The sequence below is a fragment of the Bradyrhizobium diversitatis genome (genome assembly GCF_016031635.1).
Classification (GTDB): Bacteria; Pseudomonadota; Alphaproteobacteria; order Rhizobiales; family Xanthobacteraceae; genus Bradyrhizobium; species Bradyrhizobium diversitatis.
The window spans coordinates 1-55265 of the sequence record NZ_JACEGD010000042.1 but is presented as its reverse complement, the minus strand read 5'-3'; the positions used below and the strand labels follow the sequence as shown (position 1 = coordinate 55265).

Here is a 55265-nt window from a genome sequence, read left to right as displayed (position 1 = left end):
GCCCCACCCCGATTCATGCGACCTCCGCCCCCAGCAAAACCCCTCATCCTGAGCCTCTTATGCACATTCTCCTGCTCGGTTCCGGCGGCCGCGAACATGCTCTGGCGTGGAAGATCGCGGCCTCCCCCCTGGTGACCAAATTCTGGTGCGCGCCCGGCAATGCCGGCATCGCGAAGGAGGCGGAATGCGTGGCGCTCGATGTCGCCGACCATGCCGCGGTGATCGAGTTCTGCAAGACGAACAAGGTCGCGCTCGTGGTGGTCGGGCCGGAGACGCCGCTGGCGGCCGGCATCGTCGATGATCTCGCAGCTAGCGGCATTAAGGCGTTCGGGCCGAGCAAGGCGGCGGCGCAGCTCGAAAGCTCAAAAGGGTTCACCAAGGCGCTGTGCACCGAGTTCGGCATTCCCACGGGCGCCTACAAGCGCTTCACCAATGCCGATGACGCGCGCGCCTATGTGCAGAGCCAGGGCGCGCCGATCGTGGTCAAGGCCGACGGCCTTGCCGCCGGCAAGGGCGTCGTCGTTGCGAAAACCGTGCGCGAGGCCGAGGACGCCATCGCCATGATGTTCGAGGGCGCCTTCGGCGAGGCCGGCGCCGAGGTGGTGATCGAGGAGTTTTTGCCGGGCCGCGAGATCAGCTTCTTCGCGCTGTGCGACGGCGAGACCGCGATCCCGCTGGCCTCCGCGCAGGACCACAAGCGCGTGTTCGACCACGATGTCGGCCCGAACACCGGCGGCATGGGCGCCTATTCGCCGACGCCGCTGGTCACGCCCGCCGTCCACGACGCGATCATGGCCAGGATCATCCTGCCGACGGTCGCAGGGATGAAGCAGCGCGGCACGCCGTTCCGCGGCGTGCTCTATGCCGGCATCATGCTGACGACGCAGGGGCCAAAACTGTTCGAGTTCAACGTCCGCTTCGGCGATCCCGAGTGCCAGGTCTTGATGCTGCGCATGATGAGCGACATCGTGCCGGCGCTGCTCGCCGCCTGCGACGGGGAGCTGAAGCATTTCGATCTGCGCTGGTATCCCGAATCCGCCATCACCGTGGTCATGGCCGCGAAGGGCTATCCCGGCGACTACCAGAAGGGCACGCGCATCGAGGGGCTGGATGAAGCCGCCAAGGTCGAGGCGGTCGAGATCTTCCACGCCGGCACGGTGGCGAAGGACGGCGCCATCCTTGCCAATGGCGGCCGCGTGCTCAATGTCTGCGCGCTCGGCAAGACCGTGACCGAGGCGCAGGGGCGCGCCTACCAGGCCGTCGACCGCATCGATTGGCCCGAGGGCTTCTGCCGCCGCGACATCGGCTGGCAGGCGGTGGAAGCGGAGAAGGCCAAAAACTAGCGCGTCATCGCGGACGGCGCGCAAAGCGCGCCGAGCGAGGATATCGCGGTTTGTGTCACCACCCCGCCACATCCGCATTCCAGAATATGTAACGCTCTGTTGGGGTTAGCAGCTCCCGCAAATAATACCGCTACTGTGCATGGGGTTGTTTTCGACGTTTTGTTTGTCGAGCGGCCCCGCGACCGACCAACAAGGATGCAAGAAGATGTCCGATCTCGCCGACCTCTATCCGGGCTTTGCCGCCGAGTGGATCGATACCGCCTTCGGCCGCATCTTCGCCCGCGTCGGCGGTAAGGGCCCGCCGCTGCTGCTCCTGCACGGCTTCTCCGAGACGCATGTGATGTGGCACCGCGTGGCGCCTGAGCTTGCCGACCATTTCACGCTGATCATCGCCGATCTGCCGGGCTACGGCTGGTCCGACATGCCCGCGAGCGATGCGCTGCACATGCCCTACAGCAAGCGCGCCATGGCGAAAGCCATGGTCGAGGCGATGGAGCGTCTCGGCCATGTGCATTTCGCGCTCGCCGGCCACGACCGCGGCGGCCGCGTCTCCTATCGCCTCGCGCTCGACCATCCCGGCCGGCTGTCGCGCCTCGCCGTGCTCGATATCCTGCCGACCTACAATTACTGGGAGCGGATCAACCGCGCCTATGCCCTGAAGATCTATCACTGGACCTTCCTGGCGCAGCCCTATCCGCTGCCGGAGACGCTGATCTCGAGCAATGGCGAGTTCTTCCTGCGCTTCAAGATGGCGAGCCAGACCAAGTCGAAGACGCTGGACGCCATCGACCCGCGCGCGCTCGAACACTACCTCGCCCCGTTCCGCGATCCCGCCCGGGTGCACGCGATGTGCGAGGACTACCGCGCCGGTGCCTATTTCGACTACGACCTCGACAAGGCTGATTTCGAGGCCGGCAAGAAGATCACGATCCCGATGCTGGCGCTGTGGGGCAATGCCGGCATCGCCCAGGCCGCCGCGACGCCGCTGGACACGTGGAAGCAATGGGCGACCAATCTGGACGGCACGGCCGTGGATTCCGGGCACTTCCTGACCGAGGAGAATCCTGACGCGACCGCGAAGGCGCTACGGGAGTTCTTCGCGGCTTAGCCACACCGTCATTGCGAGGAGCTCTTGCGACGAAGCAATCCAGAGTGTCTCCGCGGAGGGATTCTGGATTGCTTCGCTCCGCTCGCAATGACGGAGCAGGCACCTACCTCCGCTCCCGAAAGAACTCCTTGAGCAGCCGCGCCGCCTCGCTCTCGCCGACGCCGGAGTACACGTCCGGCGCGTGGTGGCAGGTCGGCGAGGCAAAGAAGCGCACGCCGGATTCCACCGCGCCGCCCTTGGGATCGGCGGCGCCGTAATAGAGCCGCCTGACCCTTGCAAAGGAGATCGCGCCCGCACACATGGTGCAGGGCTCCAGCGTCACGTAGAGGTCGCAGTCGACCAGGCGCTCGCTGCCGATCTTCGCGGCGGCCTCGCGCAGCGCGATGATCTCGGCATGGGCGGTCGGATCATGGTCGGTCAGGGTCCGGTTGGCGGCGGTGGCGATGACCTCGTAATCGCGGACCACCACGCATCCGATCGGAACTTCGCCCGATTTTCCGGCGTTTTCGGCCGTCAGAAGCGCCAAATCCATGAAAGAAGGGGCTTTCAAGCCTCGTATCATCGCCAGAAACCTGCTACTAGCTCCGCCTTCAGCAAGAGTGGATACCGTTTTGCCTGAGCATGCGGCTCGCAGCGAGCGCGCACAATGCTCATCGCGCTACCCCCTAGGTGAGATTATTCATGCCTCGCGACAGCGACAAAGACAACGATTCCCGCGGCCGGCGAGGCCCGCCGAAGGGCCGGTCCGGCAAGCCGCGTGGCCCCGAGAAGAAGTTCGCCAAGCGCGGCCCTGAGGGCAGGAGCGATCCCCGCCCGCCCCGCGGCGACCGTGACAGCCGCCCGCCTCGCGCCGACCGCGGGGATCGTCCGTTCCGCCGCCGCGAGGAGGGCGATGCCCCGCGCCGCGATTTCAGCGACCGTCCGAAATTCAAGCGCGACGACCGTGGCGGCGAGCAGCGCAGCTTCAAGCCGCGCGGCGACCGCCCGTTTTCCGACCGCTCCTCGCGCGACGGCGAGAAGCGGCCATTCAAGCCGCGCGGTGATCGCCCATCCTATGGCCGCGACGACCGCCCGCGCAGCCGGGATCGCGACGATTCCCGTCCGGCCGGTCGTTCCGGCGAGAAGAAGTTCGGCGAGAAGCGGCCCTACGCGCCGCGTGGCGATCGTCCGGAGCGCAAGTTCGAGGGCGAGCGGAAGTTTTCGCGAGGCGCACCGGATCGCAGCGACCGCCCGCGCGATCGCGGCGAGCGCAGTGATTCAAAGCCCTGGCAGAAGCGCGACGCGGCTTCCCGCGGCGATCGGCCGCCGCGCAAGGATTTCGGCGGCCGTGACCGCAGCCAGGAGAAGCCCTGGCAGAAGCGCGACGATCGCGCGCCGGGCGATCGTCCGTTTCGCGAGCGGCCCAAATTTGATCGGCCCAAGTCAGATTGGACCAGGTCTGACCGGCCCAAGTTCGATCGCCCGCGCGAGGATCGTCAGAAATTCGATCGGCCTCGTCGCGACGGCGATGGCGACCGCGGCGGCGACCGTCCGAAATTCAACCGTCCACGCGAGCGCTCCGAGGGCCGCGCCGACTGGCACGAGCATCCACGCAGCGAAGGCCGTTTCGGCGATCGTCCGCGCCGCGAAAACGAGGATGAGAGCAGGATTTTCGAGAAGCGCCCCGCCTTCGGCGGCCGCGGCGCCTATCGCCAGCGCGATCGCGATTTCGAGGGACGGCCGCATCGTGAAGACGCGCCGAAGCCGAAGAAGGCCGGCGAGCGCATCGCAAAGGTGCTGGCGCGCGCGGGTCTTGCCTCGCGCCGCGACGCCGAGGAGATGGTCACGCAGGGCCGGGTCACGGTCAACGGCCGCGTGATCAACTCGCCGGCGCTCGATGTCACCAAGAACGACGTCGTCATGGTCGACGGCAAGCCGTTGCCGGAGCGCGAGCGCACGCGGCTGTTCCTCTATCACAAGCCGCGCGGGCTGATGACGACGCATGACGACCCCGAGGGACGTCCGACCGTGTTCGACAACCTGCCCGAAGGCCTGCCGCGCCTGATCAGCGTCGGCCGGCTCGACTTCAACACCGAGGGCCTGTTGCTGCTCACCAATGACGGCGGGCTCGCGCGCACGCTTGAGCTGCCCGATACCGGCTGGCTGCGCCGCTATCGCGTCCGCGCCCATGGCGACGTCACCCAGGCGCAGCTCGACGAGCTCAAGAACGGCATCGAGATCGAGGGCGTCAAGTATGGTCCGATCGAGGCGACACTCGAGCGCGACCAGGGGGCCAATGTCTGGCTGGTGTTCGCGATCCGTGAGGGCAAGAATCGCGAGGTGCGCAATGTCTGCGCCCATCTCGGGCTCGAGGTGAACCGGCTGATCCGCGTCTCCTACGGCCCGTTCCAGCTCGGCGAGATTCCTGAGGGCCAGGTCGAGGAGATCCGCTCGCGCGTGCTGCGCGAGCAGCTCGGCGACAAGGTGATCGAGAAATCGGGCGCGCAGTTCGACGTGCCGCAGAAATCGTCTGCGGCCGATGACGATGCGCCTCGCGAGAGCAAGCCCGCCAGCAAGCGCGCCGTGATCAACGACCGCAAGGGCCGCCGCGTGCTGGTGCAGCGGACCGGCAGCGACGAGGCGCGTGAGCGCAATGAGGAACAGGCCAGCGGCTACGGCCCGCCGCGCCGTCCCAAGCGCGGCTATCACGGCAAGCGCGACCTGACGCCGCGGGACGGCGAGTAGGTCCAATGGGTGGAGCGAGCCTGGCACCGCGTAACTGGTCGTCATGGCCGGGCTTGACCCGGCCATCCACGTCTTGCTTGCGCCTACAGCTGAAGAACGTGGATGCCCGGGACAAGGCCGGGCATGACGGAGCGGTGTGATGCGCGTCGTCGGCGGCAGGTTGAAGGGGCGCAATCTGGCCTCACCGTCCTCGCGCGACATCCGCCCCACGGCGGACCGGTTCCGCGAGTCCGTGTTCAACATCCTCGTGCACGCCTATGAGGATCCAATCCAGGACGCGCGCGTGCTCGATCTCTTCGCCGGCACCGGGGCGCTCGGCATCGAGGCCGCCTCGCGCGGCGCCAAGTTCACGCTGTTCGTCGACAACGGCGCCGAGGCACGTGCGCTGCTCCGCAACAATGTCGAGGCGCTCGGCCTCGGTGGTGTCACCAAGGTCTATCGCCGCGATGCCACCGATCTCGGCCCCGCGCATCCCGTCGAGCCGTTCTCGCTGGTGTTCCTCGATCCGCCCTATGGCAAGGGATTGGCGGAGAAGGCGCTCGCGAGCCTGCGCGACGGCGGCTGGCTCACGCCGGGCGCGCTGCTGGTGGTGGAGGAGGCGAAGGCCGCGCAGTTCGTGACGCCGGCAGGATACGAGGAGCTGGAGCGGCGCGCGTATGACGATACGGAGTTCGTGTTTTTGCGTAGGGCGGATTAGCGAAGCGTAATCCGCCACTGTCTCTCACGGCGGAAGCGGAAGAGGTGGATTACGCCTTCGGCTAATCCACCCTACGGCACCATCACCTCCGTCCGAACAGCTTCTCCACGTCGCTTAGCTTCAGCTCGACATAGGTCGGCCGACCGTGATTGCACTGGCCGGAGTTCGGCGTCTCCTCCATCTCGCGGAGCAGGGCGTTCATCTCCTCCGGCCGCAACCTGCGGCCGGCGCGCACCGAGCCGTGGCAGGCCATGGTGGCGGCAACGTGCATCAGGCGGCGCTCCAGCGGGAGTGCCTCGTCCCACTCGGCCATGTGCTCGGAGAGATCGCGCAAGAGGCCGCCGGCATTGGTCTTGCCGAGCAGCGACGGCGTCTCGCGCACCGCGACTGCGCCGGGGCCAAAGGATTCGATGGCGAGGCCGAACGAGGCCAGCTCGTCGCTGCGCTCGAGCAGGCGCTCGACGGTCGCCTCGTCCATCTCAACGATCTCGGGGATCAGGAGGATCTGCCGCTGCACACCGTTCGCTGCCAGCGAGGCCTTCAGCCGCTCGTAGACGATGCGCTCATGCGCGGCGTGCTGGTCGACGATGATCAGGCCGTCGCGGGTCTGCGAGACGATGTAGGTCTCGTGGATCTGCGTGCGCGCTGCGCCCAGCGGGCGATCGACGAGGTCGCCGCTTGGCTGCGATTCGAACCGCACGTCCGCGCTGGGCGCGCCGACATCGAATGCAGCCTGCACGCGCTCGGCGAAGGCGGGGGCGGCGGCGCCTTCGAAGGACGGCATCGGCGCGACCGGGGCGGCTGGCGAGGCCCGCCAGTCCCAGCTGGCGGGACGCGGCGTGAAGGCAGGCCGGAACGAGGACAATGCGCTCTCGCCGCTGTTGGCGGCGGTGCGCCGGCCTTCGCGCGCGAGTGCTTCCTTCAGCCCGTGCACGATCAATGCGCGCACAAGGCCGGCGTTGCGGAAGCGCACCTCGGTCTTGGCCGGATGCACGTTGGCGTCGACCTCGCGCGGATCGAGCGTGACGAACAGCGCCAGCACCGGGTGGCGATCGCGCGGCAGGTAGTCGGAATAGGCGGCGCGCACCGCCCCCAAGATCAGCTTGTCGCGGACCGGCCGGCCGTTGACGAAGAGATACTGCCCGAGCGCGTTGGCCTTGGTCAGCGCCGGCGCCGCCGCATAGCCGTCGACCACGACGCCCTCGCGCTCGGCATGAACCTCGATGGCGTGGCTGCGGAACTCGGCTCCCAGAATATCGCCGAGCCGGGTCAGCCGTCCGGCGGCGCCGGGCAGGGCGGCGGCCCAGGTCACCGGCGCGCGCTCCTCGCCCGCGAGCGTGAAGGCAATGTCCGGCCGCGCCATCGCAAGGCGCCGCACCACCTCGCGGATGGCTTCCGCCTCGGTGCGGTCGGTCTTCAAGAACTTCAGCCGCGCCGGCGTCGCGTAGAAGAGGTCGCCAACCTCGACGCGGGTGCCGTGGGCCAGCGCGGCCGGCATGATCTCGGACTTCGCGCCGCCCTCGACGGTGAGAGCCCAGGCATGCGGTTCGCCGGCATGCCGCGTGGTGATGGACAGCCGTGCCACGGAGCCGATCGAGGGCAGCGCCTCGCCGCGGAACCCGAGGGTGCGGATCTGGAGCAGGTCCTCGTCGTCGAGCTTGGAGGTGGCGTGGCGCTCGACCGCGAGCGAGAGGTCCTTTGCGGTCATGCCGCTGCCGTCATCGGTAATGCCGATCCGCCGTCGCCCACCGCCATCGGTGAAGACGTCGATCCGGCTCGCGCCGGCATCAATGGCGTTCTCGACCAACTCCTTGACCACGCTCGCCGGACGTTCGACCACCTCGCCGGCGGCGATGCGGTTGACGACTTGTTCTGGCAATTGGCGGACGGGCATGAATTCGATCGGGCTCGGTCTTGGATTCGCTGATGGTCTATTCTAGGCCGTGTTGCGTCAAAAGCATGCGTTGGGCAACAGCCGCGTGACGGGCTGGGGAAGAAGACCCTCTATCACATTGAAGACATTGGACGTTCGGGACAATGCCGCGGGGTCGATGCGCCGGCTTTCGGCCGTGGTTGTGATTGTGAGGCGCCGGGCAGCGGTGTAGCATCGTGAAAAAACGGCAACAGGACGGGAGGACGCCATGTGCCATCTCTTCGCGCATCAGCCCCAACGCGACTACGAATCCCAGACTCGGTCTTTGCGGATCGGTGGGCACTGCACGTCGATCCGTCTGGAAATGGCTTTCTGGGACACGCTGGAGGAGATCGCGGCCAAGGAGAGCATGAGCCTCGGCAAGTTCCTGACCACGCTCTACAACGAGGTGCTCGACCATCATGGCGAGGTCAACAATTTCGCCTCGCTGCTGCGCTGCTCGTGTTTGATCTACCGCTCACGGAGCGTCACGCCGGTCCAGGATTTCAAGGCAATTGGTGCGCCCATTCTCGACGCGGCCGAGTAGCCGCTCCACCCTCGGTGTCGTCCCGGCGAACGCCGGGACCTATGCCGCGTGATCTATCGATTGCGGAAGCTCGAAGTCCCGAACGACCAATCTCCGCCAAACTGGGCCTTGTGGTTATGGGTACCGGCGTTCACCGGGACGACACCTTGAGTGTGGATACGCAATCCCTCCTCAATGCCGTTCCGGCGATCGCGATGGTAGCGTACGATCAAATCTCCTTCTTCTGCATCGCCTCCGCAATGTAGTCCGCCTGCCGGATCGCGAGCGCGACGATGGTCAGCGTCGGGTTGCAGGCTGCGCCGCTGGTGAACTGGCTGCCGTCCGAGACGAACAGGTTCTTGATGTCGTGGCTCTGCCCGAATTTGTTGACGACGCCGTCCCGGGGCTTCTCACTCATCCTGTTGGTGCCGAGATTGTGCGTGCTCGGATAGGGCGGTGTCGGATAGGTCACGGTGGCGCCGACGGCGTCGTAGACCGCGGCGCCCTGCTTGTAGGCATGCGCGCGCATCGCGACATCGTTGGGATGGTCGTCGAAATGCACGCTCGCGACCGGCTGACCGAACTTGTCCTTCACGACCGGATCGAGCGTGATGCGATTGGTCTCCTGCGGCATGTCCTCGCCGACCAGCCACATGCCGGCCATCCTGGGATAGCCGTCGAGCGCTGACGTGAACGAGCGTCCCCAGGCGCCGGGGTTGAGGAACGCGGCCATGAACGGCAGGCCGATCGACAGCGTCTCCATCTCGTAGCCGCCGACGAAGCCGCGCTTGGGGTTGTTGGCGGCCTCGTCGCGGATGATGCCGGCCATGGTGGTGCCGCGATACATGTGCACCGATTTTTCGAACACCGCGTAGACGCTGCCGGTCATGTGCCTCATGTAGTTGCGGCCGACCTGGCCGCTGGAGTTGGCGAGGCCATCGGGGAACATCGTGGAGGCGCTGTTGAGCAGCAGCCGCGGGCTCTCGATCGAGTTACCGGCCACCGCAACGATGCGCGCCCTCTGACGCTGCATCGCGCCTTGCTCGTCGGCGTAGACGACACCGGTGACCTTGCCGCTCGCGTTATGCTCGATCTTCACCACCATGCTGCCGGGGCGGACCTCGAGATTGCCGGTTGCCTCGCCCTTGGGGATCTCGGTGTAGAGCGTCGACCATTTGGCGCCGGACTTGCAGCCCTGGAAGCAGAACCCGATCTGCTGGCACGAGCCCCGTCCGTCGCGCGGCTGACTGTTGATGGCCATGTTGCCGGTGTGCACGGTCTTGTAGCCGAGCTTCCTCGCGCCGGCCTCCAGCACCTTGAAGTTATTGTTGCCGGGCAGGCCGGGAATGCCGTTGGTGCGAGTCACGCCCATCTTGTTTTCGGCCTTGGCGTACCACGGCTCCATCTCGGCAAGCGTGACCGGCCAGTCCAGGAGGTTCGCCCCGGGAATGTTGCCGTAGGTGCTCTTCACCTTGAACTCGTGCTCGTCGAACCGCAGCGAGGCGCCGGCCCAATGCACCGTCGAGCCGCCGACCGCCTTGACGATCCAGGCGGGAAGACCCGAAAAATCCCTGGCGACGCGCCATGTGCCCGACGTGGTGCGCGCATCGGTCCAGGCGAGCTGGGAGAAGCTCTCCCATTCGTCGTTGATGAAGTCGTGGTTCTCGATGCGGGGACCTGCCTCGAGAATGACGACCTTGACGCCTTTCTGCGCGAGCTCGTTGCCCAGCGTGCCGCCACCGGCACCGGAGCCGACGATCACCACAACGCTGGAGTCGTTCAGATCGAATTTTGCCATATGCGTTCTCCTGAACCGTTGGGTGGCGATCTAAGCCTTCGGCAGCCAGTCGATGTCGGCGAAGCCGCGGTCGATGTAGCCGCCGAGCTCGGCGGAAGAGCCCTCGTATCCGAACCGCGGCCAGATCTCTTTCTGGTTGTAGAGCGAGACGACGAGATCGCCGCGCACCTTCTGGAAAAAGGCGCTTTGCTCGATCTCCTTCAGGAGCACCACGCGGTCGGCTTCCCAGGCCACTTCGACATAAGGCACCTTGTGGCGGTCGCGCGCGTTCTGATCGAGCCGCGCAATGCCGTCGCTGATCAGCGATTTGACGGCAGGATCCTTCGCCGCCTTGCCGTCCCACGGCTTGATCGCGGTGATGTAGTAGCTGTCGCCGAGCACGTCGTGCGGATAGATGTCGCGCGCGACCTTCAGCAGCGTCTTCATCGTCGAAGGCGAGAGCGCGCTTGTCTCCTCGGCCCAGGCGTTGTCGATGCTGACTCCGACGCTGGTCGCAACGGCCGCGACCGGCACGGCGGCCGCCGCGCCCTTGATAAAGACGCGGCGGCTGTGCTTGCTTCGACGATCGATTTCTCTCATGGCATGTCCTCCGTAGATTTTGATTTTGGTTTGATCAGTTGAAGCGGCCGCCCCGCTGGATCACTTCGATCTTGTAGCCATCGGGGTCACTGACGAAGAAGAATCGCGCCAATGTTCGGCCGTCGTGCTTGAAATCGCGCAAGGGGCCCGGTGCGAGCTTCTCGCGTTCGAAGCGGGCATGCTCGGCATCGATGTCTTCGACCACCACGGCGAGATGGCCGTAGCCGTCGCCGAGCTGGTACGGCTCCTTGCGATCGAAATTCACCGTCAGCTCGACCTCGAACGGCGAGGAGGGGTGACGCAGATAGATCAGGGCGAAATCCGCGAACTTCAGATGGTCGGTGACCTCCAGGCCGAAGGCACGCTTGTAGAAGTCGAGCGAGCGCGCCTCCTCCAGCACGCGGATCATGGAATGGACTGGCTTTGCCATTCAGTTCAGCTCCTTGAGGTAAGTGATGATGGCGGCGCGCGTTTCGGGCCTGGCCTGCCGATAGGCCATGATCACACCGGGGATGACGGCTTGCGGATTGGCCAGCCACGCGTCCAGCCGGGCCTCGTCCCAGGTGAAGTCAGCTTTGGCGAGACCATCTGAATAGTGAAAGCCTTCGACCTTGCCGGCGGTGCGGCCCACGATCCGGACCAGCGGCGGACCTTGTCGCATCGGGTCCGAGAGATTGGTGGTATGGCACACCGCGCATTGCTGCTTGAACAGCGTCGCGCCATCCGGCGGCCGTGCCGCCGGCAATGGCATCTGCGCGTCGGCGCCTCGCGCCATCAGCACCATCGCGGTGCACAATCCCGGCACGATCGTGCGCATCGCCAAGAGCTTGCTCATCCACGTCAAATCCAGCGTGTGCAAACTCTAATCGGCGTCAGAGATGAGGTGGTAGTAGCGGGCTGTTTCGCGGCGAACGGAGATGTCTTGGGCCGTGTGATGTTCCGCAGCGCCTTATATGCGGAGCACAATTCCGCGAAACCGCCGTCAAATCCCTAAACGATCACCACACCATCGGGATTGCATGACGATCACGCCGCTCGAACTCTCTACGCGATGACATGGCCGGTGCAGATGAGCGGTGTGGGGAGCAGCCGAGCCGTTCCTCGCGAAAGAATCCAGGAGAAATGGATGAAGTTGGTCAAGACCTCGATGATCGCATGCGCTCTATCGGCTCTCGTTGCCACGCCCGTTCTCGCGCAAGGCGCGCCACCTGCCAGGACAGGCGGCACCGTGCAGAGCAAGCCGATGCAGGGCAGCACCATGGGCAGCGGCGACGAAGAAATGAGTCCGCAGGCGGGCGCGGCGGGTGAGAAGACCGGCATGAAGTCGACCAAAGGCACCAGGGGCACGGTCGGCACCACGGGCAGTGCTACGCACAAGGGAACAGCCGACGATGCCGCGACGGGCGGCGCAGCCCCGTCCAAACGTTACTAGTCTCGACTAGTCTCGCCGGGTGAATCGGCAAAGCTCCGGTCGCCTCGCGGCCGGAGCTCTTTGACGCGCCAGTTAGTCGTCGAAGCTCCGGCCGCGTCCTGCCTTGACGTCACTGCGGCGTTTCTTGCCCTCGAGCCGGCGCTGCTTGGAGGCGAAGGTCGGTCGCGTCGCGCGCCGCGGCGTCGGCCGGATCATCGCCTCACGCAGCATCTCCGTGAGACGGTCGATGGCATCCTGGCGGTTGCGCTCCTGGGTGCGGAAGCGCTGCGCCTGGATCACAATGACACCCTCCTTGGTCATGCGCTGGCCGGCAAGGCGCGCAAGCCGCAGGGCCGCGTCCTCCGGCAAGGTCAGCTTGCGCGTGTCGAAGCGCAGCTGTGCCGAGGTCGCGACCTTGTTGACGTTTTGCCCGCCCGGGCCGGAGGCGCGGACAAAACCGATCTCGATATCGTCCTCGTCGATGACGAGATTGCGGGATATCCGCAGCATGTAGGTACCATCCGTGATGTCTGGACATATCGCGGACGTTCAGGTTCGGCAATGGTGCTCATGCAAACGCAAATGGCCGGGACGAGCCCGGCCATTCAGGGAGCGTGTGGAGAACAGATCAGTTCGACTTCGGCGTCGCAGCCGCCGGTTGGGCCGCGGCCTGCGGGGCGCGGCCGACAATGACGGTCAGCAGCCCCTGGCCCCAGAGGCGCTTGGCCGCCGCCTTGGCGTCGTCCAGCGTCACGGCGTCGACGATGGCGTTGCGCTTCTCGATATAGTCGATCGGCAGCTTGTCCTGCTGATATTGCAGCAGCGCCTGTGCCAGCTTGGAGGAGGTGTCGAGCGCCAGCATCTGCGAGCCCTTGAGGTAGGACTTGGCCTCGTCGAGCTCCTTCTGCGTCGGGCCCTCCTCGGCCATGCGGCGCACCTCCTTCTCGATGGCGTCGATGGTGTCGCCGGCGCGGTCGGCGCGCGTACCGGTGTTGCCGATGAAGATCGCCGAATGCTCCATCCAGAGCAGCGATTCGAACACCGAATAGGCCAGCCCACGCTTCTCGCGGACCTCGCGATAGAGCCGGGAGGACAAGCCGCCGCCGCCGAGGATGTGGTTGACGACATAGGCCGCCATGAAGTTCGGATCGCTGCGCTTCACCCCGGGGCCGCCGAAGGTGATCACGGTCTGCGGCACGTCGAGCGTCACGAAGGCGCGTTGCGGGGGCTTCGCAGCCTCGACGTCGGGGACCGGTGTCAGATTGGCCTTGGCAGGCAGGCTACCGAATGTGTGGTCGAGCAGCTTGCCCAGGGTCGCCGGATCGACGTCGCCGACGACCGCGATCTTCAGCCCGTCCTTGGCGAGGACGCGGCCGACATAGTCCTTCATGTCGGCGATCGTGATGGTCGGCACGCTGTCGAGGTTGCCGTTGGTCTGCCGGCCGTAGGGATGCTCGCCGAAGGCGACTTCCAGGAACTTGCGGCTCGCCAGCGAGGTCGGATTGGTGGTCTCGCGGCGCAGGCCCGAGATGACCTGCGAGCGGATGCGTTCGACGTCGGCGGTGTTGAAATGCGGCGAGGTCAGCGCGCCCCTGAGCAGGTCGAAGGCCTCGTCCTTGTTGTCGCGCAGCATGCGCAGGCTGCCGCGAAACGTATCGCGGGTGGCGTTGAAGGAGAGCTCGATGGCGCGGCGGTCGAGCCGTTCATGGAACGACTTGGAGTCGAGATCGCCGGAGCCTTCGTCGAGGAGATCACCGACCAGATTGGCGACGCCCGGCCTGTCCTTGGGGTCCTGGGACGAGCCGCCGGCGAAGGAATATTCCATCGCGATCAGCGGCACGGTCGCGTCCTGCACGAACCAGGCTTCGATGCCGCCGGGCGAGATCAGGCGCTGGATTTTTGCGGCGGCATGTGACGGCGAAACGGCGGCGAGCGCGAGCGCCGCGCCGGTGGCAAGGGAGAATGCAACGCGTCGAAGGAAGGGATAGGTCACGAACGCTTCTCCTCGCGCTTGGCGGTAGCGGTATCCTTGATCAGATAGCCCGTCACCGAGCGCTTCTTCTCGAGCCATTTCTGCGCGACGGCGCGAACCTGCTCGGCGGTGACGGCGCGGATGCGGTCGGGCCAGCTCCTGATGTCCTCGATCGACAGGCCCGTGGTCAGCGCGCCGCCGTACCAGCGCGCCAGCACCGCCTGGTTGTCCTGGGCGTAGATCGCCTCGGCGATGAGCTGGGTCTTCACGCGCTCCAGATCCTCGGCGCGGATCGGGTTCTGCGCAACGCTGGCAATGACACCGTCGACCGCCTGCTCCACCTCTGCGAAGCTGACGCCGGGTTTCGGCGCAGCGGAGATCGCGAACTGGGTCGGGTCGAGCGAGATGCTCGAATAGCTGGCGTTGGCGGACACCGCGAGCGGCTTGTCGACGACGAGCGCGCGGTAGAGATAGGAATTGCTGCCGCTGCCCATCAGCTGCGCTAGCACGTCGAGGGCCGCGCTCTCGCCGGCTGCCGCCGTGGTCGCGGAGGGCACCAGATAATAGCGCCGCATGCTCGGCTGCTCGACGCGCGGGTCGGCCAGCGTGACCGTGCGCGGGGCGGCCGGCTCCGGCTCCTGCGGGCGGACGCGGCGTGCCGGGATGGCGGGCTGCGCCGGGATGGAGCCGAAATTGCGCTCGACCAGCGGGCGGATTTCGGCGGCGTCGACGTCACCGGCGATCACCAGGATCGTGTTGTTCGGCGCATAAAAGCGGCGATAGAAGGCGAGCGCATCCTCGCGGTCGAGCTTTTCGATCTCCTGATGCCAACCGATCACCGGACGCCCATAGGGATGGTTGAGATAGAGCGCGGCCATGATCTGCTCGTTCAGCCGCGCATCCGGATTGTTGGCGACGCGCATGTTGTACTCTTCGAGCACGACGTCGCGCTCGGGCAGCACGTTCTCGTCCTTGAGGACGAGGCCCGTCATGCGGTCGGCCTCGAACTCCATCATGGTCGGCAACTGCTCTTTCGGCACGCGCTGGTAGTAATTGGTATAGTCGACCGAGGTCGAGGCGTTCTCGTTGCCGCCGACGCGAAGCACGGTCTGGGAGAATTCTCCGACCGGATGCTTCGAGGTGCCCTTGAACATCAGGTGCTCGAGGAAGTGCGCCAGCCCGGACTTGCCGGGGGTCTCGTCCGCCGAGCCGACCTTGTACCAGATCATCTCGGTGACGACGGGCGTACGGTGATCCGGGATCACCACGACCTGCATGCCGTTGCTGAGCGTGAAGCTGGCGGGCGGAGCCGCCGTTACCGTGGTCTGGGCGAGGGACGTGCCGGCTGAGAGGACACTCGTCGAAAGCAGCGCGGCAAGGAGGCAGGCAGCCGATCGGTAAGAGGACATCATGATCCTTTTGAAAGGCCGAGCCCGGATGTCCGGCTCGGAGGCACGGCATGCTACACCGTGCGGCTGAGGCTTCGCGTCACGAAGCAGAGAACGCATCTCGTAGGCAAGTTACTGATCGGCAATTTACGACTGTGCCGGGCGCGCAGGGAGGCGCCGGCGCCGGCCTCGCTTTTGTCAGGATGTCGCAGTGGACAGGAACGCTATTGTTCCTTCTCCTTGCCGGACATGATGTCGTAATACATCCGCCGCGACTTGTCCGGCCCGGCGCCATAGGCGTAGTTCGGCGACGGCGTCTGGTAGCCCGGCGGCGGCTCGACCAGCGACTGGCGCGGCGGCTCCGACGTGAACTCCTTGGACTCGGAGCTGCTGCCGCCCTTCATCATGTTCCACAGACCGCCGGTGAAACCGAGCTCGGCGGGGCTCAGCGAGGGGTTGCCGTTGGTGCCCGGCTGAATCGGATCATTGCTCGTGCGGGGCGCTGCGGCGACCTGGCCGGCCTTCATCTCGGCAGGCGTCAGCGGCTGGGCGGCCTGCCAGTTCTCCGTTGCCTTGGTCGCCTTCTTGCGCGCGGCGATGGCTTCCTTGCGGCGCTTTTCTTCGGGGTCTTTGGGCCAGTTCGGCGCAGCCTTGGCTTCGGTCGCAGGCGGCGGCAGATCGAGCTTGGGCGGCACCACCAGCGGCGAGCGCTCGCGGTATTCGATGCCCTTCTTTTCCATGCTCTTGGCGCCGATGCCGGACATCAGATTGTCGATGAGCCTCTCTTCGAAGGTCATATCGTCTTCCTCGTCGTCGTCACCGGCGCGGGCCGCGCCGGTCGACATGACGAGACCGATGCCAAGTGCGACAGCGGACAATTTCAATGCCCGCCAGAGCCCCCACCGGAGGTCTCGCACCATCGAATCGCTGGTCATCGCGCTGCGCATTGCTTTACCTGTTCCATATTGTGGCAGATCGCCGCGCGCACGCGGCTCTTATCCTCGCAAAGGAAGGGTTCCACCGCCGGTCCGTATCGGCCGGGATCAGGGCGCTTTTGCGGCGGGTACCCCCAGGAAGGAATCATACAATAGCGCCGCCACCCCAGCAACGATGGACACGTCCGCGAGGTTAAACACATACCAATTATAGGTTTTTCCGGCGATCTCGATGTGGAGCAAGGCGAAATCCACTACCGCGCCATAGGCCAGGCGGTCGATGCCGTTACCGATGGCGCCGCCGATGATCAGGCCGAGCGCGATGGTCGCAAGCATGGTGTGCGAGCGGGCCATCCAGATCGCGAGCGCGACCACCGCAATACCTTTGACGGCCATCAGCGCGAGCTGCGCTGCCTGGCTGTCGTTCTGGAGCCAGCCGAAGCTGATGCCGATGTTCCAGGCCAGCACCAGGTCGAAGAATGGCGTCACCCGCACCGCGCCGCGACCGGCGAGGTCGAACACGTTTAGGAGCCAGAGCTTCGAGGCCTGGTCGGCCACCAGCGTGACCATGGCCGCAAGGATGCCGGCGCGGAGCGGGGTCATGGTCGACCGATCAGACGCTCACCCCCAGCGCCTTCCATTCGCGCAGCGCCTGGGCGTCGCGCGGGGTGACGTCGGGGTATTCAGGGTCCTCGCCGACCGTCGGCGAGATCTTCCAGGAGCGGGCGCATTTGGTGCCGATCGCCTTCTCCACCACGACGGCAACGCCGGGCACGGCATCGAGACGGAACGCCGAAGCCGGCGCCTCGCCCTCCCGCACCTCGTAATTCGAGGTGATGCAGATCTCGGCGAGATCGGTGTCGAACAGCGTCATCAGCATGTCGCGGTCGGCGACATAGATCACCGGCGACGCCTCGAGCGAGGAGCCGATGTTCTTGGCGGCGCGTTCGAGCTCGAGCGCCCCGGTGACGACGCGGCGGACGTTGCGGATCGTCTCCCATTTTGCGGCGAGCCTGTCGTCGCGCAGGTCTTCGAGGTCGGTCGGGAACAGCGTCAGATGCACGGACGGCTCGGCGTCGGGCCGGTACATGCGCCAGCCTTCTTCTGCGGTGAAGCTGAGGATCGGCGCCAGCCATTTCAGGATCGAGGCGCACAACAGGTCGATGGTCGTCAGCGCCGCCTTGCGCGTCAGCGAAGAGGGCGGATCGCAATAAAGCGTGTCCTTGCGGATGTCGAAGTAGAACGCGGAAAGCTCGCTGTTCAGGAAGGCGGACAGGATCGCGACCACGGTCTTGTAGTCGAACTCCCGATAGGCCTTGCCGATCGCGGTGGCGCGACCTGCGAGCTCGTGCAGCATCAGGCGCTCCAGCTCGGGCATCTCGGCGGGCGCGACTGCGTCGGTCGGCTTGTAGTGATGCAGCGTGCCCAGCATCCAGCGCACGGTGTTGCGCAGCTTGCGGTAGGTCTCGACGGTGTTCTTCAGGATCTCGGGCCCGATGCGCTGGTCGTCGGTGTAGTCGCTGGATGCGACCCAGAGCCTCAGGATGTCAGCGCCGGAGTCCTTGATGACGGACTGCGGCTCGATGGTGTTGCCGAGCGACTTCGACATCTTGCGGCCGTCCTCGGCCTGGGTGAAGCCGTGGGTCAGCACGATGTCGTAAGGCGCGCGTCCGCGCGTGCCGCAGCTCTCCAGCAGCGAGGAGTGGAACCAGCCGCGGTGCTGGTCCGAGCCTTCCAGGTACATCACCGTGTCGGTGCCGCCGTCGACCTTGCGCTTGATGCCTGACAGCCCCGGGAAATGCACGGGGTCTTCGAGCACGAAGGCGTGGGTCGAGCCGGAATCGAACCAGACGTCGAGGATGTCGTCGACCTTCTGCCAGTCCTCGCTCGCGCGTGATCCGAGGAAGCGCTCGCGCGCGCCCGTCGCGTACCAGGCGTCGGCGCCTTCCTTCTCGAAGGCTTCGCCGATGCGTGCATTGACGGCCTCGTCCTGGAGGATCTCGGCGGAGCCGTCACCCTTCTCGCGCACGAACACGGCGATCGGCACGCCCCAGGCGCGCTGCCGCGAGATCACCCAATCCGGCCGCGCCTCGATCATGCCGTTGATGCGGTTCTCGCCGGATGGCGGCACCCATTGCGTCACCGAGATCGCATGCAGCGCGCGGGCGCGCAGCGTGTCGCCGGCCTTGGTCTTGCCGCCCACCGCGATGTCCTTATCCATCGCGATGAACCATTGCGGCGTATTGCGGAAGATCACCGGCTTCTTGGAGCGCCAGGAGTGCGGATATTGGTGCTTGAGCCGGCCGCGCGCGAGCAGCATGCCTCTGTCGACGAGCGCCTTGATCACGGCCTCGTTGGCATCGCCCTTCTCGCCCTTGTCGGTGATGACGCGCTTGCCGGCAAAACCCGGCGCATGATCGGTGTAGGCGCCGTTCTCGTCGACGGTGTAGGGGATCGCGGTGTTGATGCCGCGCGCGTCGAGATCGCGCGCCTGCGCCGTCCAGACATCGAAGTCCTCGCGGCCGTGGCCGGGCGCCGTGTGCACGAAGCCGGTGCCGGTGTCATCGGTGACATGGTCGCCGGGCAGCAGCGGCACGACGAACTCATAGCCGCCGCCAAGGCCCTTCAGCGGATGGGCACATTCGATCGCGTCCATGGTGTCGCCGGGGACTTCGCGGACCTTCTCAAAAGCCGTCACGCGCGCCTGCTTGAACACCTCTTCCGCGAGCGCGTCGGCAAGGATGAGGAGGTCGCCGGTCTTGGCCCAATTGTCGGCGGGCGCGTCCGTCACCCTGTAGAGGCCATAGGCGATCTTCGGCGAGAACGAGATGGCGCGGTTGCCGGGCAGGGTCCAGGGCGTGGTGGTCCAGATCACGACGCTTGCGGACGCGAGCGCACCGTGCGCGGGTGAGGTCACCGGGAATTTCACCCACACCGTATCGGAGGTGTGGTCCTCGTACTCCACTTCGGCTTCGGCCAGCGCGGTCTTCTCGACCACGCTCCACATCACCGGCTTGGAGCCGCGATACAGCGTGCCGTTGGCGGCGAACTTCATCAGCTCGCGTGCGATCTGGGCTTCGGCGGGATAGCTCATGGTGGCGTAGGGATGGTCCCAGTCGCCGATCACCCCCAGGCGCTTGAATTCCTCGCGCTGGATGCCGAGCCAGTGCGTGGCATAGGCGCGGCACTCCTTGCGAAAATCGATCATCGCGGCGGAGTCGCGAAAGTCGGGCTTCTGCTTGCCCTTCTTGCGGTAGTGCTCCTCCTCGACCTTCCACTCGATCGGCAGGCCATGGCAGTCCCAGCCGGGCACGTAGTTGGAATCGAAGCCGAGCATCTGCTGGCTCTTGGTGACGAGATCCTTCAGGATCTTGTTCAGCGCCGTGCCGATATGGATGTTGCCGTTGGCATAGGGCGGGCCGTCATGCAGCACGAACTTGGCGCGGCCCTTCGCAGCCTGGCGCAGCTTCTCATAGAGCCCGATCTCGTACCAGCGCTTGAGGATCTCCGGCTCGCGCTGCGGCAGGCCGGCGCGCATCGGGAATTCGGTCTGCGGCAGGAACAGGGTTTTCGAATAGTCTTTGACTTCAGGCTTTTGGGACTTCTGCGGCTTTTCGGACATGAGGCTGACTGGCTCGGAGGGGCGCGGGAACGGATCGCGATGCGGAATCGCGGGAGTGAAACGACAAAATCCCGGTCTTGCGCCGAGCCAAAGGCTCAGGCGGAAGCCGGGCCGCTAATCCCTATGATGCGCCGCGCAAACATGGGCTCTCCATAGCAGGGGGCCAAGGGAAGCGCAAAGGTTCGGGTGGCCCGGTTTCGGGCTCAATCAATCACGCCCAGCCTCGGAAACGCGTCCGGATTGGCGGCCAGGATGGCGCGGGCGCGGGCGGAATCGTCGTCCATCTGGCGGATCAGGGCTTCTAGACCATCGAATTTCAGCTCTTCGCGGATGAAGCCGATGAAGGCGCAGTCGAGGAGCTGTCCGTAGAGGTCGCCCTTGAAGTCGAACAGGAAGATCTCCAGGAGCGGGGCGCCATTATCGAAGGTCGGACGGCGGCCGAAGCTGGCCACGCCGTCGAGCCGCTCGGCACCGCGGCCGACCCGCACCGCGTAGATGCCGTGCTTGAGGCCGCAATTGGCGTCCAGGCGGATGTTGGCGGTGGGATAGCCGAGATCGCGGCCGCGCTTTTCGCCATGGATGACCTCGCCCGTAATGAACCAGGGCCCGCCCAGCATGGTGGTCGCGTCGTCGAGCTGGCCTTCGGCGAGGGCGATCCGGATCGCGCTGGAGGAGACCGGCCGTTCGTCGATATCGACATGCGGTTGCACGTCGACCTCGATGCCGAGCCGGGGCGCCTCGTTGACGAGAAGGCTTGGCGAGCCGACCCGCCCTTTGCCGAAATGGAAATCGTAGCCGACGGCGATGCCGCTCACGCCGAGGCGCCCGATCAGGTCATGGTGAATGAAATCTTGCGCGCTGGTTCCGGCCCGCGCCTTGTCGAAGGTCATCACCACGGCCCCGGCCAGCCCGGTGCCGGCCAACAGCCGCAGCTTGGCCCGCTCGTCCGTCAGGCGGAACTGCGGGGTGTTGGGGCTGAAAAACCGCCGCGGATGCGGCTCGAAGGTCAATGCCAGCGCAGGGCGGCCATGCGTCCGGCCCATCTCCAGCGCTGCCGCGATCACCGCGCGATGGCCAAGATGAACGCCGTCGAAATTGCCCATGGCAACCACGGCGCCCCTCAGAATCGCGGAATCCGGCGTTGTATCGCGAATGACGGTAAAAGGCGGAGCCATCAGGGGAATTCTCGAACCGGGCAGGACCGGCCCGGACCGTGGCGCGACCGGCCGTGCGAAGTCAAGCGGCGGGGCGGGCAGACATTGAACACGATTTCAGTCCTTTGGCGATGTCCGCAATTAACGCGCTGTTTAACGCCTTGATGCTAGTCCTTCGAGGCGTGGAACTGCCCGGCTCCGGCCTGGCAGGTCCGATCCTAATATTCCTGGGTTTGCGTTGGGGGAGTCGAGATGGCGGTTGATTTGTCGATGCCGGTTCTGGTGGTGGATGACTACAGCACCATGATCCGTATCATCCGGAATCTGCTGAAGCAGCTTGGCTTCGAGAACATCGATGATGCCAGCGACGGTTCGGCAGCGCTGAACAAGATGCGTGGCAAGAAGTACGGGCTCGTGATCTCCGACTGGAACATGGAGCCGATGACGGGCTACGACCTGCTGCGTGAAGTCCGCGCGGATCCGAACCTCGCCACCACGCCTTTCATCATGATCACGGCAGAATCCAAGACCGAGAACGTGATCGCGGCCAAGAAGGCCGGCGTGAACAACTACATCGTCAAGCCGTTCAATGCGGCGACGCTGAAGACCAAGATCGAGGCGGTCTTCCCGGACATGGCGAGCGCGTAAGCGCGCTCGTGTCCCGGACAAGGCGCGGCACGTCAGTGACGCGACGCCGAGCCGGGACCCAGTCTATCCACGACATCGCATGCGGCTTATGGGCCCCGGCTCTGCAGCTCTTCGAGCTGCGTCCGGGGCACGACATTTTCTACCACTTCAATTCGCGTATCAGCGCCTTCGGCGGGTGGCCGAACAATTCCACGACCGATGTCGGGTCGAGCTGGTCAAGACCCTCGAACTCCTCGGCATGGATGCCGCGGGTCACGAACAGGCAGTCGATGCCGAATTCGCGCGCGCCGGTCAGGTCGGTGCGGACGGAATCTCCGATCGCCAGGACCTTCTTGCGATCGATCTGATAACCTTGGCGTTCCCCGGCGAGTGACATGGCGCGCTCGTAGATCGGCCGGTGCGGCTTGCCATAGAAGATCACCTCGCCGCCGAGCTCGCGATAGAGCTCCGCGATGGCGCCGGCGCAGTAGATCAACCGGTCGCCGCGTTCCACCACGATGTCGGGGTTGGCGCAGACCAGCGTCAGCTTGCGCTCACGCGCCTTCAGCATCATGCCGCGATAGTCTTCCGCCGTCTCGGTCTCGTCGTCATAGAGGCCGGTGCAGACGATGTAGTCGGCTTGCTCCAGCGGCGCGGTCACGGCATCGAGGCCGCGATGGATCGAATTGTCGCGCTCGGGGCCGAGCCAGAACATCTTGCGGCCGGGATGCTCGGCGACATAGAGCCTAGTCAGGTCGCCTGAAGACACGATCGCGTCATAGGTCTCGTCGGGAACGCCGAGCTTGCGCAATTGCCGCTGGACGGAGTCGGCCGGGCGCGGCGCGTTGGTGATCAGGATCACCGTACCGCCGCGGCTGCGATAGGTGTGCAGTGCCTCGCAGGCTTCGGGGAAGGATTCCAGCCCGTTATGGACCACGCCCCAGATGTCGCTGAGCACGACGTCCACACCGCCCACGAGCTCGCGCAGGCCTTCGGCAAAATGCAGCGTGGTCATGATCTGCGCGGTCGATCAGATGCGGCGCGCGAGCGCCGCGTTGCCGGTGATGCGTTGTGGCGGAGGCGCAGAAGACGTCGCGCCTGAGCTGGGTGTGCCGGAGCCATGAGGTCCCTGAATGTCTTTCGTCTGGTTCGGCGGGGCCCCGGCGGTAGCAGATGCCCCCTCCGGCCGCAATGGCCGCGGCGGCGCGAACAGGAACCCCTGTCCGAAGCGCACATCGTAGTCGAGCAGGTCGACCACCGCGCGCTCGCCCTCGATCCGCTCGGCGATCAGGTCGATGCCGAAGCGGCCGAGCAGGTCGGAGAGATCGGAGGGGTGGATGTCCGAGGTCGAGGCCTGCCTAGGATCGAGCAGAAGCGTGGCCGGCACCTTGATGAAGCGCACCCCGCGATCGGCCAGTTCGCGCGGCTCGATGCGCAGATCCGTGACATGGTCGATCGAGAAACGGAAGCCGCGCTGGGCGAGCGCCGCGAGATTCTCGGTCTCGGCGGGGCCGAGATTGCGGAACGTCGACTGCTTGAACTCCAGCACCAGGGAGGGCGCCAGCGCCCGGTTGGCTTCGAGGAAGTCGAGGCATTGCGCGAAGGTGGTGGAATTGCCGAGCGTGGAAGCTGCGAGGTTGCAGAACACGCCGACGTCCTTGTTGCGCACCATCAGGCGCCGCAGCACCTGCACGCAGCGCAGCATCACCATGTTGTCGATGCGGCCGATCAAGCCCGAAGCTTCCGCGATGCTGATGAACTCCTCGGCGGCGATCAGCTGGTCGCGCTCGTCGCGCAGGCGCGTGACCGCCTCGTAGAACCGCACCTTGCGCTGCGGCAGCGTCACCATCGGCTGCAGGAATATGTCGATGCGGTTTTCGTCGATTGCATTGCGCAGCGTCGCCAGCAATTGGGTCTGGCTACGTCCGTTGCCGGTCTGAACCGGGTTGGCGGGCTGGACCTGGACGGCCGGTGCCGGCCGAGGCGGCACGGGAAGCGGGGGGGCGGCGACCGGCTTCTCCTCGAAGGGGGCAGCCAGATCGATCGGCGTCTCCGGCTCGGGCCTCATGACCGGGGCGGGGGCCGGCGCGTGGCCGGCCAGCAGATCCTCATGGGCCGACACGGTGGTGGCAAGCTGCCTGACCAATCCGCCGAGTTCGTTGATCTCGCCGATCACCGACTGGACGCGGTCGGAGTTGGCCGAATTGGACGAGGCGATGCGGCCCTCGATCGCGGCAAGCCGGCGACCGAACTCGGCCACCTGGCGGGCGAGGTCCGCGGTGCCCCGCGAGAGGTCGGCGATCTGCCCGCCGACGTCGCTGCGGTCGCGCAGCCGCATCGACACCGCGTTGTAGAGGATCAGGAACGTCAGCGCGGTCAGCGCCACGATGGCCGATTCCGTCCCGCTGATGCCGGCGACCGAATAGAGCACGAGCCCGAGCGAGGCCGCGACCAGGACCATGCAGATGGCGATGAAGATCGTCGAAATGCGAATCATGCCGCGCGTTATGCCTCAAGAGCTGGCTGCTTCACCGGGAAAACACGGGTCGCGCTCCAATCCGTCACGGCTCATGCTCCCCCAAGCAATGCATGACCCTAACATCATTGTTGATTCGAGGGGATAGTGACTGTCCGGCAGCCTGCATCAGGCCCGCCGCCGGCTCCCGTCCGGAAATCAAGGCGTTCTCAGCGCAAAATAACGCTGCTCTCAAGGCCAGCGGGCCGCATGCGCTCTATCGTCCCGGCGTTTTCAACCCCAGGAGATTTGCTCATGTCGACATCCGCAGCCCTCAAGCAGCCCACATCCCAGCCTGACCTTGGCGCCGTCAAGCAGCGCCAGCACGGCGCCTGGTCGTCGGGCGACTATGCCGTTGTCGGCACCACCTTGCAGATCGTCGGCGAACAGCTCTGCGAGGCAGTCGACTTGCGCGCTGGCAGCAAGGTGCTTGACGTCGCCGCCGGCAACGGCAATGCGACGCTGGCCGCGGCGCGGCGCTGGTGTGACGTCACGTCCACCGACTACGTGCCGGCATTGCTCGAGCGCGGTCAGGAGCGCGCGGCGGCCGAACATCTCAAGGTCGAGTTCCGCGAGGCGGATGCCGAAGCGTTGCCGTTTGCCGATGCCACCTTCGACGTCGTGCTCTCGACCTTCGGCGTGATGTTCACGCCGGATCAGGATAAGGCCGCCTCCGAGCTCGCGCGGGTCTGCAGATCCGGCGGTAAAATCGGTCTCGCCAACTGGACGCCGGAAGGCTTCATCGGCCAGCTGTTCAAGACCATCGGCAGGCATTTGCCGCCGCCGGCGGGGGTGAAGTCACCGGCGCTGTGGGGCACGGCTGCGCGGCTGGAAGAGATGTTCGGAAGCCAGGCTTCCGAAATTGCCGCCGAGCCGCGCATGTTCGTGTTCCGCTATCGCTCGCCGGACCACTGGCTCGACATCTTCAAGACCTTCTACGGGCCTACGCTGAAGGCGTTTGCCGCGCTCGACGAGAGCGGCCAGGCCGCGCTGAAGCGCGACCTGCTGGCGCTGCTCGGGGAGTTCAACCACGCCGACGACGGCACGATCGTGGTGCACAGCGAATATCTGGAAGCCGTGATCACCAAGCGCTGATGGCCCAGGATGCGGTCGGGCCGGCTCCGGCCTGACCGCACCGATCAAAATGGCGCGGTGGCGCCGACCGTGTCGGCCGAGACGGCTTCGCGGCTGCCGAGCGGTTTCGGCCGCCCGGTGGTCGTGTCGCGCAGCGTCTGCCGCTCGATCTCCGAGTTCAGCTCGGCGCCGAACATGATGACGATCGCCGACATCCACATCCACATCATCAGGCCGATCGCAGCGCCCAGAGAGCCGTAGGTCGCGTTGTAGTTGGCGAATTCCGAGAGATACCAGGAGAGCAGGGCCGAACCGGCGATCCAGAGGATCGCGGCCGTCACGGCGCCGAGGCTCAGCCATTGCCATCGCGGCGCATCACGGCTGGGAGCGAAGCGGTAGAGGATGGCGAGTGCGACGAGCAGGATCAGGAACAGCAGCGGCCATCGTGCCAGCGCCACGATCAGCTTGCTTTCAGGCGCCAGGCCGAGATGATTGAGCGCAAGCGGGAAGGCGACGACGGCCCCCACCATCAACAGCAGCGCCACGATGCCGCCGACGGTAAAGGCCAGCGAGACCATGTTCAGCCGGATGAAGCTGCGCTTCTCGCGTTCCTCGTAGGCGACGTTGAGGGCGTCGAAGATCGCCTTGACACCGGCATTGGCACTCCAGATCGCAAGCAGCAGGCCGAACAGGAACGTGACACCGAGCGTGGCGGTTGCGTTCGACACCACGCGCGCAACCTGGTCCTCGACGATCTGGAACGAGCCCTCGGGCAGCATGGTCGCAAGCGTGTGGAGATTGGCGCTGATCGTCGCCGGGTTGGCGAACAGGCCATAAGAGGAGACGAGCGCCGTGACTGCGGGGAAGATGGCGAGCAGCCCGAAGAAGACGACGCCGCCCGCCGTCGCGAGCAGGCGATCCTCGTCGATGCGCTGATAGGTCCGCCAGAAGATATCCTTCCAACCCGCCCAGGGGATCGTGAACGGGCTCTTCGCCTGGCGGCCCCGGCCGGGCTGCGTCGCCGCGCCGGCCGGGTGCGTTTCCGGCGAGTTCGCTTCGCCGTTGCGGTGGTCTTGCGGGGGCCCCGACCGGATCAGTCCCGAATCCTGAAAGTAGCGCTCCGCCGTCAGCACGAAGACGGCCGTCGCCGCCACCAGCAGCCAGGAGTCGATCTGCTCGGAGCGCCGCGCCGGCATCACGCATCCAGACTGTGCCTGTGGCGCCGCCGGCGGGCGGCCGTCAGCCCGACCAAACCGACGGCTGCGAGCATCAGGCCGAGCTGCACGGGGCGGTTGGCGCGGACCGGCCAGGCCTTGCCGTGATAAGCCTTGCCGTCACCAGCCTTGCTGTCGTGACCGCGTTCACCCGGCGCAAGCGGCACGAGGGGAATCGTCGTTGCGACCTCCTTTACCGCCTGCTTGACCGTTCCACGTGGGATCCGCGGCGTCGCGACCGCCACGCGCAGACGGCTCGCAAGCGGCACGATCGGCTTAGCCTTGCGTTTCATCTGCGCCATGGCGACCCCGGCACAGACCGCGGCCAGCACCAGCAGCAGGGCGCCGACAGCACCAAATCCCCAGAATTGGCCGTAAGTGATCGCGATCCAGCGGTACAGGGCGATCAGTCCGACGAATAATGCCGCGACAACGAACAGACCTGCGACCGCGAACAGTCCGCCGGCCACCGCGTAAGATGTCATCCTGCCGGTTGCGTGGCTGGTCTGGTCACGCAAATAGGATTGAGCGGCGCGTTTGACGTGATTGAGCTTGAGCGCCATGCCGGCGCGCAGCAATTCGCCCGATGGCGCGAGCATGCGGACATCCTCCGAGAGCGAGAAAATTCCTCGGGGGATGAACGTGGCGGTATTTGACTTGTTCCGACGGAGCGGGATCCGTCGTGCTGAATCAGCCGAGATCGGCGGCTGCGATCCAGAACACCTCGCCCTCGGAATCCTCGGTGTCCAGCCAGAGCAGCGGCAGCTCCGGAAAGGCTTCGTCGACCAGCTCGCGGCCACGGCCGATCTCGCAGATTAACCCGCCATCCGGCGTCAGGTGATCGGGCGCATCGCGCAGGATGCGGCGCACCACGTCGAGACCGTCGGCGCCGCCGTCGAAGGCGAGCTTCGGCTCGGCCCGGCACTCCGGCGGCAACGCCGCCATGCCTTCGGCATCGACGTAAGGCGGATTGGTGATGATCAGGTCGTATCTGTTGTCGCCGAGCGGGGCGAACAGGTCGCCGCGATAAAGGTTGATCCGGTCCTCGAGCCCGTATTCGCCGACATTGCGCGCGGCGACTTCGAGTGCCCCCTTGGAGATGTCGACGGCATCGATGGTGGCGTTCGGGAAATGATGCGCGGCGAGGATCGCGAGGCATCCCGATCCCGTGCAGAGGTCGAGCACGCGCGTGACCGCCGTAGGGTCGTCGATCAGCGAGCCGGCCTCGCCGTCGCTGCCGAAATGCGAATCCAGCAGCTCGCCGATGAAGGAGCGCGGAACGATGACGCGCTCGTCGACATAGAAGGGCAGGCCGCGCATATAGATCTTGTTGACGAGATAGGCGGCCGGTTTGCGCGTGGTGACGCGCTTGTGGATCAGGTCGAGCAGGATCTTGCTCTCGGCGGCCGTGACGCGGGCGCTGGCGAAGACCTCGAACTGTTCGGGATTGAGATGCAGCGCCTCGCAGACCAAGAAGGCGGCTTCCGCGACCGGATCGGTGGTGCCGTGGGCAAAAGCGAGCCTGGCTTCGACGAAGCGGCTGACCGCGTAGCGGACGAAGTCGAGCAGCGTGAGAAGCTCGCCGGGACCGACTTTCGCAAGCCTCGGCGCGGCGCGGCCGCGCGGGAGTCTCTTGGAGGCTTTTGCCATCAGGACTTCGTCCAGCGCGCGGCGGCCTCGTCGTCACGGGCCTGGGCTTCGACCCAGCCCGTGCCGGCGGCGCTCTCTTCCTTCTTCCAGAACGGCGCGCTGGTCTTGAGGTAATCCATCAGGAACTCGGCCGCCTGGAACGCGGCCTGTCGGTGCTGCGAGGCGGTCAGCACCAGCACGATGTTCTGGCCCGGCATGAAGCGGCCGACGCGGTGAATCACCGTGACGCCGTTCAGCGGCCACCGCGAGGTCGCCTCGTCGACATGGCGCCTGATCTCTTCTTCTGCCATGCCCGGATAATGTTCGAGCGTGAGCGCCGAAATCTTTGCGCTGTCTTCATCGGCGCGGCAGATGCCGGAAAAGCTCACGACCGCGCCGATATCGGTCCGGCTGTCGGTCAGGAGCGCGATCTCGCGCGCGATGTCGAAATCGCCCTCCTGGATGCGGATGGTGACGGGGCAGGTCATGAGCCTAGCCGCCGGTCATCGGCGGGAAGAACGCGATCTCGCGGGCGCCCGCGATCGCGGCGTCTGATTTGACGTGGGCGTGGTCGATCGCGGTGCGGATTACCCTTGGCTTCTCGAACGCATGCGCATAGGCCTCGCCCTGGCCGGACAGCCAGGCGATCAGCTCCTCGACGGTGCGCACGTTCGGGGGCGGCTCGATCGTCTCCTCGGCCTTGCCGACGCGCTCGCGCACCCAGGCGAAATACTTCACCTTCATCCCTCGTCCTCCTTGATGAGGTGATGGATGCCCGCACGGAAATAATCGTAGCCGGTGTAGATGGTGAGGATCGCCGAGGCCCACAGCAGCGCCAGCCCGATCATCGAGACGATGGGCAGCACCTCGTCGCCAGCCGGGCCGGCGAGCAGGAAGCCGATCGCAACCAGCTGGACCGTGGTCTTCCACTTCGCAAGCTTGGTCACGGGCACGCTGACGCGGAGCGCAGCGAGGTATTCGCGCAGGCCCGAGACCAGGATCTCGCGGCACAGGATCACGATGGCGGCCCACAGCGACCAGCCGTGGATGATGCCGTCGGCGGCGAGCATCAGCAGGCAGGAGGCGACCAGCAGCTTGTCGGCGATCGGATCGAGCATCCGGCCGAATGCCGATTGCTGATTCCAGATCCGCGCGTAATAGCCGTCGAGGTAGTCGGTGACCGCAGCCGCAATGAAGATGGCGACCGCAACCCAGCGCAGCCACAGCGGCTGATCCAGGATGGACTGCGCGTAAATGCATCCGACCACGACCGGAATCGCGGCGATCCGGCCATAGGTCAGGATGTTCGGGAGGGACATCGCGCGCCTGGTCGTCCCTCGTGTCGTGGCGATGTTCATCCGTCCTACCAATACCGCTCGGGCCTGAAGGTCAACCGTTCCGCTTCCCAGATGGGTGCGGGATACGACGACCATATGACCAAGGCTCCCTTTGGGTCCCCCTTTAGTTCATCCTGGCTGGGGATGGAAATACTCGAAAATCCTGCGGGCGCTCTCGGCGCTCACCCCCGGAACCTTGCCGAGATCGGCGATCGAGGCCCGCTCGATCTCCTTCAGGGTCCCGAAATGATGTAGCAAGGCACGTTTGCGGGACGGGCCGATGCCCGGAATCTCCTGCAAGCCGGCCTCGCGGATGTCCTTCTTGCGCAGCTTGCGATGCGAACCGATGACGAAGCGGTGAGCCTCGTCGCGCAGGCGCTGGATGAAATAGAGCACGGGATCGCGCGGCTCGAGCTTGATGGCCTCGCGTTCCGGCATGAACAGGATCTCGCGGCCGGCGTCCCGGTCCGGTCCCTTGGCGACCGACATCAGCGACACCTGGGTCAGGCCGAGATTTGCGAAGATCTCGCGGACGGCATTGAGCTGGCCGCGGCCGCCATCGATGATGACGAGATCGGGCCATTGCGGGAAATCGTCGTCCTTCGCCTTGATGTTTTCCTTGGCCGCGCCCTCCTCGGGCGGGTTGATCAGGCGTTTGAAGCGCCGCTCGAGTACCTCGCGCATCATGGCGAAGTCGTCGCCGGGCGTGATCCCTTCCGACCTGATGTTGAACTTGCGGTACTGGTTCTTCACGAAACCATCGGGGCCGGCGACGATCATGGCGCCGACCGCATTGGTGCCCTGGATGTGACTGTTGTCGTAGACCTCGATGCGCTTGGGCGCATGCGGCAGGCCCAGCGTCGTCGCGATGGCGTCGAGCAGGCGGCTTTGCGTGGCGGTATCCGCAAGCTTGCGGCCGAGCGCCTCGCGCGCATTGGTCAGCGCATGGGTGACGAGTTCCTTCTTCTCGCCGCGCTTGGGCGTGGTGACCTCGATCTTGTGGCCGGCCTTGATCGACAGCGCATTGGCGAGCAGCTCGCTCTCCTCGATCTCGTGCGAGACCAGGATGTTCCTCGGCGGCGGCTTGTCGTCGTAGAACTGGGCGAGGAACGAGCCGAGCACTTCCTCCGGCGTAAAGGTCTTTTCCGCGCGCGGGAAATAGGCGCGGTTGCCCCAGTTCTGGCCGGTGCGGAAGAAGAACACCTCGACGCAGGAGAAGCCACCCTCCTGGTGGATGGCGAACACGTCGGCTTCTTCCACCGTGCGCGGATTGATGCCCTGCTGCGACTGGATCGCCGAGAGTGCGGCAAGGCGGTCGCGGTAGAGCGCGGCGCGCTCGAATTCGAGCTCACCCGCCGCCTTCTCCATCTCCCCGGCAAGCTCCTGCTTCACCGCATGGCTTTTGCCGGAGAGGAAGTCGGTCGCCTCGCGCACGAGCGTCGTATAGCCGGGAAAATCGATCTCGCGGGTGCAGGGGCCGGCGCAGCGGCGGATCTGGTAGAGCAGGCAGGGCCGCGTGCGGCTCTCGAAGAAGGAATCGGTGCAGGAGCGGATCAGGAATGCGCGCTGCAGCGCCGTGATGGTTCGGTTGACCGCGCCCGCGGAGGCGAACGGGCCGAAATAGCGCCCGGGCCGGGTCTGCGCGCCGCGATGTTTCAGGATCTGCGGCGCCCAATGGTCGCCGGTGATCAGGATATAGGGAAACGACTTGTCGTCGCGCAGCTGAACGTTGAAGCGCGGCCGTAGCTGCTTGATGAGGTTCGCCTCGAGCAGCAGCGCCTCGGTCTCGGTGTTGGTCGAGACGATCTCCACGGTGACGGTGGCGGCGATCATGCGCAGGATGCGGGCCGGCAGCGGCGCATTCTGGCGCGCATAGCTGGACAGGCGCTTTTTGACGTTCTTGGCCTTGCCGACATAGAGCACGTCGGAATTCGCATTGAGCATGCGATAGACGCCGGGCGAGGTGGGGGCGAGCCGAACCGCGTGTTCGATCGCCTCGTGGCCGGTCGCGAGCGGGCCTTCGCCGACGGCGCCACTCTCCTCCAGGATATCAGGCAGCCGCGCATCGTCCTCGTCGTCGCCGCTTGCGCTGGCGGGATCGAGGTCCGGCGGCGCCGTCTCCTGTTGGATCTCCTGGGGCGGGCCATCCGGTGCCATGCCGCGCCGGGATTTGCGCGCGCGTGCGTCGTCCGGATTGTCGGTGGAATCGTGAACCATGGGGACGAATTTAGGCGCTGGGGGTGTCGATTTGAAGTTCCGGCCCTGCCGCACGCACAGGTCCCGGTAACGCTTCCTTAAGTCTGTTAACAGCGCAGTAACCCGACTTAACAGCCCTTTAACTTAAAACTCTCGATAAATCCTACGCGAAAAGTTCTTGGTTCCGTAACCATGCAGGGCCGGCGCGGCGGCGCAGGCATCGCGCAGGTTGCGACAGTTGCGTTGGAGTGAGTGATGAAGGGGCTCGTTGTGGGCGCGGCCGCGTTGGTTGCGGCCGGCTGGACGGCTTCGGCAGAAGCCGCCGATCTCAGTTATGGGCAACGTGCGCCCTATACCGTCAACCAGCCGCTCAATGCCTATAGCTGGGCAGGTCCCTATCTCGGCGGCAACATCGGCTATGAATGGGGCTCGGTGGACAACAACCCCTCGAAGCCGTCGGGCTTCGTCGGCGGTGTGCAAGCCGGCTACAATTTCCAGAACGGCCCGTGGGTGTTCGGTGTCGAGGGCGACATCCAGGCCGCGGGCGCCGACGACACCTTCGCGCCGTGGAAATTCTCCAATCCGTGGTTCGGTACCCTGCGCGGCCGCGCGGGATATGCGTTCAGCAACGTGCTGTTCTACGGCACCGCCGGCCTTGCGTTCGGCGAGCTGCGTGGGCAGACCTTCGGCTGGACGGAGTCGCATACCACCGCGGGCTGGACCATTGGTGCCGGCGCGGAAGTGGGCCTCGCGCCGAACTGGAGCGTCAAGCTCGAATATCTCTACATCGATCTGTCCACGAGTCAGTTCGCGATTACGGGCGTGTCCAACGGCTATAGCGCCAGCGTTGTCCGCGCAGGCGTGAACTATCACTTCTGACGTCTCAAGAAGAAAATACCGGACCAGCCTCCCGGCCGCTCGCGGTCGGGATTTTTTTGCGTCAGGCTCGCTAAGCGAGGATCACCAAATTGACCGCCTTCGGGCCTTTCCCCTTCTTGTCCGGTTCGACTTCGAAAGTGATACGCTGTCCTTCGGCAAGGTCCTTCAGTCCCGCCCGCTCCACAGCGGTGATGTGAACGAAGACATCGCGACCGCCATCATCAGGCTTGATGAAGCCGTAGCCGCGCTCGCCGTTGAAGAACTTGACCGTTCCCGTCATGGCCATCGGGAAACTCCCCCTCATTGCTCCTCCGCCGCGACGCAGATTCACGTCACGACATGACCGGGCCTTACGGAGCCCGGGAGCTGGCCATCCTTGAACGGACCATCGGTCCGGCCGGATCTTTCTTAGGCCTTCACTCCGCCGCAACCATTCGCGGAAGCGGAACGTAAAGCCAGTCACGGAAACAGCATAATACGGTTCTTCGCAGATTGACTACCGGTCCTGCATATTTTTCCCAAGAATGCCGGAGTGTTACGGCTTGGCTTTAAGGCTTGGGTACCTCCAATCGGAATCTGGCAGCTCCGCCCTGGCCAAGTGGTATTTCCAGTTCGGGCAGGATGGTCTTGAGCTCGCCGTGCAGCGTATAGGGCGGATTGACGATCAAGAGCCCGGTGGAGGTGAGGGCGGCGCTGTCGGCCTGCGGCGCGACGCTGAATTCGAGGCGCAGGCATTTCCCGGGGGGCTTTGCTGCAGCTGCGAGCCGCGCGACCGTCTGGGCCAGCGTGTCGGTGGCGCGGCGGTTCTTGGCCGGGTACCAAATGACATAGATGCCGGTTGGCCATTTCGCGAAAGCCGCCGAGAAGGCTCCGCCGAGCCGCTCGAACTCGTCCTTGGCCTCAAAGGGCGGGTCGATCAGCACGAGGCCGCGCCGCTCCTTCGGCGGCACGAAGGCCGGCAGTGCCATCCAGCCGTCGAGATCGACCACGCGGGCCTGCTCGTCGCGGCGCAGCACGTCGATCAGCGCTTTCCGCGCTTTCGGCTCGAGTTCGCATGCGACGAACCGGTCCTGCGGCCTGAGCAGGCCGCGCGCGATCAGCGGCGAGCCCGGATAGGCCTTGAGCTCGCCCTTCGGATTGAAGGCGCGGACGATGTCGAGATAGGGCTTGGTCAGCGCCGCGGTCTCGTTCGACAGGCGCGCCTGCAGCAGCCGCGCAATGCCGGTCAGCCATTCGCCGCCCCGGCGCGCCTCGTCGCTGTCGAGATCGTAGAGGCCGGCGCCGGCATGGGTGTCGATGACGCGGAACGCTGCCGGCTTGTCCTGCAAGTAAGTGAGGATGCGCGCCAGCACGATGTGCTTGATGACGTCGGCGAAGCTGCCGGCGTGGAAGGCGTGTCGGTAGTTCATGGCGGACAGTTACGACATCGCGCGCCGAAAGTAACGGCCGTCATTCCGGGGCGGTGCGCCAGCACCGAACCCGGAATCCATTTTTGCTACCGGTAACGCCGAGAGATGGATTCCGGGTTCACGCTTCGCGCGCCCCGGAATGACGGCGAACCAATCCTACCCGCCCCTGATCGGCGGCATCGTCACCTGGTCGCGGCGGCAGGCGCGGCGCTCGATCTCGTCGCAGGCGCGGAACTGCAGGTCCTTGCTGAGGCAGATGCGGACCTCGGACAGCCGTGTCCGGTTGCAGGTGACCGAGATGCTGGCATTGCTGAGGCCCGGATTGGCCTTGATGAAGGCCTCCTCGACCTCCGCCGGCGCCACGGTCTTGGCCTGCGACAGATCGAGATAGTCGGCCGGGATCTTGATCGCGGCGCGCGCTTTCCGGATCGTCTCGAAATAGCTGCGGCCCTCGAGCCCGGAGCAGGTGCCATGCTTGTCCCATTCGTTGAAGATCAGGCCCGGCGCCGGCATCAAATCGAGCATCGAGGACACGATGTTGCGGTTCAGCCGCGGCGCCGGGCGCTGGCAATATTCCGGGAAGCCGTTCTCATATTGCGGCCACAGCCCATGCACGACGAAAGCGTAGGGCCGTCCGCCGCACTGGATCTGGGAGCGGCCGCCGCGCTCGGCCGCCTCTTCGCAGAACGAGGGCGACCACGACAGCGCGAGCACGTAGAAATCGAACTCGCCCGGTGCGTTCTGCCGCTTGTCCTGGGCTTTCGCGCCGCCGGCGAGCGTTGCCAGCCCGGCGGCGAGGGTCAGCGAGATCATCAGACGGGACAACGAACGCAATCTGGGATGAAACATGGCAACGCCCCTCAACTAGACTGTGCGCGCAGCCTAGCAGGCAAAGAGAACATTTCAAGAACAAAATTCGAGCCGGCTGTCGTCCGCCGGTTGATCAGCCGAATCAGACGCTCTTCGGATCAGGGCTTGGCGGAGCGGCAGGCCGGATTATAGGCCCAGTTGCGATCGAGTCCGACCACGCACCATTCGACACCGTCGCCGTAGCCGGCAAAGCCGCCATCCTCCATGATCGAGAAGTGCACCTTGCGCACCTTGCCGTCATTGAGCAGGGCCTCGCCGGTGCAAAAGCGGCGCGGAATGTTGTCGGACTGCCAGGGTCGGAACGCGACCTCGCGAACGGCGGAGAAGCTGGTGATCTTCAACGAGGAATTCCAGAACGAGCTCTCTTTTTCCCAGAACTGGGTGGCGATCGTCGGCAGGGCCTTGTCGCAATCGACGACGGCGCCGTCGTAGCGCGGTCCGCTCAGCCAGAAATTCAGCTCGAGCGGATTGGCGGCCCTTGCCTCGCCGAGCGACAGCGCCCCGAACATGAGGCCGAGCAGAGCAGCAAAGCGAAGCGATTTCGGGGAGGGGGCGCGCATGGTCAATCCAGACAGCTTAAGTCTTGCGAAGCTCAGACGGTGCCGCGAAGGCCGGGGCAGGTCAAGTGCAGCGCGGCAACACTTGGCGAGGAGTTGACCGGAACGTCGCGGCCAACCGGGCTTCTGTTCTTTTCACTTCCATCCCGGCACCGTAGACTGGCGCCAGCCAATTGGAGTGACGGGAATGCGAATCATTGCGGCCGCTGGCCTTCTTGCCCTGGGTATGATGGCGAGCCAGTCGGCGCGGGCCGACATTCTTCCGGTGCCGCCGTTCAAGGGCAACGACACCGGCGGGATCATCGCCTATTCGATGGCGACCCAGGTCGACGCGCGTCAGGTCGCGGTCGATCACTGCGCACGCTACGGCAAGGTCGCCAAATTCCTCGCGGTGCAGGGCTATGACGGCGGTTACATCTCGTTCGCCTGCCGCTGGGTGCCCTATGGTGCCGCCGAGCAGCCGATCCGGACGCTTTACTGAGGCGCTGCCGAAGGTCGGCACTCTCAGCCGGGAGCCCTCCACATGACGCGCAAACTCGCTTTGCTCGGCCCGACGCTTTGCCTCGCGTTGTCGGCAGGCAGCGCCAGCGCCGACGACCTGCCGGTGCGCAAGGCCGGTCTTTGGGAAATGAAGCTGGTCTCGACCGGCTCGCCGGTCCCCGAAATGACCATGCAGCATTGCACCGACGAGACCGTCGACAAGGAGATGAGCAACAACGTCTCGCCGATGGCCAAGCAGATCTGCGCCAAGCAGGAGATCAAGAAGACCGCGACCGGCTATGTCAGCGATTCCGAATGTAGCGTCGCCGGCGTCAGCACGACGTCGCATGCCGAGATCACGGGCGATTTCAACTCGGCCTACACGGTGAAGACCACCTCGCACGCGCAAGGCGGCGTCGCCGGCGCGGCCGGCCGGGATAGCACCATGACGCTGCAAGCCAAGTGGCTGGGCGCCTGCAAGCCGGACCAGAAGCCCGGCGACATCGTGATGCCCGGCGGCTTCAAGATGAACGTGCGCGACATGGACAAGCTGAAGGCGCTGCTGCCGAAGTAGAGTGAGATGGTCGTGAGACCGTAGCGCGGAAATCGGTGCGCTCCCTCGCCCCGTTCTTACGGGGAGAGGGTTGGGGTGAGGGGCCTCTCTCCACACGTGCGGTCGTCAAGGGACCTGTACCCCCTCACTCGAATTCGATCTGCGATCGAACTCGACCTCTCCCCGCAAGCGGGGAGAGGTAAGAAAGGCTACACCGGTATCCTCACGCTCGCCCTCAAGCCGCCCATCGGGCTGTCGCCGAGCGTGATGTCGCCGCCATGCGAGCGGGCGATGTCGCGGGCGATGGCAAGGCCGAGGCCGGTGCCGCCTTCGTCCTGGTTGCGGGCGTTGTCCAGCCGCAGGAACGGCTTGAACACCTCTTCGCGCAAGTGAGCGGGAATGCCCGGGCCGTCGTCGTCGATCGTGACGGTCAAATAACGGTGATCGCGCTGGCCGGTGATGGCGATGTTCTTGCCGTAGCGCGCCGCGTTGGTGATGAGGTTGGCGAGGCAGCGCTTGAACGAGGCCGGCTTCACCGTCACCACGGGCAGGCCGTGGAATGCGACGGTCGCGTTGTGGCCGTGGCGTTCGGCATCGCTGCGCAGCTCTTCGAGGGCCTGGGCCATGTCGGTCGGCTGCGACTGCTCGCCGGAATCACCGCGGGCGAAGGCGAGGTAATCCTCCAGCATCATCGACATCTCGTCGACATCCTTGCGCATGCCCTCGAGCTCCGGACTGTCGCCGATCAGCGCCAGCTCGAGCTTGAAGCGGGTCAGGATAGTGCGCAGATCGTGGCTGACGCCGGCGAGCATCGCGGTGCGCTGCTCCATGGTGCGCTCGATGCGCGACTTCATTTCGAGGAAGGCGACTGCCGCGCGCCGCACCTCGCGCGCGCCTCTCGGGCGGAAATTCGGCGCCTCGCGGCCCTTGCCGAAGCTCTCGGCGGCATCGGCAAGGCGCAGGATCGGCTTGATCTGGTTGCGCAGGAACAGCACCGCGACGATCAAGAGGATGGAGGACGTCCCGACCATCCAGAACAGGAAGATCTCCGAGTTCGAGGCATAGGCAGCGCTGCGCTGCGCGAACACGCGCATCACGGCGTCGTCGAGCTGGATGCGGATCTCGACGAGGTTGGAGCGGCCGACCGTGTCGATCCAGAACGAGCGCCCGATCTGGCGGCCGAGCTGCACCGACAGTGTCTGGTCGAGCAGCGAGAAGAACGGTTTTGGTCCCGGCGGCGGCATGTCGCCGGCGGGCAGGAAATCGACGACGAGGCCGAGGCGCTGCTGGGCGATGCGGCGGATCTGGTCGCGATCCTTGTCCTGCGGATAGCCCTTGTAGACATCGATCAGCGCAGCGATGTCCTGCACCACCGCAGCCGACAATCTGCGCGTCACCGTGTTCCAGTGCCGCTCCATGAACACGAAGGCGACGACCGATTGCAGCACCACCATCGGCACGATCATGATGAGGAGCGCGCGGGCGTAGAGGCCGGTTGGCATCCAGCCCTTGAACGCGTTGCCCATCCAGCCATTGGCGGCGGAGACGCGGCCGGCGGCGCTTCGCAGCAGCGTCAGGCCGGTATCGATCGTGCTCATCGGTCGCGCTTCACTGCTCGGGTCTCAAGGCGAGGCCACCAGCCGGTAGCCGATGCCGCGCACCGCCTGCAGAAATAGCGGATTGGCGGGGTCGGTCTCGATCTTGCGCCTGAGGCGGTTGATCTGCACGTCGACGGCACGCTCGTTGACGCTGCCATTGCCGGTCAGCGCGCTGCGCGGCACGGTCTCTCCCGGTGTTTCCGAGAGAATCCGCAGCATCTCGCGCTCGCGGTCGGTGAGATGGATGACCTCCTCGCCCTGGCGCAATTCGCCGCGCTCGAGATGGTAGACGTAGGGACCGAAGGCAATTTTCTCTGCGATCGCGACCTGTGGCGGCGGGGCGGCGCGCTTGAGGATGTTGTTGATGCGCAGCGCGAGCTCGCGCGGCTCGAACGGCTTTGCCACGTAATCGTCAGCGCCGATCTGCAAGCCCTCGATGCGGGATTCCGGTTCGTGGCGCGCCGTCAGCATCACGATCGGCACCGAGGAGGAGGTCCGGATGAAGCGGGCGAGATCGAAGCCGGTCTCGCCGGGCATCATGACGTCGAGGATCAGGAGGTCGAAATGCAGGCCCAGCAGTTTCGAGCGTGCATCGCCGGCGCTCGCCGCGGTGGTGACGCGGTAGCCCTCACTGGCGAGAAAGCGCGAGAGCAGATCGCGGATGCGGCGGTCGTCGTCGACCAGCAGCAGATGCGGGGCATCGTCGGCGGGTTGCACCGGCGGGCGGGCGAGCGTGGCAGCGAGCGGCACGGTCACTCCTTGTCGTGGTTGACGGAAGCGAAGATCGTCTCGAGCACCTTGTCCGGATCGTCGCGGTCGATCATCGCGCGCAGGAAGCGCTTCACGGTTTCGGCGTCCTGCGGAGCCATCTCCGCGAGCGCCCTGTTGATCCGCGTGGTCTGCAGGCCGGCGAGCTTCTGCACCAGCGCCTCGCCCTTCGGCGTCGTGTAGAGCAGGCGCTGGCGGCGATCATTGTCGCCGGTCTTCTGCACGATGTAGCCCTCGTCCAGCAGCTGCTTGAGCACGCGGCCGAGCGACTGCTTGGTGATGCGCAGGACGTCGAGGAGGTCGGCGACCTTGAGGCCGGGATAACGATAGACGAAATGCAGGACGCGGTGGTGGGCCCGGCCGAAGCCGAACGCCTCCAGCTCCTGGTCGGGATCGCCGACGAAGTCGCGGTAGGCGAAGAACAGCAGCTCGATGATATCCCAGCGCAAATTGCCTCCACCGTCTGCAGCCGGCCCGGGCTCGGCGGCGTCGTGAGAGGAAGTCGCGAAATTTATGTCAGGCATATTGACGTATCTTGGGTTCAATGTTACAAAACGATCGACCCGCACGAAATTTTAGATCGCTTCGCGTCGGGTAGCATCGGAGCAAGGCGCCGGAGAGAGCCGGACAGGCGACGACGGCCGGATCAGATCTACCGTGCGATTGTCGAGCGGCATTTCGGCAAAACATACTGGACTTCCGCCTTCCGCAAAAGCATGTCCTCGGCGACATGCTGTCCACGGAAACCGGCCGTAAAAAGGCTGGCGGTGGTCCGGCAGAAACCAATCAAAGCCAGCCGGGCCCCGAAAGCGGGCAGGCGGGCGCCAGAACAGCGCCGCCACCGGCAGCGGGAGGCAAGGACATGAGCATGAAATTTGACATCCAGCCCGCATCCAATCCAACCCCTGAGAAGGACCGCGTCGCCAAGCTGGTGGACCCCGGCTTCGGACGGGTCTTCACTGACCACATGGCCATCGTCCGCTACAACCAGGCCAGGGGCGGCTGGTATGACGCGCGGATCGAGGCGCGCGTCAACTTCCAGCTCGATCCGGCCGGCGCGGTGCTGCACTACGCGCAGGAGATCTTTGAGGGTCTCAAGGCCTACAAGCGCGATGATGGCGGCGTGAACCTGTTCCGCCCCGATGCCAATGCACGACGCTTCAAGGACTCGGCCGATCGCATGGCGATGGCCCAGCTGCCTGAGGACGTCTTCCTCGAGGCGGTCGAGCAGGTCGTGCGCATCGACCGCGCCTGGATTCCGGGCGGCGAGGGCAGCCTGTATCTGCGCCCCTTCATGATCGCGAGCGAGACGTTCCTCGGCGTCAAGCCGTCATCTGAATACATCTTCGCGGTCATCGCCTCGCCGGTCGGCTCCTACTTCAAGGGCGGGCCTGCGCCGGTCTCGATCTGGGTGTCCGAGAATTACACCCGCGCCGCGGTCGGCGGTACCGGCGCCGTCAAGTGCGGCGGCAACTATGCCGCGAGCCTGCGCGCCCAGGCCGAAGCGATCCAGCACGGCTGCGACCAGGTCGTGTTCCTCGACGCGGTCGAGCGCCGCTATGTCGAGGAGCTCGGCGGCATGAACGTGTTCTTCGTGTTCGACGACGGCTCGCTCTCCACGCCGCCGCTTGGCACCATTCTGCCGGGCATCACCCGCGACTCCATCATCACGCTGGCCCGCGATGCCGGCAAGACCGTGCGCGAGGAGCCGTATTCTATCGAGCAGTGGCGCAAGGACGCGGCCTCGGGCCGCCTGAAGGAAGCCTTCGCCTGCGGCACCGCCGCTGTGATCTCCCCGATCGGCAAGGTGCGCTCGGTGAGCGGCGACTTCGAGATCTCGGGTGGCGGCGCCGGCCCTGTCGCCATGGGCCTGCGCAAGCAGCTCGTCGACATCCAGTACGGCCGCACCAACGATCCCCACAACTGGATCCGCAAGGTGTTTTGATCGGCGGTGAGAAGTTTTCCCTCTCTCACGAGGAGAGGGGAAACACGCAATGTTCGTGGTTTATTGCGCACTGAACGTGCCGTTGCCGACATGCGACAAAGGACACATCGCGACATCAGGACCTTGTAGTCATGGCAACCAAGCTCTCGCAGCCCATCAAGTGGGTCGTTCTCGCCGCAATCACCGGCGTCACCGTCTTCGGCATCCTGACCATCGGCCCCACGCACGAAGTGGTCGCGCAAGACCGCTCGCCCATCGTGACCGTGCAGACCGCCGATCCCGAGATGAATGCGGCTATCGAGCGGGGTCGCGCTACGCTCCCGACCTTCTGGGCCTCCTACGCATCGCCGAAGCCGTCGGAAACCGGGCACACCTTGAAGGTGCGCTTCTCGACCCGCAAGGGCGGCGAGCACATCTGGGTTGGCGAGGTGAAGAAGCAACCTGGCGGGACCTTTACCGGGCTCTTGGCAAACGAGCCGCGGGATCTACCGGGCAAGCACGCCGGCGACAAAGTCTCGTTTGGTGAAGCCGACGTCTCGGACTGGATGTTCACGCGCAACGGCAAGATCGTCGGTGGTGAAACCATCAAGCCGACCCTGAAGTCGCTGCCGAAGGCGGATGCGGATGCCATCCGGGCACGAATGGAGACTCCGTAAGGCTGGCCGTCATTCCGGGGCGCCCCAAGGGCGAACTATGGTGCGCAATTGCGCACCTGAGAATCTCGAGATTCCGGGTTCTCGCTTCGCGAGCCCCGGAATGACGTCGCCCTCTAACACCCCGTTGCCGCATTCCCCGTCGACTGGTAAACGCCGCGCATGGCCGAGAAACCCAAAAAACCCCAGAAACTGAAGGCGCGCCTGCCGCGCGGGCTCGAGGATCGTGATCCCGCTGCGATCCGGGCGACGCGCGAGATGGTCGAGAAGATCCGCGCCGTCTACGAGCTCTACGGTTTCGAGCCGGTGGAGACGCCGGCGATGGAATACACCGACGCGCTCGGCAAGTTTCTGCCCGACCAGGACCGTCCGAACGAGGGCGTGTTCTCGTTCCAGGACGACGACGAGCAGTGGATCAGCCTGCGTTACGACCTGACCGCGCCGCTGGCCCGCTACGTCGGCGAGCGCTACGGTACCGACGCTTTGATCTTGCCGTACCGCAGCTACCGCGTCGGCTACGTCTTCCGCAACGAAAAGCCCGGCCCCGGCCGCTTCCGCCAGTTCATGCAGTTCGATGCCGACACGGTTGGCTCGGCGACGCCGGCGGCGGACGCCGAGATCTGCATGATGGCGGCCGACACGATGGAGGCGCTCGGCATCGCACGCGGCCAGTATGTGGTGAAGGTCAACAACCGCAAGGTGCTCGACGGAGTTCTGGAAGCCATCGGGCTCGCCGGTGACGAGAACGCAGGCCGCAGGCTGACCGTGCTGCGCGCGATCGACAAGCTCGACAAGTTCTCCGCCGACGAAGTGCGCAAGCTGCTGGGTCCCGGACGATGGGACGGCGGTGAAGAAGGGAAAGGCGACTTCACCAAAGGCGCCAACCTGAGCGCGGCGGAAGCTGACGTTGTTCTCGCCATCACCAAGCCGCGCGACGATTGGAAAGAGGCCATTGCTGCGGCGGAAGCTTACCTTGCCAAGAGCCAAGTCGGTCAGGCCGGCGTCAGCGAGCTTGAAGAGATTGCCAGGCTGGTGACGGCGTCGGGTTATGGTGCGGATCGCATCAAGATCGACCCTTCCGTCGTCCGCGGCCTCGAATATTACACCGGCCCCGTCTACGAGGTCGAACTTCTGCTCGACACCAAGGACGAGAAGGGCCGCCCAGTGCGCTTCGGCTCGGTCGGTGGCGGCGGGCGTTACGACGGTCTCGTCTCGCGCTTCCGCGGCGAGCCGGTGCCGGCGACCGGATTCTCGATCGGCGTGTCGCGCCTTCAGGCCGCGCTGACGCTGCTCGGCAAGCTGGATACGCGGCCGGAATTCGGCCCTGTCGTCGTCACCGTGTTCGACCGCGACCGCGTCGCCGACTACCAGAAGATGGTGGCTGCCTTGCGCACCGCCGGCATCCGCGCCGAGCTCTATCTCGGCAATCCCAAGAACATGGGCAACCAGCTGAAGTACGCTGATCGCCGCAACTCGCCTTGCGTGATCATCCAGGGATCGGACGAAAAGGCGCGCGGCGAAGTGCAGGTCAAGGACCTGATCGAGGGCGCGAAGGCCGCCGCCGCGATCGCCTCCAACCAGGAATGGCGCGAAACCCGACCGGCGCAGTTCTCGTGCAGCGAAGCCGATCTGGTGGCGAAAGTGCGCGAGGTGCTGGCGCGCCATGACGTGAGCTGGGGCTAGCTATTCGCAGGCCGCGTCATGCCCGGGCTTGTCCCGGGCATCCACGTCTTGTTTGATGGAAGAGAACGTGGATGGCCGGGACAAGCCCGGCCATGACGACAGCAGCAGAGCAGCAGGGAGACAACGATGCCTGAGATCACCATCAGCATGGCCGAAGGCCGCACCGACGAGCAGAAGGCCGGCATGATGCGCGACATCACCCAGGCGCTGGTGAAGAATCTCGGCGTCGATGCCGATGCCGTCGTCATCCAGATCAACGAAGCCCCGCTGCGCCACAAGATGAAGGGCGGCAAGACCTTCGTGGAGCGCGCGGCGGCGGCGAAGAAATAGTTTCGGCTGGCGCGGCAACCACCGCCGTCGTCCCGGACAAGCGTAAGCGCAGATCCGGGACCCATAGCCACAGGCACTGGTTATCTGACGAAGCGCTAACTCCGAATCCCCGCAACCACGACGTCTTGTGGTTATGGGTCCCGGATCGGCGCGCGCTTAGGGCGCGCTTGTCCGGAACGACATCGAGCAAGCACCATGGACGCACGCGACTTCATCAAGGCCGGCATGAGCGCCGAGCGCACGCTGGTGGTTCCGGCCGAGCGCACGGTCGGGCATTTCGTGCCCGGCATGCCGTTTGTTTATGCGACCCCGATGATGATCCTGGAGATGGAGATGACGGCGGGCGATGCGATCCGCGCGGCGCTTCAGCCGGGCTGGGTCACCGTAGGTACCGAGGTCGACATCCGCCATCTCGCCGCGGCGCTGGTCGGCGCGACGGTGCGGACCACGGCGAAGGTGGTTGCGGTCGAGCGCCGCGTCATCCGCTTCGAGGTCGAGGCCTTCGAGGGCACGCGCAAGCTCGGCGAGGGCCGCCATGCCCGCGGTCTCGTCAATGTCGAGATGTTCAACAAGCGGCTGGGAGCGTAGCGCGCCACCTGTTTACTTCGCGAGCTCCCTCGACCGCTGCGTCGCCGCCGCGACCGCGCGGATCATGAGATCGCGCAGGCCGGCCTCACCCATGAGTACGCCGAGGGCCGCGGCGGTGGTGCCGCCGGGCGAGGTGACGTTCTGGCGCAGCGTGGCCGAGGGAAGCTCCGACTGGTGCAGCAACTCTCCGGAGCCGGCGACGGTCTCGCGAGCGAGCTTCGTCGCCAGCGCTTCGGGCAGGCCCGCTTCCACACCGGCGCGGGCGAGCTCCTCGGCGAGCAGGAACACATAGGCCGGCCCCGAGCCCGACACGGCGGTGACCGCGTCCATCAGGGCTTCGTCCTCGACCCATTCCACCGCGCCGGTGGCGCGCAGCAGCGCATCGGCCACGGCACGCTGGGCGGCGCTTACGTCCCGGGCTGCGACCGCAACGGTGATGCCGCGGCCGATCGCCGCCGGCGTGTTCGGCATCGCGCGCACCACGGCGCCGCCGCAGACTTCGGCAAGCGAGGCGATCGTGGTGCCCGCCATGATCGAGACCACCGAGGTCCTGTCCGAGACGAACGGTTTCAGCCTGGCGCCGGCCTCGCGGAACATCTGCGGCTTCACCGCGACGACCAGCGTCTCGACGAGGCCGGCGGTCTTCACATCGGGATTGAGCACGACGCCCTTGGCGGCGAGCGCGGATATCTCGGGCGCAATGTGCGGATCGATCACCGCGACGCGACGCGGATCGAGCCCGCCTGCCAGCCATCCCGTCAGCATCGCGCCACCCATCTTGCCGGCGCCGGCGAGCAGGATGGTGCCGGTGACGTTTTGGAGAGGATTGTTTGCCATCGCCGTTGCCACACACTCAGGCGTCATCCCCGCGAAGGCGGGGATCCATAACCACAGGCGGTTCTAGTGGATCGAGGTGTTGGCAACAAGCCGCGTGCCACAAGTGGCCATCACGCGGTATGGATCCCGGATCGGCGCGCGCTTGGGGCGCGCTTGTCCGGGATGACGCAGGGAGGGAGCTGCGGCTCCCCATGCATTGCGAGCTCTATGCCTCTCCGACCGTGTCGAACATCGCCGCGTCCATGGCTTGCGCGGTGGTTTTGCCGGCCCACACCACGAACTGGAACGCCGGGAAGTAGCGCTCGCAGGCGTGGATGGCGCCGGCGAGCATGGCCTCGCATTGCGCGGTCGAGGCGGTGAGGCCGCCCGGCAGCACCAGGGCCTGGCGGTGCATCACCATGCCGGTGTTGGTCCACAGATCGAAATGACCGACCCACAGCTGCTCGTTGACGGCAGCGACGAGCCGCTGCACCTCGCCGCGGCGCGCGAGCGGAATCTTCATGTCGAAGGCGCAGGCCAGATGCAGCGCCTCGATCTCGCCCATCCAGGTGAAGGAGAGCTGGTAGTCGGTCCATTGTCCCTTGGAGACAATCGTGAGTTCGTCTTCGCCGGAGCGTTCGAACGGCCAGTTGTTGCTGGCAGCGATATCCTCGACCACCGCGAGTGGATGGCTTCTGGAATCGATAGTGCCTTCGAGCAGGGACATGCCGTCTCGACCTCTTGCCTTCTTGTTGTCTTTGATACGCACGCGGTTGGGCCCGGCGCGCGCTCCCTAAACGTCGCTGCGGCGATCCCTAGGGTCGCTCTCGCGAGCCCCTCGGATCAGCGCGGGCCTGTCGCGGATCAAGTGATGTGATTTGCGGAATCTGCGCAACGGGGTCGCGAGTCCGTCCACAAGCCAGGACTCGTTCGTCCACAGCTCATCTCCGCCACAATTCTTAACGTTGGAGGTCCCAACTCCGGGTCGAGGAGAACAAACCGGAATCAGATTCCCTGGGAGCGCCGCCAATCGCGAGTTCCGGCGCGGGCCGGCGCCACGAGGGCCTCGACCCCGGCATGGGAGCATGCGCTTTGCCCATGCCGAACGCGCTTGCCGCGACTGCGCGAGGGCGGCATATTTCCGGTCAGGCCGTTCATCCCGGACGGCCGATGTTCTCAGGGCGGGGTGAAAGTCCCCACCGGCGGTAAGGGCCGAAAGGCCTAAGCCCGCGAGCGCCTTCCCCCAGGTATCCTGAAAAGGATCTTGCCGAAGGGAAGGGTCAGCAGATTCGGTGCAACTCCGAAGCCGACGGTTAAAGTCCGGATGAAAGAGAACGGTCGGTGGCAGACGCATCGCAAGGTGCGGCTGTTTGTCGTTCCGTGTGCCCTGATTCTGGTCCTTAACTGAGGAAAGCCATGAATCAGATGTTGCAAGATCCCCAAAACGAAACGTCCCAGACGACGCAGCCGCCGGTTCCCGTGGACCCGCCGGCCATCGAGCATCCGCGCTTCGCAAAGCCGCAGCGGGTGGCCTTCGTGCAGGCCTGCTGGCACCGCGACGTGGTCGCGGAGGCCCGCATCGCCTTCATGAGGGAAGCCGAGGCGCGTCACCTCACCCATGTCGACGTGTTCGAGGTGCCGGGCTCGTTCGAGATCCCGCTGCACGCGCAGGTCCTCGCCAAGACGCGGCGCTACACCGCGATCGTCGCCGCCGGCCTCGTCGTCGACGGCGGCATCTACCGGCACGAATTCGTCGCCGACACCGTGATCAAGGCGCTGATGGATGTGCAGCTCCGCACCGAGGTGCCGGTGTTCTCCGCGGTGCTAACCCCACAGCAGTTCCACGAGACCGAGGTGCACTACGACTTCTTCCGCAAGCATTTTGCCATCAAGGGCGTCGAGGTCGCGGCAGCCTGCGCGGAGACGTTGCACGGCCTGGAGCGACTGCGCGGCCAGGTCGCGGCGGGGATCGTGGGGTAGGATGCCTCTCCCTCTCCCCGCTTGCGGGGAGAGGGTCGGGGTGAGGGGGAATCTCCGCGGGGACGGTGAGAGCTGGACTCGCGGAGAGTCCCCCTCACCCGGAATTTGCTGTCGCAAATTCCGGCCTCTCCCCGCAGGCGGGGAGAGGCGAAGAAAATCAGTCGAACAGGCTCGACACCGACTCTTCCGCGGCGGTGCGCGCGATCGCGTCCGAGATCAGGCTGGCGATCGGCAGCGTGCGGATGTTCGGCGCCTTGGTCACCGCCTCGGTCGGAAGGATCGAGTCGGTAATCACGAGCTCCTTCAGCCTGGAGTTGGTGATGCGGGCGGCCGCCCCGCCCGAGAGCACGCCATGGGTAATGTAGGCGTAGACGTCCTTGGCGCCCTTGGCGATCAGCGCGTCGGCCGCGTTCACCAGCGTGCCGCCGGAGTCGACGATATCGTCGACCAGGATACAGCTGTAGCCGGAGACGTCGCCGATCACGTTCATGACCTCGGACTCGCCGGGACGCTCGCGGCGCTTGTCGACGATCGCGAGCGGGGTGTTGATGCGCTTGGCGAGGCCGCGGGCGCGGGCCACGCCGCCGACGTCGGGCGAGACCACCATCACCCTGCCGAGGTCGAAGCGTTCGCGGATGTCGCGCACCATCAGGGGCGCAGCGAACAGATTGTCGGTCGGGATGTCGAAGAAGCCCTGGATCTGGCCGGCATGCAGGTCGAGCGTCATGACGCGGTCGACGCCGGCATGGGTGATCAGATTGGCGACGAGCTTGGCCGAGATCGGCGTGCGCGAGCCGGACCGGCGGTCCTGCCTGGCATAGCCGAAATAGGGAATCACTGCGGTGATGCGGCGCGCCGAGGAGCGGCGCAGCGCGTCGGTGATGATCAGCAGCTCCATCAGATTGTCGTTCGCTGGAAACGAGGTCGACTGAATGATGAAGGCATCCGAACCGCGGATGTTCTCCTGGACCTCGACGAAGATCTCCATGTCGGCGAAGCGCCGCACCACCGCCTTGGTCAGCGGCATGTGGAGCCCTTGCGCGATGGCCTGTGCGAGAGCCGGATTGGAGTTGCCGGCGACGAGCTTGATGGAGCCGTTCTTGCCCGACATGGACGCTTCCTCCCGCGCTTTGCTGGATACGACGTTCAACATCAGAAAATACCCACTGGAAGCACGGTTACGACGGGCGAGGAAATATCAGGCCGGAGGCTGCAATGGCAACCCGGGATGCTACGTTTTCCCTTTGAAAATCCAGAGTCGGGTCAACGGCTTGGCCGCAACTTGAGGCCGTGGTTTAGCGGGGGTTATTGCTCGGCATAGCCGAGGGCCGAGGCCGGCATGTCCGACCGCGGAGCGTCCTTGATGACGCTCGCCACCGCCGGTCCGCGCAAAGAGGGAGCCGCACCCGGTGCATCCGGCGTTCCGTTGATCATGTTGGAAAGTCCGCTGAATCCGGCCTGGGCGATCTTCCGCAGCACGAGGTCGTCGGCGGCCGCCCAAGCATCACGTGTCGCGTCGCGGCCGCCCTTGGCCGAGGTCGGTTCCTCGCCGGAGAGGCGCAGCGCCCGCTGCTGGTTGGCGTCGTAGACGTCCCAGACCCAGGCGATCACGGTCTTGCCGCGCACCACCTGGGCAGAGAGGTAGCTGCGCACGCGGTAGGCGGCCGTGCCCTCGCGGGAGACCACGGACAGGCTGCGCAGCTTGGATTCGCTGTCGAGCACCCCGACCATGCGGTCGAACACCTGCGGCGGCGGTCCGTCGATGGATTCGAACGCCACCGTGGCGCCGCTGCCGCCGCTCGGCGCCATCGCATAGGAATTGCCCGGCGCGTTGCCGCCGGCGCAGCCGCCAAGCGCAGTCGCAGCCGCCAGCAGCATGGCCGCCAGCACGCGCGATCCCGCGCGGCGCAGAAAAGATGACGCTTCCCTCATTATGGAGGGCAGCGATATCGTTAAAATCGATTAACGTCTAGGGCGGCGGCGCCACAAGCTGCCGTCATTCCGGGGCGCGCCACTCGGCGCGAGCCCGGAATCCATTCCTCCCCGTACATTGCTGCACGATGGATTCCGGGTTTTCGCTTCGCGAGCCCCGGAATGACGCGGAGTTGCCCCTGTGTTCACCCTTCCAGCGCGATGGCGTGAACGTGCCGGCCGTAGTCGGGCTCCTTGCGATGCACCGAGCGGCGATAGCTGAAGAAGCGTTCGTCGGCATAGGTGTCGAGGCCGAGATCGTCGATCATCAGGATGCCCGCCATGTCGAGCCGCTTGCGGATGAAGCCGGCGAGATCGAACATCGCGTGGCCCTCGCGCACCGACGGGATGAAGAACATCGCGTTCTCGGCGTCAGCCTCGATGAAACGCGTCACGAACTCGTTGCCGACTTCGTAGCTGTCCTGCCGGATCAGGGGGCCGATCGCGGCGATGATGCCGCCGCGCGTTGCGCCGAGCGTCTCCATCGCCGAGATCGTCGCTTCCAGCACGCCCGTGAGTGCGCCCTTCCAGCCGGCATGCGCGCCGCCGATCACGCGCGCATTGGGATCGACGAACAGCACCGGCCCGCAATCGGCAGTGGAGACGCCGAGCGCGATGCCCGGCGTCTTCGTCACCAGCGCGTCGCCCCTGGGCCGCGGCCCGTTCGGCCACGGCGCATCGGCCACGAGCACGTCGGGCGAATGGGTCTGGTGCAGGCTGAGGAAGCGCTCGGGCGCGACGCCGACATGCTCGGCCATGCGGCGGCGGTTCTCTGCGACGAGGGCCTGATCGTCATGGGAGCCGAGCCCGCCGTTCAGCGCGGAATAGATGCCGCCGGAGACGCCGCCTTCGCGGGTGAAGAAGGCATGGCGCAGGCCGGGCACGGCGGACAGCAGCGAGGAAGCAAGCGTCATGAGGTCTCTCCGGCCCGTTCGAGATCGCTGAGGCCGGCAAGGCCCGTCAGCCGCGGCTCGGAGATACCGAGCACCTTGAACATCGAGCCCATGCCGCCGCGCCCGGTATCGGTCAGGCGCTTGAGCGCGACCGAAATGTCGGTGGCGACTTCGGGTGTCGCCTTCTGCATCAAGGCCGCGGCGCGGGTGTCGATGCCGATACGCTTGAGGAAGTCGCCTTGCGTTACCGGGCCGTGCACGCGGGCGCCGACATCCTCGGCCGCGCGCGCCAGCGCCTGGAAGTCGACATGGGCGGTGACGTCGGCCTGGCCCGGGGCTTTCAAGGGATCGGCGAAGCTGTGGCGCACGATGGCCTGGAAGGTGTCGCCGGCATCGCTGCGCAGATGGCCGTAGTCGATGATGAGCACCGCGCCGTCCTGGTCGCGCACGCGCGTGGCGAGCTTCATGATCTCGCCGTCGGGCCGCCACTCGTAGACCGCCCCGATGGGGGCCGCGCGCACCAGAGGCGGCAGCAGCACCTCGAAGCGCGGTGTCGGCTCCGGCGCCGCGCCGAACTGAAGCTTGCCGGTGGGGTCGATCTCGATCACACGCTCGTGCCAGCCGTTCTCGAGCCTGACCATCTGGCGGACCGGCAGCACGTCGAAATATTCGTTGGCGAGGATGATGCTTGGGCCGTCCGGTACGTCGTCGATGCCGTCGTGCCAGGTGATGTTGCGCACGGCGGATAGCGTCGCCGCCTGTCGTTCGCGCAGCACCGGATTGACCTCGACCATGTGGATATGGAGCGCCTGGTAGAGCGGCGGCAGCACGCGCAATGCGCGCAGCGCGTCCGCCATCATGGTGCCGCGGCCGGGGCCGAGCTCGATCAGTCGCAAGAATTGCGGCGAGCCCATGTGCTTCCAGACCGAGGCGGTCCACAACCCCAAGAGCTCGCCGAACATCTGGCTGATCTCGGGGGCGGTGGTGAAGTCGCCCTCGCGCCCGAGCGGATCGCGCGAGACGTAATAGCCGTAGCGCGGATGCATCAGGCACAATTCCATGTACCGCCAGACCGGCATCGGGCCTGAGGATTTGATCAGCGCCTTGATCTCGTTCAGGAGCGGCGAGTCGGTCACGGCTGTCTTCTCGAAATGAACTAACGAATGGCTTGGAGGGGCTTCGCCGCCCCCCGCCTGACAGCCCATACAATAAGTATCGCGCCGACGATAAGCATCGGGATCGACAACAGCATGCCCATGGTTAACCCGCCCCAGAGGAAACCGAGCTGCGCGTCCGGCTCGCGGAAATGCTCGCCGGCGATGCGGGTCAGACCGTAGATCAGGATGAAGGCGCCGAGGATCATGCCGGGGCGCTTCAGCGCGCCGAAGCGGATCATGATCGCGAGCACCGTGAACAGCAGGATGCCCTCCATGCCCGCTTCGTAAAGCTGGCTCGGATGGCGCGGCAGCTGCGTCGGGTCGTTGGGGAAGACCATCGCCCAGGGCAGGCTCGGGTCAGTGGCGCGGCCCCACAATTCGCCGTTGATGAAATTGGCGATTCGTCCGAGCAGCAGCCCGACCGGGGCGACGGCGGTGGTGATGTCGCCGAGCGACAGGATCGGGATCTTGTTGCGATAGGCAAACCACATCACCGCGACGACGCAGCCGAGGAAGCCGCCGTGGAAGGACATGCCGCCCTCCCACAATTTGAAGATCGCGGCGGGATGATCGATGAAGAAGGGCAGGTTGTAGAACAGCACGTAGCCGGTGCGGCCGCCGAGGATGATGCCGAGCGTGACCCACAGGATGAAGTCGTCGATCTGCACCAGCGAGATCGGCGCCGGTCCGCCCCACAGGCGCTGGTTCTTCAGGAGCGAGCGCGCATAGAGCCAGCCGAACACGATGCCGCAGATATAGGCCAGCGCATACCATCGGATCGCGAATGGACCGATCTCGATCGCGATCGGCTTGAAGGCGGGAAAGTCGCGCAAAGTTTATCGGAGGCCGAGATGACCCAGACCAGCAACCGGTTGTTCGACGAGATCGGCCGCCTGATGAACGACGCCGCCGGTGCCGCCCAGGGCGTCAAGCGCGAGTTCGACACCGTGATGCGCACCCAGGCGGAAAAATTCCTGCGCGACATGGACCTCGTCAAGCGCGAGGAGTTCGAGGCGGTCAAGGACATGGCGCGCCTCGCGCGCGAGGAGAACGAAGCGCTGAAGGCGCGGATTGCAGCGCTGGAGGCCAAGCTCGGGGGGTAGGTTCTTGCCGTCATTCCGGGGCGATGCGCAGCATCGAACCCGGAATCTCGAGATTCTCAGGTGCGCAATTGCGCACCCTAGTTCGGCCGCTATCGCGACCGCCCCGGAATGACGGCAAGCTAGGCACGGCCTATCAGCCCATTCTCCTTGTCATTTCCGCATCTTCCGGGTAAAAGCCCGCCACGTTCGCGGCCCCCGCACCCCTGGAGGCTTGCTGCGGATGATGCCATGGGCCGCGCTGCGGCCCATTAACTTTTGCAAAAACAAGGACTTAACGACATGGCGACGACCGTCAAGGAATTGAAGGCGACCGCACGTCCGAAGAGCGGCAAGGGGGCCGCCCGGGCTGAGCGTCGCGCCGGCAGAGTGCCCGGAGTGATCTACGGCAACAACCAGCCCCCGCTGACGATCTCGGTCGAAGATCGTGAACTGCGCCAGCGCATCCTCGCCGGCCGGTTCCTGACCACGCTGGTCGACATCGACCTCGAGGGCAAGAAGCACCGCGTGATTCCGCGCGACTACCACCTCGATCCGGTCAAGGATTTCCCGATCCATGTCGACTTCATGCGGCTCGGCGAAGGCGCCACCATCCGCATCAGCGTTCCCCTGCACGTGGTGAAGGCTGAAACCTCCCCGGGCGTGAAGCGCGGCGGCACGGTCAACATCGTCGCCCACGCGATCGAGCTCGAATGCGGCGCCGAGAGCATTCCGCAATACATCGAGGTCGATGTCGGCTCGCTCGAAATCGGTCACTCGCTGCATCTGTCGGACGTCAAGCTGCCGGCCGGGGTGAAGGCGCTGACCCGCGAGGACGCGACCCTCGTCACCATCGTGCCGCCGTCCGGCTACGCCGAAGAGCAGAAGGCCGCGGCTGCGGCGGCTGCCGGTGGCGCGGCTCCGGGCGCTGCGGCAGCTCCGGCGGCTGGTGCGGCTGCTCCGGCTGCTGCTGCTCCGGCGGCGGCTGCCAAGGCTCCCGCCGGCGGCGACAAGAAGAAGTAATCTCTCAAGGCTGGCGCGCGGTCCTTGATCGCGCGCCGAGCGAGGGGCGCGCCGCGTCATGCGACTCTTTGTTGGGCTCGGCAATCCCGGCGCGAAATACGCACGTAACCGGCACAATATCGGCTTCATGGCCGTCGACGAGATCGCGCGGCGTCATGGCTTTGCGCCATGGCGCCGTCGTTTTCAGGGCGAGACTTCGGAAGGTGCGCTGGGCACTGAGCGCGTGATCCTGCTCAAGCCCATGACCTACATGAACGAGTCCGGTCGCAGCGTTCAGGAAGCGGCAGGCTTCTTCAAGATCGCCGAAGGCGACGTCACCGTGTTCCATGACGAGCTCGAGCTGCCGCCGGGCAAGGTGCGGGTGAAGATCGGCGGCGGCATCGCCGGCCACAACGGCCTGCGCTCGATCTCGGCCCATATCGGCAACGACTATCGCCGGGTGCGGCTCGGCATCGGTCATCCCGGCGTCAAGGAACTGGTGCACGGCCACGTGCTGTCGGACTTCGCCAAAGCCGACAACGAATGGGTGGCGACGCTCTGCGACGCCGTCGCCGAGCACGCCGCGCTGCTTGCCAAGGGCACGGACGCGACCTTCGCCAACAGGGTGCATCTCGCCATGCAGGCGAAGGGTTTTTTGACCAAGGACGAGAACGGCAAGGAATAGGGTCGCCGTTTTCTCCGTCATGCCCGGACAGAAGCGCGAAGCGCGTCTTCGCGCTAGATGTTCCGGGCATCTACGTTCTTCGTTCTGCGCGTCACGGCGTGGATGGCCGGGACGAGCCCGGCCATGACGAATACGGATAGAGGATACCATGGGATTCAAATGCGGGATCGTCGGATTGCCCAATGTCGGCAAGTCGACCTTGTTCAATGCGCTGACCGAGACGGCCGCGGCGCAGGCCGCGAACTATCCGTTCTGCACCATCGAGCCGAATGTCGGCGAGGTCGCCGTGCCCGATCCGCGGCTGGAGAAGCTCGCCGCCATCGCCAAGTCCGGCCAGATCATTCCGACGCGGCTGACCTTCGTCGACATCGCCGGCCTCGTGCGCGGCGCTTCCAAGGGCGAAGGCCTCGGCAACCAGTTCCTCGCCAATATCCGCGAGGTCGATGCCATCGCGCATGTGGTGCGCTGCTTTGAAGATTCCGACATCACCCATGTCGAGGGCAAGATCGCCCCGCTCGCCGACATCGAGACCATCGAGACCGAGCTGATGCTCGCCGATCTCGACAGCCTCGAGAAGCGCGTCGACAATCTCACCAAGAAAGCCAAGGGCAACGACAAGGACGCCAAGGAGCAGCTCGATCTCGTCAACCGCACCCTGGTGCTGCTGCGCGAGGGCAAGCCCGCGCGCCTCGTCGAGCGCAAGCCCGAGGAGGAGCGCGCCTTCTCCATGCTCGGCCTGCTGTCGTCCAAGCCCGTGCTCTATGTCTGCAACGTCGAGGAAGGCTCGGCCGCGACCGGCAATACGTTCTCGAAGGCCGTGCAGGAGCAGGCCGCCAAGGAAGGCGCGGTTGCCGTCGTCATCTCCGCGAAGATCGAATCCGAGATCGCCACCATTTCCCGCGAGGAGCGGGCGGAGTTCCTGGAGACGCTGGGGCTGGAGGAAGCCGGCCTCGACCGCCTGATCCGCGCGGGCTACACGCTGCTCGACCTCATCACCTACTTCACCATCGGCCCGAAGGAAGCGCGCGCCTGGACCATCCATCGCGGCACCAAGGCGCCGGCCGCGGCCGGCGTGATCCATACCGACTTCGAGAAGGGCTTCATCCGCGCCGAGACCATCGCGTATGAGGACTACGTCGCGTTCGGCGGCGAAGCCGGCGCGCGCGATGCCGGCAAGCTCCGCCTCGAAGGCAAGGAATACGTCGTCGCCGACGGCGACGTGATGCATTTCAGGTTCAATACGTAAGCACCAACATCGGCGCCGTAGGGTGGGTTAGACGAGCATATGCGCGAAGCGCATCTGCTCGGTGTAGTCGTCCGTGAAGAGCGGCTAAGCGATTGAGCTAGAATCGCATTTGTCTTTGTGGGCTGTTTTGCGATTGCAGGGTTTTGATGCTTGGGGCATCGGAACCTTGCAATTTCATTTTCAGGATTCCGTCGAATCGCCAGTCATGATTCCGTCGTCGCATCGGAGGTGGCGATGCGACCGAAGAAGCACAGGACGACGGAATCGGGCGATCTGTTCCGGGCCAGGCTGGACCAGATCATCAATATGAAGCACGAGCTGGTTCAGCTTGCCGGCAAGGTCGATTGGGACTGGATCGACGG

At 65.5% G+C, this 55265-nt stretch carries 57 protein-coding genes and 1 riboswitch; of the genes, 21 read left to right on the top strand and 36 right to left on the bottom strand.

All coding sequences use genetic code 11. The annotated features are described in order from the left end of the window. The first annotated feature begins 59 nt into the window (after positions 1-59). Both purD and H1B27_RS33645 read left to right on the top strand, forming a co-directional pair. Entirely contained in the window at positions 60-1343 is a 1284-nt protein-coding gene (gene purD, locus H1B27_RS33650; protein ID WP_197968991.1) for a phosphoribosylamine--glycine ligase, read from the top strand. Between the two features lie 205 nt (positions 1344-1548). Further along, positions 1549-2451 (top strand): alpha/beta fold hydrolase, encoded by a 903-nt coding sequence (locus tag H1B27_RS33645; RefSeq protein ID WP_197968990.1) that lies wholly within the window; start codon positions 1549-1551, stop codon positions 2449-2451. A 103-nt stretch (positions 2452-2554) separates the two neighbouring features. Here the strand turns inward: H1B27_RS33645 and H1B27_RS33640 are convergent, their stop codons facing one another. Further along, the gene (locus tag H1B27_RS33640; RefSeq protein WP_061877402.1) at positions 2555-3013 is read right to left on the bottom strand and encodes a nucleoside deaminase; all 459 of its coding nucleotides are present in this window, start codon (positions 3011-3013) and stop codon (positions 2555-2557) included. Between the two features lie 119 nt (positions 3014-3132). Here H1B27_RS33640 and H1B27_RS33635 point away from each other — a divergent pair, with 119 nt between their 5' ends. Beyond that, positions 3133-5175, top strand: a complete 2043-nt coding sequence (locus H1B27_RS33635) for a pseudouridine synthase (protein WP_197968989.1) — start codon at positions 3133-3135, stop codon at positions 5173-5175. Between the two features lie 139 nt (positions 5176-5314). After that, positions 5315-5872: a 16S rRNA (guanine(966)-N(2))-methyltransferase RsmD gene (gene rsmD, locus H1B27_RS33630; RefSeq protein WP_197968988.1), complete on the top strand. Its 558-nt coding sequence runs from the start codon at positions 5315-5317 to the stop codon at positions 5870-5872. 82 nt (positions 5873-5954) lie between these two features. Here the strand turns inward: rsmD and mutL are convergent, their stop codons facing one another. Continuing rightward, a complete protein-coding gene (gene mutL, locus H1B27_RS33625; RefSeq protein WP_197968987.1) occupies positions 5955-7766 on the bottom strand; it encodes a DNA mismatch repair endonuclease MutL in 1812 nt (603 codons plus the stop codon). A gap of 247 nt (positions 7767-8013) precedes the next feature. Between mutL and H1B27_RS33620 the strand changes: the two genes are divergently transcribed. Beyond that, complete coding sequence (locus tag H1B27_RS33620) at positions 8014-8331, top strand: ribbon-helix-helix domain-containing protein (RefSeq protein WP_061877406.1); 318 nt, start codon at positions 8014-8016, stop codon at positions 8329-8331. A gap of 208 nt (positions 8332-8539) precedes the next feature. On the opposite strand, the gene H1B27_RS33615 is transcribed toward H1B27_RS33620, so the two are convergent. The 4 genes from H1B27_RS33615 to H1B27_RS33600 are packed head-to-tail and all read right to left on the bottom strand — an operon-like array spanning position 8540 to position 11504. Then, positions 8540-10108: a GMC family oxidoreductase gene (locus tag H1B27_RS33615; RefSeq protein ID WP_197968986.1), complete on the bottom strand. Its 1569-nt coding sequence runs from the start codon at positions 10106-10108 to the stop codon at positions 8540-8542. Positions 10109-10138: 30 nt separating this feature from the next. Next, on the bottom strand, positions 10139-10687 hold the full coding sequence (locus H1B27_RS33610) for a Twin-arginine translocation pathway signal (protein ID WP_061877408.1): 549 nt from the start codon (positions 10685-10687) through the stop codon (positions 10139-10141). Between the two features lie 34 nt (positions 10688-10721). Next, positions 10722-11117: a VOC family protein gene (locus H1B27_RS33605; RefSeq protein ID WP_061877409.1), complete on the bottom strand. Its 396-nt coding sequence runs from the start codon at positions 11115-11117 to the stop codon at positions 10722-10724. Continuing rightward, positions 11118-11504: a c-type cytochrome gene (locus H1B27_RS33600; protein ID WP_197968993.1), complete on the bottom strand. Its 387-nt coding sequence runs from the start codon at positions 11502-11504 to the stop codon at positions 11118-11120. 309 nt (positions 11505-11813) lie between these two features. Here H1B27_RS33600 and H1B27_RS33595 point away from each other — a divergent pair, with 309 nt between their 5' ends. Continuing rightward, on the top strand, positions 11814-12119 hold the full coding sequence (locus H1B27_RS33595) for a hypothetical protein (RefSeq protein WP_061877495.1): 306 nt from the start codon (positions 11814-11816) through the stop codon (positions 12117-12119). A gap of 72 nt (positions 12120-12191) precedes the next feature. On the opposite strand, the gene arfB is transcribed toward H1B27_RS33595, so the two are convergent. The 7 genes from arfB to H1B27_RS33560 form a co-directional block, all read right to left on the bottom strand. Then, positions 12192-12608: an alternative ribosome rescue aminoacyl-tRNA hydrolase ArfB gene (gene arfB / locus H1B27_RS33590; RefSeq protein WP_061877410.1), complete on the bottom strand. Its 417-nt coding sequence runs from the start codon at positions 12606-12608 to the stop codon at positions 12192-12194. A 118-nt stretch (positions 12609-12726) separates the two neighbouring features. After that, on the bottom strand, positions 12727-14091 hold the full coding sequence (locus H1B27_RS33585; RefSeq protein WP_061877411.1) for a M16 family metallopeptidase: 1365 nt from the start codon (positions 14089-14091) through the stop codon (positions 12727-12729). Beyond that, positions 14088-15482: a M16 family metallopeptidase gene (locus H1B27_RS33580; RefSeq protein ID WP_376709017.1), complete on the bottom strand. Its 1395-nt coding sequence runs from the start codon at positions 15480-15482 to the stop codon at positions 14088-14090. Before H1B27_RS33580 ends, H1B27_RS33585 begins: the two co-directional genes overlap by 4 nt. Positions 15483-15682: 200 nt before the next feature. Continuing rightward, positions 15683-16405, bottom strand: coding sequence for a hypothetical protein (locus H1B27_RS33575; protein WP_197968985.1), 723 nt, complete (start codon positions 16403-16405; stop codon positions 15683-15685). A 96-nt stretch (positions 16406-16501) separates the two neighbouring features. Beyond that, positions 16502-16996 carry a signal peptidase II gene (gene lspA / locus H1B27_RS33570; RefSeq protein ID WP_197968984.1) on the bottom strand — a complete coding sequence of 165 codons (495 nt, stop codon included), beginning with the start codon at positions 16994-16996 and terminating at the stop codon, positions 16502-16504. A 10-nt stretch (positions 16997-17006) separates the two neighbouring features. Further along, on the bottom strand, positions 17007-20015 hold the full coding sequence (gene ileS / locus H1B27_RS33565) for an isoleucine--tRNA ligase (RefSeq protein WP_197968983.1): 3009 nt from the start codon (positions 20013-20015) through the stop codon (positions 17007-17009). A 203-nt stretch (positions 20016-20218) separates the two neighbouring features. Beyond that, entirely contained in the window at positions 20219-21190 is a 972-nt protein-coding gene (locus tag H1B27_RS33560; RefSeq protein ID WP_197968982.1) for a bifunctional riboflavin kinase/FAD synthetase, read from the bottom strand. Between the two features lie 231 nt (positions 21191-21421). Here H1B27_RS33560 and H1B27_RS33555 point away from each other — a divergent pair, with 231 nt between their 5' ends. Beyond that, on the top strand, positions 21422-21817 hold the full coding sequence (locus tag H1B27_RS33555) for a response regulator (RefSeq protein ID WP_008567674.1): 396 nt from the start codon (positions 21422-21424) through the stop codon (positions 21815-21817). Positions 21818-21956: 139 nt separating this feature from the next. On the opposite strand, the gene H1B27_RS33550 is transcribed toward H1B27_RS33555, so the two are convergent. Then, the gene (locus tag H1B27_RS33550) at positions 21957-22811 is read right to left on the bottom strand and encodes a TIGR01459 family HAD-type hydrolase (RefSeq protein ID WP_197968981.1); all 855 of its coding nucleotides are present in this window, start codon (positions 22809-22811) and stop codon (positions 21957-21959) included. A gap of 15 nt (positions 22812-22826) precedes the next feature. After that, positions 22827-24293 (bottom strand): EAL domain-containing protein, encoded by a 1467-nt coding sequence (locus tag H1B27_RS33545; RefSeq protein ID WP_197968980.1) that lies wholly within the window; start codon positions 24291-24293, stop codon positions 22827-22829. Positions 24294-24566: 273 nt separating this feature from the next. Here H1B27_RS33545 and H1B27_RS33540 point away from each other — a divergent pair, with 273 nt between their 5' ends. Next, a complete protein-coding gene (locus H1B27_RS33540; RefSeq protein WP_061877416.1) occupies positions 24567-25406 on the top strand; it encodes a class I SAM-dependent methyltransferase in 840 nt (279 codons plus the stop codon). Positions 25407-25450: 44 nt separating this feature from the next. Here H1B27_RS33540 and H1B27_RS33535 read toward each other — a convergent pair whose 3' ends face one another. The 7 genes from H1B27_RS33535 to uvrC all read right to left on the bottom strand — a co-directional run bounded on the left by H1B27_RS33535 (position 25451) and on the right by uvrC (position 31782). Next, complete coding sequence (locus H1B27_RS33535) at positions 25451-26581, bottom strand: YihY/virulence factor BrkB family protein (RefSeq protein ID WP_061877417.1); 1131 nt, start codon at positions 26579-26581, stop codon at positions 25451-25453. Continuing rightward, positions 26581-27198 (bottom strand): phage holin family protein, encoded by a 618-nt coding sequence (locus tag H1B27_RS33530; RefSeq protein WP_197968979.1) that lies wholly within the window; start codon positions 27196-27198, stop codon positions 26581-26583. The genes H1B27_RS33535 and H1B27_RS33530 overlap by 1 nt, the downstream gene beginning before the upstream one ends. A 91-nt stretch (positions 27199-27289) precedes the next feature. After that, positions 27290-28249 (bottom strand): 50S ribosomal protein L3 N(5)-glutamine methyltransferase, encoded by a 960-nt coding sequence (gene prmB, locus H1B27_RS33525; RefSeq protein ID WP_197968978.1) that lies wholly within the window; start codon positions 28247-28249, stop codon positions 27290-27292. Then, entirely contained in the window at positions 28249-28716 is a 468-nt protein-coding gene (locus H1B27_RS33520) for a molybdenum cofactor biosynthesis protein MoaE (protein WP_197968977.1), read from the bottom strand. The genes prmB and H1B27_RS33520 overlap by 1 nt, the downstream gene beginning before the upstream one ends. Positions 28717-28720: 4 nt before the next feature. After that, positions 28721-28972, bottom strand: a complete 252-nt coding sequence (gene moaD, locus H1B27_RS33515) for a molybdopterin converting factor subunit 1 (protein ID WP_061877421.1) — start codon at positions 28970-28972, stop codon at positions 28721-28723. Beyond that, positions 28969-29586 (bottom strand): CDP-diacylglycerol--glycerol-3-phosphate 3-phosphatidyltransferase, encoded by a 618-nt coding sequence (pgsA, locus tag H1B27_RS33510; protein WP_028176628.1) that lies wholly within the window; start codon positions 29584-29586, stop codon positions 28969-28971. Before pgsA ends, moaD begins: the two co-directional genes overlap by 4 nt. A 108-nt stretch (positions 29587-29694) precedes the next feature. Beyond that, the gene (gene uvrC / locus H1B27_RS33505) at positions 29695-31782 is read right to left on the bottom strand and encodes an excinuclease ABC subunit UvrC (protein ID WP_197968976.1); all 2088 of its coding nucleotides are present in this window, start codon (positions 31780-31782) and stop codon (positions 29695-29697) included. 234 nt (positions 31783-32016) lie between these two features. Between uvrC and H1B27_RS33500 the strand changes: the two genes are divergently transcribed. Then, positions 32017-32640, top strand: a complete 624-nt coding sequence (locus tag H1B27_RS33500; RefSeq protein ID WP_061877423.1) for an outer membrane protein — start codon at positions 32017-32019, stop codon at positions 32638-32640. A 70-nt stretch (positions 32641-32710) separates the two neighbouring features. Here H1B27_RS33500 and H1B27_RS33495 read toward each other — a convergent pair whose 3' ends face one another. The 4 genes from H1B27_RS33495 to H1B27_RS33480 form a co-directional block, all read right to left on the bottom strand. Further along, complete coding sequence (locus tag H1B27_RS33495) at positions 32711-32926, bottom strand: cold-shock protein (protein ID WP_028176631.1); 216 nt, start codon at positions 32924-32926, stop codon at positions 32711-32713. A gap of 262 nt (positions 32927-33188) precedes the next feature. Then, a complete protein-coding gene (locus H1B27_RS33490; RefSeq protein ID WP_197968975.1) occupies positions 33189-34049 on the bottom strand; it encodes a 23S rRNA (adenine(2030)-N(6))-methyltransferase RlmJ in 861 nt (286 codons plus the stop codon). Positions 34050-34205: 156 nt separating this feature from the next. Next, entirely contained in the window at positions 34206-34898 is a 693-nt protein-coding gene (locus H1B27_RS33485) for a ribonuclease T2 family protein (RefSeq protein WP_061877425.1), read from the bottom strand. Between the two features lie 119 nt (positions 34899-35017). Then, positions 35018-35479 (bottom strand): hypothetical protein, encoded by a 462-nt coding sequence (locus H1B27_RS33480; RefSeq protein ID WP_165935885.1) that lies wholly within the window; start codon positions 35477-35479, stop codon positions 35018-35020. Positions 35480-35663: 184 nt separating this feature from the next. Between H1B27_RS33480 and H1B27_RS33475 the strand changes: the two genes are divergently transcribed. Both H1B27_RS33475 and H1B27_RS33470 read left to right on the top strand, forming a co-directional pair. Next, positions 35664-35957 carry a hypothetical protein gene (locus tag H1B27_RS33475; RefSeq protein ID WP_061877427.1) on the top strand — a complete coding sequence of 98 codons (294 nt, stop codon included), beginning with the start codon at positions 35664-35666 and terminating at the stop codon, positions 35955-35957. A 42-nt stretch (positions 35958-35999) separates the two neighbouring features. Beyond that, positions 36000-36530, top strand: a complete 531-nt coding sequence (locus H1B27_RS33470) for a DUF3617 domain-containing protein (RefSeq protein ID WP_197968974.1) — start codon at positions 36000-36002, stop codon at positions 36528-36530. Between the two features lie 188 nt (positions 36531-36718). On the opposite strand, the gene H1B27_RS33465 is transcribed toward H1B27_RS33470, so the two are convergent. From H1B27_RS33465 to H1B27_RS33455, 3 genes are read right to left on the bottom strand one after another with little or no spacing between them, the layout of a single operon-like run. Further along, positions 36719-38107: an ATP-binding protein gene (locus H1B27_RS33465; protein ID WP_061877429.1), complete on the bottom strand. Its 1389-nt coding sequence runs from the start codon at positions 38105-38107 to the stop codon at positions 36719-36721. Between the two features lie 24 nt (positions 38108-38131). Beyond that, positions 38132-38863, bottom strand: coding sequence for a response regulator (locus H1B27_RS33460; RefSeq protein ID WP_131869194.1), 732 nt, complete (start codon positions 38861-38863; stop codon positions 38132-38134). After that, a complete protein-coding gene (locus H1B27_RS33455) occupies positions 38860-39399 on the bottom strand; it encodes a MarR family winged helix-turn-helix transcriptional regulator (RefSeq protein WP_061877431.1) in 540 nt (179 codons plus the stop codon). The genes H1B27_RS33460 and H1B27_RS33455 overlap by 4 nt, the downstream gene beginning before the upstream one ends. Before the next feature lie 338 nt (positions 39400-39737). Between H1B27_RS33455 and H1B27_RS33450 the strand changes: the two genes are divergently transcribed. The 5 genes from H1B27_RS33450 (at position 39738) to H1B27_RS33430 (ending at position 44074) form a co-directional block, all read left to right on the top strand. Further along, positions 39738-40820, top strand: coding sequence for a branched-chain amino acid aminotransferase (locus H1B27_RS33450; RefSeq protein WP_197968973.1), 1083 nt, complete (start codon positions 39738-39740; stop codon positions 40818-40820). 131 nt (positions 40821-40951) lie between these two features. After that, entirely contained in the window at positions 40952-41476 is a 525-nt protein-coding gene (locus tag H1B27_RS33445; RefSeq protein ID WP_197968972.1) for a YegJ family protein, read from the top strand. Between the two features lie 159 nt (positions 41477-41635). Next, complete coding sequence (hisS, locus tag H1B27_RS33440; protein ID WP_197968971.1) at positions 41636-43156, top strand: histidine--tRNA ligase; 1521 nt, start codon at positions 41636-41638, stop codon at positions 43154-43156. 126 nt (positions 43157-43282) lie between these two features. Continuing rightward, positions 43283-43486 carry a tautomerase family protein gene (locus H1B27_RS33435; protein ID WP_025033847.1) on the top strand — a complete coding sequence of 68 codons (204 nt, stop codon included), beginning with the start codon at positions 43283-43285 and terminating at the stop codon, positions 43484-43486. Positions 43487-43681: 195 nt separating this feature from the next. Further along, positions 43682-44074, top strand: a complete 393-nt coding sequence (locus H1B27_RS33430) for a thioesterase family protein (protein ID WP_061877435.1) — start codon at positions 43682-43684, stop codon at positions 44072-44074. A 12-nt stretch (positions 44075-44086) separates the two neighbouring features. Here H1B27_RS33430 and proC read toward each other — a convergent pair whose 3' ends face one another. Together proC and H1B27_RS33420 are read right to left on the bottom strand one after the other, a co-directional pair. Then, complete coding sequence (proC, locus tag H1B27_RS33425) at positions 44087-44911, bottom strand: pyrroline-5-carboxylate reductase (protein ID WP_197968970.1); 825 nt, start codon at positions 44909-44911, stop codon at positions 44087-44089. A gap of 205 nt (positions 44912-45116) precedes the next feature. Then, the gene (locus tag H1B27_RS33420; protein WP_128923607.1) at positions 45117-45617 is read right to left on the bottom strand and encodes a type III secretion system chaperone family protein; all 501 of its coding nucleotides are present in this window, start codon (positions 45615-45617) and stop codon (positions 45117-45119) included. A 441-nt stretch (positions 45618-46058) separates the two neighbouring features. Further along, positions 46059-46230: riboswitch (FMN riboswitch) on the top strand. Positions 46231-46306: 76 nt separating this feature from the next. On the opposite strand from H1B27_RS33420, the gene H1B27_RS33415 reads away from it, so the two are divergent. Beyond that, positions 46307-46870, top strand: a complete 564-nt coding sequence (locus tag H1B27_RS33415) for a 6,7-dimethyl-8-ribityllumazine synthase (RefSeq protein WP_061877438.1) — start codon at positions 46307-46309, stop codon at positions 46868-46870. Between the two features lie 157 nt (positions 46871-47027). Here the strand turns inward: H1B27_RS33415 and H1B27_RS33410 are convergent, their stop codons facing one another. From H1B27_RS33410 to lgt, 5 genes are all read right to left on the bottom strand, one after another. Beyond that, a complete protein-coding gene (locus H1B27_RS33410; protein ID WP_061877498.1) occupies positions 47028-47981 on the bottom strand; it encodes a ribose-phosphate pyrophosphokinase in 954 nt (317 codons plus the stop codon). Positions 47982-48175: 194 nt separating this feature from the next. Then, positions 48176-48802 (bottom strand): hypothetical protein, encoded by a 627-nt coding sequence (locus H1B27_RS33405; protein ID WP_197968969.1) that lies wholly within the window; start codon positions 48800-48802, stop codon positions 48176-48178. Between the two features lie 185 nt (positions 48803-48987). Continuing rightward, positions 48988-49755, bottom strand: a complete 768-nt coding sequence (pgeF, locus tag H1B27_RS33400; protein WP_197968968.1) for a peptidoglycan editing factor PgeF — start codon at positions 49753-49755, stop codon at positions 48988-48990. After that, complete coding sequence (locus H1B27_RS33395; protein WP_197968967.1) at positions 49752-50870, bottom strand: class I SAM-dependent methyltransferase; 1119 nt, start codon at positions 50868-50870, stop codon at positions 49752-49754. Before H1B27_RS33395 ends, pgeF begins: the two co-directional genes overlap by 4 nt. Before the next feature lie 20 nt (positions 50871-50890). Beyond that, positions 50891-51724, bottom strand: a complete 834-nt coding sequence (gene lgt, locus H1B27_RS33390) for a prolipoprotein diacylglyceryl transferase (RefSeq protein WP_197968966.1) — start codon at positions 51722-51724, stop codon at positions 50891-50893. An 18-nt stretch (positions 51725-51742) separates the two neighbouring features. Between lgt and H1B27_RS33385 the strand changes: the two genes are divergently transcribed. From H1B27_RS33385 to ychF, 4 genes are all read left to right on the top strand, one after another. Further along, complete coding sequence (locus H1B27_RS33385) at positions 51743-51994, top strand: accessory factor UbiK family protein (RefSeq protein ID WP_194391531.1); 252 nt, start codon at positions 51743-51745, stop codon at positions 51992-51994. Positions 51995-52273: 279 nt separating this feature from the next. Beyond that, a complete protein-coding gene (locus tag H1B27_RS33380; RefSeq protein WP_061877444.1) occupies positions 52274-52993 on the top strand; it encodes a 50S ribosomal protein L25/general stress protein Ctc in 720 nt (239 codons plus the stop codon). A gap of 58 nt (positions 52994-53051) precedes the next feature. Further along, entirely contained in the window at positions 53052-53657 is a 606-nt protein-coding gene (gene pth, locus H1B27_RS33375) for an aminoacyl-tRNA hydrolase (protein WP_061877445.1), read from the top strand. A 148-nt stretch (positions 53658-53805) separates the two neighbouring features. Further along, the gene (gene ychF, locus H1B27_RS33370) at positions 53806-54903 is read left to right on the top strand and encodes a redox-regulated ATPase YchF (protein WP_197968965.1); all 1098 of its coding nucleotides are present in this window, start codon (positions 53806-53808) and stop codon (positions 54901-54903) included. The last annotated feature ends 362 nt before the right edge of the window (positions 54904-55265 follow it).

Coding starts and splice junctions, on each gene's coding strand:
- H1B27_RS33430 (WP_061877435.1), top strand. CDS start 43,682: ATGGACGCACGCGACTTCATCAAGGCCGGCATGAGCGCCGAGCGCACG.
- pth (WP_061877445.1), top strand. CDS start 53,052: ATGCGACTCTTTGTTGGGCTCGGCAATCCCGGCGCGAAATACGCACGT.
- H1B27_RS33575 (WP_197968985.1), bottom strand. CDS start 16,405: ATGCGCAGCGCGATGACCAGCGATTCGATGGTGCGAGACCTCCGGTGG.
- H1B27_RS33550 (WP_197968981.1), bottom strand. CDS start 22,811: ATGACCACGCTGCATTTTGCCGAAGGCCTGCGCGAGCTCGTGGGCGGT.
- H1B27_RS33645 (WP_197968990.1), top strand. CDS start 1,549: ATGTCCGATCTCGCCGACCTCTATCCGGGCTTTGCCGCCGAGTGGATC.
- ileS (WP_197968983.1), bottom strand. CDS start 20,015: ATGTCCGAAAAGCCGCAGAAGTCCCAAAAGCCTGAAGTCAAAGACTAT.
- H1B27_RS33595 (WP_061877495.1), top strand. CDS start 11,814: ATGAAGTTGGTCAAGACCTCGATGATCGCATGCGCTCTATCGGCTCTC.
- H1B27_RS33530 (WP_197968979.1), bottom strand. CDS start 27,198: ATGCTCGCGCCATCGGGCGAATTGCTGCGCGCCGGCATGGCGCTCAAG.
- H1B27_RS33520 (WP_197968977.1), bottom strand. CDS start 28,716: ATGACCTGCCCCGTCACCATCCGCATCCAGGAGGGCGATTTCGACATC.
- purD (WP_197968991.1), top strand. CDS start 60: ATGCACATTCTCCTGCTCGGTTCCGGCGGCCGCGAACATGCTCTGGCG.
- H1B27_RS33450 (WP_197968973.1), top strand. CDS start 39,738: ATGAGCATGAAATTTGACATCCAGCCCGCATCCAATCCAACCCCTGAG.
- H1B27_RS33465 (WP_061877429.1), bottom strand. CDS start 38,107: ATGAGCACGATCGATACCGGCCTGACGCTGCTGCGAAGCGCCGCCGGC.
- H1B27_RS33415 (WP_061877438.1), top strand. CDS start 46,307: ATGAATCAGATGTTGCAAGATCCCCAAAACGAAACGTCCCAGACGACG.
- H1B27_RS33640 (WP_061877402.1), bottom strand. CDS start 3,013: ATGATACGAGGCTTGAAAGCCCCTTCTTTCATGGATTTGGCGCTTCTG.
- moaD (WP_061877421.1), bottom strand. CDS start 28,972: ATGAAGGTGAAGTATTTCGCCTGGGTGCGCGAGCGCGTCGGCAAGGCC.
- H1B27_RS33495 (WP_028176631.1), bottom strand. CDS start 32,926: ATGGCCATGACGGGAACGGTCAAGTTCTTCAACGGCGAGCGCGGCTAC.
- uvrC (WP_197968976.1), bottom strand. CDS start 31,782: ATGGTTCACGATTCCACCGACAATCCGGACGACGCACGCGCGCGCAAA.
- H1B27_RS33500 (WP_061877423.1), top strand. CDS start 32,017: ATGAAGGGGCTCGTTGTGGGCGCGGCCGCGTTGGTTGCGGCCGGCTGG.
- H1B27_RS33535 (WP_061877417.1), bottom strand. CDS start 26,581: ATGCCGGCGCGGCGCTCCGAGCAGATCGACTCCTGGCTGCTGGTGGCG.
- H1B27_RS33610 (WP_061877408.1), bottom strand. CDS start 10,687: ATGAGAGAAATCGATCGTCGAAGCAAGCACAGCCGCCGCGTCTTTATC.
- H1B27_RS33580 (WP_376709017.1), bottom strand. CDS start 15,482: ATGATGTCCTCTTACCGATCGGCTGCCTGCCTCCTTGCCGCGCTGCTT.
- H1B27_RS33435 (WP_025033847.1), top strand. CDS start 43,283: ATGCCTGAGATCACCATCAGCATGGCCGAAGGCCGCACCGACGAGCAG.
- H1B27_RS33410 (WP_061877498.1), bottom strand. CDS start 47,981: ATGTCGGGCAAGAACGGCTCCATCAAGCTCGTCGCCGGCAACTCCAAT.
- H1B27_RS33445 (WP_197968972.1), top strand. CDS start 40,952: ATGGCAACCAAGCTCTCGCAGCCCATCAAGTGGGTCGTTCTCGCCGCA.
- H1B27_RS33635 (WP_197968989.1), top strand. CDS start 3,133: ATGCCTCGCGACAGCGACAAAGACAACGATTCCCGCGGCCGGCGAGGC.
- rsmD (WP_197968988.1), top strand. CDS start 5,315: ATGCGCGTCGTCGGCGGCAGGTTGAAGGGGCGCAATCTGGCCTCACCG.
- H1B27_RS33455 (WP_061877431.1), bottom strand. CDS start 39,399: ATGCCTGACATAAATTTCGCGACTTCCTCTCACGACGCCGCCGAGCCC.
- ychF (WP_197968965.1), top strand. CDS start 53,806: ATGGGATTCAAATGCGGGATCGTCGGATTGCCCAATGTCGGCAAGTCG.
- H1B27_RS33545 (WP_197968980.1), bottom strand. CDS start 24,293: ATGATTCGCATTTCGACGATCTTCATCGCCATCTGCATGGTCCTGGTC.
- H1B27_RS33615 (WP_197968986.1), bottom strand. CDS start 10,108: ATGGCAAAATTCGATCTGAACGACTCCAGCGTTGTGGTGATCGTCGGC.
- H1B27_RS33480 (WP_165935885.1), bottom strand. CDS start 35,479: ATGCGCGCCCCCTCCCCGAAATCGCTTCGCTTTGCTGCTCTGCTCGGC.
- H1B27_RS33405 (WP_197968969.1), bottom strand. CDS start 48,802: ATGAGGGAAGCGTCATCTTTTCTGCGCCGCGCGGGATCGCGCGTGCTG.
- pgsA (WP_028176628.1), bottom strand. CDS start 29,586: ATGAACATCGCCACGACACGAGGGACGACCAGGCGCGCGATGTCCCTC.
- H1B27_RS33385 (WP_194391531.1), top strand. CDS start 51,743: ATGACCCAGACCAGCAACCGGTTGTTCGACGAGATCGGCCGCCTGATG.
- H1B27_RS33620 (WP_061877406.1), top strand. CDS start 8,014: ATGTGCCATCTCTTCGCGCATCAGCCCCAACGCGACTACGAATCCCAG.
- H1B27_RS33605 (WP_061877409.1), bottom strand. CDS start 11,117: ATGGCAAAGCCAGTCCATTCCATGATCCGCGTGCTGGAGGAGGCGCGC.
- H1B27_RS33490 (WP_197968975.1), bottom strand. CDS start 34,049: ATGAACTACCGACACGCCTTCCACGCCGGCAGCTTCGCCGACGTCATC.
- H1B27_RS33540 (WP_061877416.1), top strand. CDS start 24,567: ATGTCGACATCCGCAGCCCTCAAGCAGCCCACATCCCAGCCTGACCTT.
- prmB (WP_197968978.1), bottom strand. CDS start 28,249: ATGGCAAAAGCCTCCAAGAGACTCCCGCGCGGCCGCGCCGCGCCGAGG.
- H1B27_RS33560 (WP_197968982.1), bottom strand. CDS start 21,190: ATGGCTCCGCCTTTTACCGTCATTCGCGATACAACGCCGGATTCCGCG.
- pgeF (WP_197968968.1), bottom strand. CDS start 49,755: ATGACGCTTGCTTCCTCGCTGCTGTCCGCCGTGCCCGGCCTGCGCCAT.
- lspA (WP_197968984.1), bottom strand. CDS start 16,996: ATGACCCCGCTCCGCGCCGGCATCCTTGCGGCCATGGTCACGCTGGTG.
- mutL (WP_197968987.1), bottom strand. CDS start 7,766: ATGCCCGTCCGCCAATTGCCAGAACAAGTCGTCAACCGCATCGCCGCC.
- hisS (WP_197968971.1), top strand. CDS start 41,636: ATGGCCGAGAAACCCAAAAAACCCCAGAAACTGAAGGCGCGCCTGCCG.
- arfB (WP_061877410.1), bottom strand. CDS start 12,608: ATGCTGCGGATATCCCGCAATCTCGTCATCGACGAGGACGATATCGAG.
- H1B27_RS33380 (WP_061877444.1), top strand. CDS start 52,274: ATGGCGACGACCGTCAAGGAATTGAAGGCGACCGCACGTCCGAAGAGC.
- H1B27_RS33475 (WP_061877427.1), top strand. CDS start 35,664: ATGCGAATCATTGCGGCCGCTGGCCTTCTTGCCCTGGGTATGATGGCG.
- H1B27_RS33470 (WP_197968974.1), top strand. CDS start 36,000: ATGACGCGCAAACTCGCTTTGCTCGGCCCGACGCTTTGCCTCGCGTTG.
- H1B27_RS33600 (WP_197968993.1), bottom strand. CDS start 11,504: ATGCGCACGATCGTGCCGGGATTGTGCACCGCGATGGTGCTGATGGCG.
- H1B27_RS33555 (WP_008567674.1), top strand. CDS start 21,422: ATGGCGGTTGATTTGTCGATGCCGGTTCTGGTGGTGGATGACTACAGC.
- proC (WP_197968970.1), bottom strand. CDS start 44,911: ATGGCAAACAATCCTCTCCAAAACGTCACCGGCACCATCCTGCTCGCC.
- H1B27_RS33420 (WP_128923607.1), bottom strand. CDS start 45,617: ATGTCCCTGCTCGAAGGCACTATCGATTCCAGAAGCCATCCACTCGCG.
- H1B27_RS33485 (WP_061877425.1), bottom strand. CDS start 34,898: ATGTTTCATCCCAGATTGCGTTCGTTGTCCCGTCTGATGATCTCGCTG.